Source organism: Mycobacterium sp. 852002-51057_SCH5723018 (assembly GCF_001667035.1).
Taxonomy (GTDB): Bacteria; Actinomycetota; Actinomycetes; order Mycobacteriales; family Mycobacteriaceae; genus Mycobacterium.
In genome coordinates, this window is record NZ_LZIR01000097.1 from 1 (window position 1) to 42306 (window position 42306).

The following is a 42306-nucleotide window of genomic DNA, read 5'->3' on the forward strand; positions in this document are numbered from 1 at the left end:
CGTTTCGGATCGGGCTTGCCGGCCAAGCTATCTGGACTCCGGCACGTATCGGGGGAAGGCCAGATCGCCGGCGAAGCGGGCGGCGTCGCCGAGGGCCTCCTCGATCCGCAACAGCTGGTTGTATTTGGCGACGCGCTCGCTGCGGGCCGGCGCACCGGTCTTGATCTGACCGCAGCCGACGGCCACCGCCAGGTCGGCGATCGTGGTGTCTTCCGTCTCGCCGCTGCGGTGGCTCATCATCGTGCGATACCCGCTGTGGTGAGCCAGGGCGACGGCGTCGAGCGTCTCGGTCAGCGTGCCGATCTGATTCACCTTGACCAGCAACGCATTTGCCACGCCCTTTTCTATGCCCTCTTCGAGCCGCTCGGGATTGGTGACGAAGATGTCGTCGCCGACGATTTGCACCCGCTCGCCGATCGACGCGGTCAGGGTTGCCCAACCCTCCCAATCGTCCTCTGCCAGCGGGTCTTCGAGGGACACCAAGGGATACGAGCCGAGCAGGCCGGCGTAGAACTCGGCCATCTGCTCGGCGGTGCGCGTGCTGCCTTCGAAGGCGTAGCCGGTGCCGTCGGTGTAGAACTCGGTGGCGGCCGCGTCGAGGGCCAGCGCTACGTCGGCGCCGAGCTTGAAACCCGCGGACTCGATGGCCCGGCCGATCAGGTCCAGCGCCGCGGTGGTGCCGGCAACATCGGGGGCAAAGCCGCCCTCGTCGCCCAGGCCGGTGGAGAGGCCCTCCTTCTTCAGCACCGACTTCAGCGAGTGGTACACCTCGGCGCCCCAACGCAACGCCTCGGCGAAGCTGGGCGCGCCGATCGGGGCCACCATGAACTCCTGGATGTCGACCGCGGTGTCGGCGTGCGCACCACCGTTGAGGATGTTCATCATCGGCACCGGCAGGATATGCGCGTTGGGCCCGCCGATGTAGCGGAACAGCGGCAGGTCGGCCGAATCGGCGGCCGCTTTGGCCACGGCCAGGGAGACGCCGAGGATCGCGTTGCCGCCCAGCCGCGACTTGTCCGGGGTGCCGTCGAGGTCCACCAGCGCCTGGTCCACCAACCGCTGATCGTCGGCGCTGAGCCCGATCACCGCCGGGCCGATCTCGTCGAGCACCGATTGCACCGCCTTTTGCACGCCCTTGCCGCCGTAACGCTCACCGCCGTCACGCAACTCGACGGCCTCGTGCTCGCCGGTCGACGCGCCGGACGGGACCGCCGCCCGGGCAAACGTCCCGTCCATCAGAGCTATCTCGACCTCGACCGTCGGGTTACCGCGGGAGTCGAGGATCTCGCGGGCCCCGACCTGCTCGATAATCGGCACTGGGTTCTCCTTGCGTAGACTTTGCCTGGTAGCTGGTGCAGGCCTCGGGGCCGCCTTTAGCGTAGAGCCTGCTACATCCTGCTACAGCGGGTGACCCGCCGCGTAGGCGGTCGCCCAGTCCCGCACCGCCCGCGCGTAGATGCCGGAGTTGTTGTAGGCCCGCAGCGCGGTGATCCACCCCCGCGGCGTCCCGAGATCTTTTCCGCGCCAACACAGATACCCCGCGGCAGCCAGCGCCGCATCGTCGATGTTGTCCGGGCTGACCACGCCGTCGTTGTGGGCGTCAACCCCATACAACCGCCACGTCTCCGGAATGAACTGCATCGGTCCCATCGCCCGCACCACGCCCGCGGCGTCGGTTCCCGCGCCCTCCTCGGCGTCGACGATGCGTAGGGTGCCGCCGCTGCCGTCCAGGCGAACTCCCCGAATGGGCGGGCTCACATCTCCGTTGGGTGACAGCGTCGCACCCCGGTAGGTGCCGTGGTGGCTCTCGACCTGCCCGATGCCGGCCAGCGTGGTCCACGCGATGCGGCACTTCGGGTTCTCCACCTCGGCGACCCGGGCGGCGTAGGCGTACGCCTCCAGCGCGATGACCGGGATCTCCAGCGCAGTCGACCGTTGCTCGGCCCACTGCCGCAACTGATCCGCGGGCCGACCGCTGACGTGGGTGTCCACCGGCGGCACCGGATCCCCCGCCGGTGGGGGGACGCCGTCGGGGATGAACAGGCTGAGCTGCCAGGTGCAACTGGAGGCCAGCAGCATGGCGGTCGCGCCGATCACCGCGGCCGCACGCAACCAACGTCTCGGCGTCACCATGCTTCCTTAAGCTCCCCTGAACTCCCCTGCACAAACCTCGGCACGACCATCGTCCCACGCGTTTCGGGGCTATCCGGTCGATTCGGGGCCCAAGCGCACCGATTCGTCGCCGGTTTCAGCTAATCATCGGTTAGCTACCAGCAACTTTGGCAATCGCGACGGCGACGACGCCCGCCCGGCCGAACCGCCCTATTTGCGGCCCTTGCGCCGCTTGGAGCCGCCTTCGTGCGCCTTGGCCGGTGCCTGGGGCTCGTCGTCGGCGCCGCCGGACTCGTCGTCGCCGCCGGACTCGTCGGCGTCCGCTGCGCTGTCGTCGGGCGAGCCCACCGGTTCTTCCGTGACCGGCGGCTGGGAGTCGATCGCCGGTTGGCCGGACGGCCAGTGCGCGCGCCACTCCTCGTCGCTGACTTCGCCGAGCGGCGCCACATCGAATTCTTCGGGAACGCTGCCCCCGCGGCGCGTCGCGGCAACCGCCCGCTCCACGCCGCGGACCGTATCGACAAACTCCAAAACCGCCGTGCGCAGCACGCTTTCCGCGTCAATGTCGGCCGAGATGGAGACGGACCTGATCTCGTCGGGGATCAGATCTGAAGGCAGGCCGGCCTTCTCGGCACGCTGAATCACCTTCTGCGCCAACGCCAATGCCGGCTGACCGATGTGGACGTCGTCCATCACGGAGTTCCGCGGCTTTTCGGCCGCCTTGCGCTCTTCCCACTGCGCCAGCTGTTCTTCGAGCGAAATCGATTGCCCGGCAAGCACTCCGGGCACCCGATTGCCCAGTTTGCGCATCAGCGTGACGGCGACGTCGTCGATGGTGAAGGGAAACTGGGGGGCGTCCTCGGCGATGCGGGCGTGGAAGAGCACCTGCAGCAACACGTCGCCGAGTTCTTCGCGCACCTGGTCGGCGTTGCCGCGGCGGACCGCGTCGAGCAGCTCGTAGGTCTCCTCCAGCAGGAACCTGCGCAACGAGTCGTGGGTTTGCTCGCTTTCCCACGGCCCGGCGGTGCGCAGCTTGTCCATCAGCGCGACGGCGTCGACGAGTCGTTCGCCGCGCGGCGTGTCCGGCGCCGAGATCAACCGGGCTCCGGCGGCCAACCGCGCGGTGACGGCGGGGTGGTCCCGATCCGACGACAGCAGCACCGGCGCTGGAGCATTGGGGTCGCCGGAATGCACCGGCCGCGCGGCGGGCAGCGACCACGGCACGGCGACGGGCATCTCCTCGGTGTACTGCACCTCGCCGGTGAGGTGCTCGATGGCCTCGACGGGCACCAGCGATGGGCGGCGGGGGTCGAACAAGACGACGATCATCAGCGCCGCTCCTCCTCGGCGCTTGGCGCTGCATCGTCGCCGGCGCGGATCATCGTGCTTGCCGTTCCTCACTGGACATCGGGGCTGGTGAACTGGTTATACCAACATCTTGCTGTGGCTTTCCCTGCAGCGCCGTCACCAGGTTGGCCACCATCTGCACCAACTCGACATCGCGCAGCCGTGGCGCGCCGATACCCCCGGCGGCCCGGGGAATGGGGACCTGCACCGTGGCCGTCGTGGCGCGGTAGTGCGCCGCCGGATACATCCGCTTGAGGCGCACCTGCGCCGAATCCAGCAGCGTCACCGGCGACAGCCGCACGGTCGCCGCCGATGGGGCCGACACCTCGGTGATGCCCGCGGCGCGGCACACCAGCCGCAGCCGCGCCACCGCCACCAGCCGCTCGGCGGGTTCGGGCAGCGCCCCGTAGCGGTCGATCAGCTCCTCCACGACGGCGTCGATCTCGCCGTCGGTGGACGCCGCGGCCAGCCGCCGGTAGCCCTCGAGGCGCAGCCGGTCGCTGGCGATGTAGTCGGGCGGCAGGTGGGCGTCCACCGGCAGGTCGATCCGCACATCCTTGGGCTCTTCGGGGCTGGTGACCGTCTCGCCGTCGGCGGCCGCCCGGTACGCCTCCACCGCCTCGCCGACCAGCCGCACGTACAGGTCGAACCCGACCCCGGCGACGTGCCCGGACTGCTCGACCCCCAGCACGTTGCCGGCGCCGCGGATCTCGAGGTCCTTCAGCGCGACGGCCATCCCGGCGCCCAGCTCGTTGTTCTGTGCGATGGTTGCCAACCGGTCGTAGGCGGTCTCGGTCAGCGGCACATGCGGCGGATACAGGAAATAGGCATACCCGCGCTCGCGGCTGCGGCCGACGCGCCCGCGCAACTGGTGCAGTTGGGAGAGCCCGAAGGTGTCGGCGCGCTCCACGATCAACGTGTTGGCGTTGGAGATGTCCAGGCCGGTCTCCACGATCGTGGTGCACACCAGGATGTCGTATTCGCGGTTCCAGAACCCCGCCACGGTGCGTTCCAGCCGATCCTCGGGCATCTGCCCGTGCGCGACCACGACGCGGGCCTCGGGCACCAGCTCGCGGACCCGCGCCGCCGCCGCGTCGATCGAGCTGACCCGGTTGTGCACGTAGAATGCCTGACCGTCGCGCAGCAGCTCGCGCCTCAGGGCGGCGGCGATCTGCTTGTCGTCGTGCGGGCCGACGTAGGTCAGCACCGGATAGCGCTCCTCGGGCGGCGTCAGGATCGTCGACATCTCGCGGATCCCGGCCAGGCTCATCTCCAGCGTGCGCGGGATCGGGGTGGCGCTCATGGTGAGCACGTCGACGTGGGTGCGCAGCGACTTGATGTGCTCCTTGTGTTCGACGCCGAACCGCTGCTCCTCGTCGACGACGACCAGGCCCAGGTCCTTCCAGCGCACGCCCGTCTGCAACAGCCGGTGCGTGCCGATCACGATGTCCACGGTCCCGTCGGCCAGGCCCTCGATCACTGCGCGGGACTCGGTGGAGTCGGTGAACCGGGACAGGCCCTTGACGGTCACCGGGAAGTCGGCCATGCGCTCGCTGAACGTCTGCAGGTGCTGGTCGGCCAACAGCGTGGTGGGCACCAGCACGGCGACCTGTTTGCCGTCCTGGACCGCCTTGAACGCCGCCCGGACCGCGATCTCGGTCTTCCCGTAGCCGACGTCGCCGCAGACCACCCGGTCCATCGGGATCGGCTTTTCCATATCGCCCTTGACCTCGGTGATCGCGGTGAGCTGGTCGACGGTTTCGGTGAAGCCGAACGCGTCTTCCATCTCGGCCTGCCAGGGGGTGTCCGGCCCGAACGCGTGGCCCGCGCTGGCCTGCCGTTTGGCGTACAGGGCGACCAGCTCGCCGGCGATCTCGCGCACCGCGCGGCGCGCCTTGGTCTTGGTGTTGGCCCAGTCGCTGCCGCCGAGCTTGCTCAGCGCCGGCGCCTGCCCGCCGACGTAGCGCGACAGCTGGTCCAGGGAGTCCATCGGGACGTACAGCTTGTCGGAACCCCCGCCCCGCTTGCTGGAGGCGTACTCCAGCACCAGGTACTCGCGGCGCGCACCCCCAACGGTGCGTTCGGTCATCTCCACGAAGCGCCCGATGCCGTGCTGGTCGTGCACCACCAGGTCGCCGGCTGTGAGCGCCAGCGGGTCGACGGTGTTGCGCCGCTTGGCCGCCAGCCGCTTACCCTCGACGGCCGTCGCCCGGTTGCCGGTCAGGTCGGTCTCGGTGATGACGACGAGGTTGGCGTCGGGTATGACGACCCCGTCGTGCAGCGGCCCCTTGAGCACGCCGACGACCCCCTGCTTGGGGGCAGCGCCGGGTTCCAGCATCGCGGCGGGCGTGTCGGACTCGGCGAGCCGCTCCACCACGCGATGGGCGGTGCCCGTCCCGGGCGCGACCACCGCGGCGTAGCCGCCCGTCGTCACGTGCGCGCGCAGCATGGCGAAGATGCCGTCGATGTCGTGCTGGTGCCCGCGCGCCGACGGCGCCGCCCGGACATCGAGCTCCACAGCCGATTCGTCGGAAAGCTGGCTGAGGGTCCACCACGGATGGCCCGACCGGGCCGCGGCGGCCCGCACGTCGTCCAATTCGGCGAACCCGGACCCACCGAATTGCGCCACGTCGACGGGCGCGTCCGTTCCCAGCGCAGCGACAGACCAGGACGCCTCGAGGAATTCGCTGCCCGTCTTGATCAGGTCGGCGGCCCTGCGGCGCACCTTTTCGGGGTCGCACAGCAACACCGGAGTGCCAGCGGCCAGCTGGTCGGTGAGCAGCACGTGCTCGCCGGGCCGAAGCACCGGGAGCAGCGCCTCCATGCCATCGACCGCGATGCCCTCGGCCAGCTTGGCCAGCATGTCGGTCACACTGCCGGTGATGGCGGGCTCGCCCGTGGAGTGCCGGGCGGCCAGCGCGGCGGCCCGCTCCCGCACGTCGGCGGTGAGCAGCAGTTCGCGGCAGGCCATCGCGATGACGGTGTCGACCTCGATCTCGGGAATCGAGCGCTGATCGGCGACTGCGAACATCCGCATCTCGCTGACCTCGTCACCCCAGAACTCGATGCGCACGGGGTGCTCGGCAGTCGGTGGGAAGACGTCGAGAATCCCGCCGCGCACGGCGAACTCGCCGCGCCGGCCGACCATGTCCACCCTGGTGTAAGCCAGCTCGACGAGCCGGGCGATGACGTCCTCGAAGGCGATCTCCTGGCCGACGGCCAAGGTGACCGGTTCGACCCGGCCCAGCTGCGGCGTCATCGGCTGCAGCAGCGAGCGCACCGCGGTCACCACCACCCGCAAAGGTGGCCCGAGCCGCGCGTCATCGGGATGGGCCAGCCGGCGCAGCACCATCAAACGGGTCCCGACGGTGTCGATCCCGGGCGAGAGCCGTTCGTGCGGAAGGGTTTCCCAGGACGGGAAGGCGGCCACGGCGTCGCCGAAGACGCCGCGCAGCTCGGCGGTGAGGTCGTCGGCTTCGCGCCCGGTCGCGGTGACCACGAGCAAGGGACCCAGCCGCGCCAGCGCGCCGGCGACGAACACCCGGGCGCTGGCCGGACCGACCAGGCTCAGCTCGCCCGGTCGGGCCGCCGCGCTGTCGATGAGCTGTTGGAAGGTCGGCGCGGTCAGCGCCAGATCCACGAGCCCCGCGATCGGGGTTTCTGGGCGAGCAGGCCCCGGTGCGGTCATGATGAATCCATTCTAGGTGCGCCCAATTCATCAAAATTGGGCCCGGCACCGTCAAGGGATCGTAAGAAAAGCGCCACCCGAGACTGGGTGGGCGCACGGTGGACTCATGACATTGCTGGACATCTTGCCGTCGATCGGGAAAGCGGCCTCGCGGCGATTCGACCCAACGATCTGGCCGGTCACCACGCGCTCCGACGAGGAGGGCCGGCTCTGCGTAGGCGACGTGTCGCTGGCCGATATCGCCGACGAGTTCGGCACCCCGACGTACGTCGTCGACGAGGCCGACTTCCGCCACCGCGCCCGCCGGTATCGCCGGGCCCTGCGGGGAACCGAGGTGGTCTACGCCGGAAAGTCGCTGCTGAGCACCGCGGTGGCGCGGTGGGCGCGCGAAGAGGACCTAGGGGTCGACGTCTGCTCGAGCGGTGAGCTGGCCGTCGCCCTGGCCGGCGGAGTGGATCCGGCACGCATCGTCCTGCACGGCAACGCGAAACCGCCCGATGAGCTGCGCGACGCCGTGCGGGTCGGGGTCGGGCGCATCGTGCTGGATTCGTGCATCGAGATCGCCTACCTCGCGGGCTTGGCGCGGCGGCGCCAGCCGGTGCTCGTCCGGGTGGCCCCCGACTTTTCCGCAAGGGCAGATCTTCACGGGCACCGCGCGGTGACGACCGGCATCAGCGACCAGAAGTTCGGGTTCAGCCTGGACGGTGATCACACCGCCGACGCGATCAAGCGGGTCCTGGCCCATCCGATCCTCGACCTGGTCGGGCTGCACTGCCATATCGGCTCGCAGGTCACCGACGCCGGCCTGTACGGCGAGGCGATCCGCCGGATGATCGCCGCCATGGCCGACGTCCGCGCCCACCACAGGGTCATCCTCACCGAGCTCAACATCGGCGGTGGCCACGCCATCCCCTACGCCGCCGGCGACCGCGAGCTGAACCTCGACGAGCTCGGCCGGGTCATCGAGGACGCGGTCGACGAGGCCTGCGCCGCCGAGCACTTCCCCCGGCCGAGGATCGTGGTCGAACCCGGGCGCGGCATCAGCGGCCGCGCCGGGGTGACGCTGTACCGGGTGTGCTCGGTGAAGACGCGACCGGGTGGCCGCACCTTCGTGGCCGTCGACGGCGGGATGAGCGACAACCCGCGGGTGTCGCTCTACGGTGCCCAGTACACCGTCGCGCTGGCCAACCGGCATCCGGTGGGACCCAGGCAGCGCGTCAGCATCGCCGGCCGGCACTGCGAAGCGGGCGACGAGATCGCCCGGGACATCGAGCTACCGGCGGACGTGCGCCCCGGCGACGTGCTGGCCGTGGCCTGCACCGGCGCCTACCACCACAGCATGGCGTCGAACTACAACATGGTCGGCCGGCCGCCCCTGGTGTCGGTCAAAGACGGCCGGGCCCGCACGTTGGTCCGGCGAGAAACGACGGCCGACGTGCTGCTGCGCGACTGCGGCTAGCCCGGGCTATTCGTCCTGCAACCGCGGGTCGGCCTCCAGGTGGGTCAGGCCGTTCCACATCAGGTTGACCAGGTGCGCGGCGACCACTTCCTTCTTGGGCTCGCGCGTATCGAGCCACCACTGCGCCGTCATCGACACCGAGCCCACCAGCGCCTGGGCATACAACGGCGCCAGGTCCGGATCCAGGCCGCGGCGGGCGAAGTCGCCGGCCAGGATGGAACTGACCTGGCTGACGGCGTCGTTGAGCAGGCTCGAGTAGGTGCCCGAGCTGATCGCGGCCGGGGAGTCGCGGATCATGATCCGGAAGCCGTCGGTGCGCTCCTCGACGTAGGTGAGCAACGCCAGCGCGACCCGCTCCACCCGCACCCGCGAGCGGTTGTTGGTCAGCGACGACGTGATGCCGTCCAGCAGCGCCGACATCTCGCGGTCGACGACGACGGCGTACAGGCCCTCCTTGCCGCCGAAATGCTCGTAGACCACCGGTTTGGACACGTTGGCCCGCAGCGCGATCTCTTCGATCGAGGTGCCCTCGTAGCCGCGCTCGGCGAACAGCGAGCGGGCAATGCCGATCAGTTGCTGGCGGCGCTCGCTGCCGGTCATCCGGGCGCGCGGCGGCCGCACCTCTTTATCCGGCTCTTTTTGCGTTTGGGGGTCCAGAACGGCCACGTCAATCAGCGTATCGGTTCGGCGCGCCGAGGCCGTCCCGTCTAGAGTCTTGATGGCGCAGGCCGACGGGCCTGGGTACGCAATCCGTCGTGGTGTAATCGGCAGCACATCAGATTTTGGTTCTGAGAGTTCAGGTTCGAGTCCTGGCGACGGAGCCCGAAAAAGGCCTCGCTCTTTGCTTCGAGCGTGCACAAAATGACACGCTTGACGGCGTGTACAGACACGCACGCTCGCGGTGAGGGTTAAGGAGAGTTGATGTCGTTTCGCGGTGACACCGCGGTCCTGGTCCTGGCGGCCGGGCCCGGCACCCGGATGCGGTCCGACACCCCGAAGGTGCTGCACACCCTCGCCGGCCGCAGCATGCTGTCGCATTCGCTGCACGCGATCGCCAAGGTGGCGCCGCAGCATCTGGTCGTGGTCCTGGGCCATGATCACCAGCGCATCGCGCCCCTGGTCACCGGACTGGCCGACACGCTCGGGCGCACCATCGACGTGGCGCTGCAGGACCGACCGATGGGCACCGGCCACGCGGTCGGCTGCGGCCTGTCGGCCCTGCCCGACGACTTCGCCGGCATCGTCGTCGTCACCTCGGGCGATACGCCGCTGCTGGACTCCGACACCGTGGCCGGTCTGATCGCGACCCACAGCGCGGCGTCGGCCGCGGTCACGGTGCTGACCACGACGCTTGTCGACCCCACCGGGTACGGCCGCATCCTGCGCACCCAGGACGGCGAGCTCACGGCGATCGTCGAACACACCGACGCGACGCCCTCCCAGCGCGAGATCCGCGAGGTCAACGCCGGCGTCTACGCCTTCGACATCGCCGCGCTGCGGTCGGCTCTGAGCCGGCTGAGCGCCAACAATGCCCAGCAGGAGCTGTACCTCACCGACGTCGTGGCCATCGTCCGCGGCGACGGCCAGACCGTGCACGCCCAGCACGTCGACGACAGCGCGCTGGTCGCCGGTGTCAACAACCGCGTGCAGCTGTCCGAACTGGGCGCCGAGCTCAACCGCCGCATCGTCGCGGCCCATCAAATGTCCGGCGTGACCATCGTCGACCCGGCCACCACCTGGATCGACGTCGACGTGAGCATCGGCCGTGACACCGTCATCCGCCCGGGGACCGAGCTGCTCGGCGCCACCCGGATCGGCGCGCGGTGCGTGGTGGGCCCCGGCACCACCCTGACCGACGTCACCGTCGGTGACGGCGCGTCGGTGGTCCGCACCCACGGCGCGTCGTCGTCGATCGGGGACGGCGCCACGGTCGGCCCCTTCACGTACCTGAGGCCCGGCACCGTGCTCGGCACCGAGGGGAAGCTGGGCGCGTTCGTCGAGACCAAGAACTCCACCATCGGGGCCGGCACCAAGGTCCCGCACCTGACCTACGTCGGCGACGCCGACATCGGCGACCACAGCAACATCGGGGCGTCCAGCGTCTTCGTCAACTACGACGGCGAATCCAAGGCCCGCACCACCGTCGGCTCGCACGTGCGCACCGGGTCGGACACCATGTTCGTGGCGCCGGTGAGCATCGGTGATGGGGCCTACACCGGCGCCGGCACGGTGGTACGCGACGACGTCCCGCCGGGTGCGCTGGCGGTGTCGGCGGGACCGCAACGCAACATCGAGGGCTGGGTGCAGCGCAAGCGGCCGGGCAGCGCGTCCGCGGAGGCGGCGGACAGGGCGGCCAAGGCCCCCGACGACGGCCCGTCGCCGGAATCCGAACAGACACCGTGAGTTCGTTACCTGGCAACCCGGCCACATTTCCGTACGATTCGCTACGTACGATGAGGCGTTCCATCACTTATCTCGATCCCGATACGGCGAGGGCAGCACGGTGAGCCACGACTGGACCGATAACCGCAAAAACTTAATGCTGTTCTCCGGCCGCGCGCACCCTGAGCTGGCCGAACAGGTGGCCAAAGAACTCGACGTCCACGTCACCGCGCAGACGGCGCGGGAATTCGCCAACGGCGAGATATTCGTGCGCTTCCACGAGTCGGTGCGCGGAAGTGACGCGTTCGTGCTGCAGTCGAACCCGGCGCCGGTGAACAACTGGCTGATGGAACAGCTGATCATGATCGACGCGCTCAAGCGGGGCAGCGCCAAGAGGATCACCGCCGTCATGCCGTTCTACCCCTACGCGCGGCAGGACAAGAAGCACCGCGGCCGCGAACCGATCTCGGCGCGACTGGTCGCCGACCTGCTCAAGACGGCGGGTGCCGACCGGATCGTGACCGTCGACCTGCACACCGACCAGATCCAGGGTTTCTTCGACGGACCTGTCGACCACATGCGCGCCCAGAACCTGCTGACCGGATACATCAAGGACAACTACCCTGACGGCAACATGGTGGTGGTCTCCCCCGACTCCGGCCGCGTGCGCATCGCCGAGAAGTGGGCCGACGCGCTGGGCGGGGTACCGCTGGCCTTCATTCACAAGACGCGCGACCCGCGCGTGCCCAACCAGGTGGTCTCCAACCGCGTCGTCGGCGAGGTCGGCGGGCGGACCTGTGTGCTGATCGACGACATGATCGACACCGGCGGCACCATTGCCGGCGCGGTGCAGCTGCTGCGCGAGGACGGCGCCAGCGACGTGGTGATCGCCGCGACGCACGGGGTGCTGTCCGACCCGGCGGCCCAGCGCCTGGCGGCCTGCGGCGCGCGGGAGGTGATCGTCACGAACACCCTGCCGATCGACGAGGAGAAACGCTTCCCCCAGCTCACGGTCCTGTCGATCGCTCCGCTGCTGGCCAGCACCATTCGCGCCGTCTTCGAAAACGGCTCAGTCACAGGGCTGTTCGACGGGGACGCCTAGATGGCCGACACCGTCATCTACCATAACCCCAAATGCAGCACCTCCCGCAAGACGCTGGATCTCTTGCGCGACAACGGCATTGAGCCCACTATCGTTCAGTACCTGAAAACCCCGCCGTCGCGCTCCGAGCTGGTCCAGATGATCCGCGACGCCGGCATCGACGTGCGCCCCGCGGTGCGCAAGCGCGAACCGATGTACGCCGAACTGGGCCTCGCCGATGCGACCGACGACGAGTTGCTCGACGCGATGGCCGAACACCCGATCCTGATCGAACGGCCGTTTGTTGTGACCCCGAACGGGACCCGCCTGGCCCGGCCGATCGACGCGGTCCGTGAGATTCTGTGAAACTGTTGCCCGCCGCAGCCGCGGTGGTCATATTGTCTGTGGCGGGGTGCGCGCCGAAAGCCCCTGACTACCAGTCGATCCTGACGCACAGTTCGACCACCACTACCACCACCCGAGTCGAGAAGCCCGTCCCGTTGTCCCAGTACCTGCAAAGCATCGGGGTGACCGGCCAGCAGGTGGCGCCGGGCAGCCTGCCCGATTTGACCGTGTCGATACCGACGCCGCCGGGCTGGTCGCCGTATACGAATCCGAACATCACGCCGGAGACGCTGATCATCTCCAATGGCAACAAGTACCCGACCGCGCGGCTGGTGGTGTTCAAGCTGCGCGGGGATTTCGACCCGAGCCAGGTCATCAAGCACGGCAACGACGACGCCCAGCTGTTCGAGAACTTCAAGCAGCTGGACGCCTCGACGGCGGACTACAACGGTTTTCCGTCATCGGAAATCCAGGGCAGCTACGACCTGGAAGGCACGCGGCTGCACAGCTGGAACCGGATCGTCATCCCCACCGGATCGCCGCCGGCCAACCAGCGATACCTGGTTCAGCTGACCATCACCAGCCTGGCCGACCAGGCCGTCGCGCAGTCCACCGACATCGAGGCGATCATTCACGGGTTTGTGGTGGCCGCAAAGTAATTGGCGGCTGTCGCGTCACACCTGTCGCAGCAGTCACGGCACGCGAAGGACTATGCACGATGTGTCCGCCTCCGAACGACAGTTCAGCCGCGGAGGCCGGCGGCTTCCTGGACAAGCTGAACTCGGACTTCACTAAGGTGGTCAGCCATGACCGACTGGACCGCCGCCGATCTGCCGTCGTTCGCCGGGCGCACCGTGATCATCACCGGCGCCAACAGCGGCCTCGGCGCCGTGACGGCCCGCGAGCTATCGCGCAAGGGCGCCCAAATCATCATGGCCGTCCGCAACACGAGCAAGGGCCAGGACGCCGCACAGCAGATGACCGGTCACGTCGAGGTGCGACAACTCGACCTGCAGGACCTGTCGTCGGTGCGCCGGTTCGCCGGCGGCGTGGACTCCGCCGACATGCTGATCAACAACGCCGGCATCATGGCCGCCCCCTACAAGCTGACCGTCGACGGCTTCGAGAGCCAGATCGGCACCAACCATCTCGGTCATTTCGCCCTCACCAATCTGCTGCTGCCCAAGCTCACCGACCGGGTCGTCACGGTGTCGTCGATGGCGCACTGGCCGGGCCGCATCGACTTCGACGACCTGAACTGGAAAAACCGCCGCTACTCCCCCTGGCTGGCCTACAGCCAGTCCAAGCTCGCCAACCTGCTGTTCACCAGCGAGCTGCAGCGACGCCTCGAGGCGGTCGGGTCGCCGCTGCGCGCGCTGGCCGCCCACCCCGGCTACTCGCACACCAACCTGCAAGGCGCCTCCGGGCGCAAGCTGGGTGACGCGCTGATGTCGGCGGCCACCCGGGTGATCGCCACCGACGCCGACTACGGCGCCCGGCAAACCCTGTACGCGGTGTCGCAGGACCTGCCCGGCGACACGTTCGTCGGCCCCCGGTTCGGCTATTTCGGCCGCACGCAGCCGATCGGGCGCAGTCGGCGGGCGAAAGACGCCGCCACCGCCAGGGCGCTGTGGGAGCTATCCGAGCAGCTCACCGGCGCCAAATTTCCGCTCTGAGCCGCATATGCGCTAACCTGGCCGGGCGTCACGGCGAGGGTGGCTGACACAGCACCGTTATCGACGGAGACCGACTCACAGTCGCGAACCTTGCCGTGCCCCCGAACGAAGGCACTGAGCACACAGGAGCGACACGATGGCTAAATCCGCAGTCAACCAACTCACCGCCACGGTGCGGACCGAGACCGGCAAGGGCGCGTCCCGGCGGGCCCGGCGCGAGGGCAAGATTCCCGCCGTCCTCTACGGCCACGGCGCCGAGCCCCAGCACCTGGAATTGCCCGGGCACGACTTCGCCGCCGTGCTGCGGCATGCGGGCACCAACGCGGTGCTGACGCTCGACGTCGCGGGTAAGGAACAGTTCGCGCTGACCAAGGCGCTCGACATTCACCCGATCCGCCGCACCATCCAGCACGCCGACCTGCTGGTCGTGCGCCGCGGTGAGAAGGTCACCGTCGAGGTCAGCGTCATCGTGGAGGGTGACGCCGGCCCCGACACCCTGGTCACCCAGGAGACCAACGCCATCGAGATCGAGGCCGAGGCCCTGTCGATTCCCGAGCAGCTGACGGTGTCCGTGGAGGGCGCCGAGGCGGGCACCCAGTTCACCGCCGGGCAGATCCCGCTGCCGCGCGGCGTAACCCTGGTTTCCGACCCGGACACGCTGGTGGTCAACGTGGTGAACGCGCCGACCGCCGCAGACCTCGCGGAAGAGGGCGCCGGCGAGGTTGCCGAGGGCGCAGAGCCGGCGGCCGCGGAAGAAGAGGGCGACGAGGCCGAGGCGTCGGCCGACGAGTCCGAGTAGGCGGCCAGCGACGTGGCCGAACCACTTTTGGTGGTCGGCCTGGGCAACCCCGGAGACAACTACGCCCGCACCCGGCACAACCTCGGCTTCATGGTTGCCGACCTGCTCGCCGGGCGGCTGGGCGCGAAGTTCAAGGCGCACAAGCGTTCCGGCGCCGAAGCGGTGACCGGCCGGCTGGCCGGGCACTCGATGGTGTTGGCCAAGTCGCGCTGCTACATGAACGAGTCCGGCCGCCAGGTGGGGCCGCTGGCGAAGTTCTACTCGGTCGCCCCGGCCGACATCATCGTCATCCACGACGACCTCGATCTCGAGTTCGGCCGCATCCGGCTCAAGATCGGTGGCGGCGAAGGGGGTCACAATGGGCTGCGCTCGGTGGCAGCGGCGTTGGGCACCAAGGACTTTCAGCGGGTGCGCATCGGGATCGGCCGTCCGCCCGGGCGCAAGGACCCGGCGGCGTTCGTGCTGGAAAACTTCACCGCCGCCGAGCGCGCCGAGGTCCCGACGATCTGCGAGCAGGCGGCCGACGCCACCGAGTTGCTCATCGAACTGGGAATGGAGCCGGCGCAGAACGTCGTCCACGCCTGGTGAGTGGGCACCGCTAGACGCAGGGCCCTGCGATCCCGTAGGTCATCGCGAGATGTCCTCGAGCGCCTGGTGCGCCGCGTTGTACCCGGGCGTGAACGTGATCCCCGGGCCCCCATGGCATCCCGCGCCACCCAGGTACAGCCCCTCGATCGGAATCGGTAGGTCGAGGAAGCCCTTGGGCCCGGGCCGGTTGGGCCCCATCAGGTCTGGATGCAGGAGGCCGTGGCAAAAGTCGCCGGAGGGAGCGGCGAACATCGTCTGCATGTGATACGGCGCGAACGTGATGTGCCGGATCTGGATGTCGCGGAAGTTGGGCGCGTAGCGGGTGATCTTGTCGATCACCTTCTCCGCCATCACGTTTTTGAGCTGGCCGTGGAGGTCGCGGCTGGCTTCGACCGGGAATGCGTAGGCGAATGCGCTCGCCGCGTGCTTGCCCGGGGGAGCCATGCTGGGGTCGTGGACAGACGGGATCTGCATGCCCATCGACGGGTTGTCGGGAATGATGCCGCGCTTGCACTCCTCCCATTGGCGTTGTTGTTCTTCGGGTGATCCGAAGATCCCGATCGACGATTGCATGCCGGGTTCGTTGAGGAAGTCATACGGCGGCGCGAATTCCGGCAAGCCGTCGAGCGCGAAATGGATCTGGACAAACGACGCCCTGTGGTCGCGCCCGCTCAGCCGGGTGACCAGATCTGCGGGCAGGTGCTCGGCACCGACCAGATCGATGAGGGTCAGATCGGGCGACAGGTTGGACACGACGACCGGCGCGCTGATCTGAGAGCCATCCTTCAGACGCACGCCGGCCACGCGATCGTTTTCGACGAGAATCTTCTCGACCTTGGCGCGATACCTGATCTCACCCCCGTGGGAGACGAACAATTCGTGCAGGTGTTGCCCGAGTGCGCCGATCCCGCCCTCGAGCTTCGTCATCATCGCCGCGCCGTCGTTCGGCACGGCGAGCGCGAACGCCAAACATGTTGCGCTGCCCGGAGTATAGGGCCCGCGGTAGGTGGAGTTGATGGCAAGGAAGGCGAGCATTCCGCGCAGCGCCGCATGCTTGTCCTTGTCGGGCAGGAAGCGGTCGATGGCATCCATCGCCGTCCCGAACAACACCTCGTGGATGGCCCTGCGCTCGAATTCGTTTGCGGCGCAGGCATACATCTCATCGATCGTCTTGGGCGGGGTGCGCACCTCGAAGCGGCCGAGGGCTTTCGCGGGTCCCTGGCTCCAGCCGATCATCTCGGCCATGCCCGTGACGGCGTCGGTCCCGAGCTTCTCGGCGAGGTGAGTCATCAGCTGGATCGGATCGCGGTAGAAAATCATCGGTTCTTCGCCGTTGTCGCCGAGATTGACCGACTGGACGTCGGCATCAACGGTGGGCAGCGTGTCAAGCCCAAGCTCTTTGGTGATCTGAGGGGCGGTCGGGAATTGCACCGAACCTGCAATCTCGTAACGGAATCCGTCGATCAACTCGACCGTGGCCGCCATTCCGCCGCTGTAGGTGTTGGCCTCCAGGCACAGCGTGCGCACGCCGGCGCGCTGCAGGACCGCCGCCGCGGTCAACCCGTTGTGGCCGGCCCCGACCACGATCGCGTCATAATCCGTCATCGCACGAATATATGTCAGTACTGACTCAATTTAAAGACGTCAGCACCGACAGGTCCCCGGATGTGATGGGATGCGAGTGATGAGCGAGCGGGAGAATCTGCACGAGTTGCGCCGCACCAGGACCCATGAGGCGCTGCGACAGGTGGCCCTCAAGAGGTTCGCCAGCGAGGGCTTCGGAAACGTCACGGTGCAGCAGCTGGCGCAGGAAGCCGGCGTCACCGAGCGCACGTTTTTCCGGCACTTTCCCACCAAGGAAGCGGTGCTGTTCCAGGACTACGACACGCACGTGGAGTGGCTGGCCGACGCGCTTGCGCAACGCCCGCGCACCGAGTCACTGTTCGAGGCGGTGCTGGCCAGCGTCGAAAGCTTCCCCCACGACGTCGAGGTGGTTCGGCAAGCCGCACTCGCCCGCGCCGAATTGATCACCGGCGAGCAGATCGCCGGCCACCTGCGAGTGGTCCAGTCGTCGTTCGCCGCGGTGCTGACCGACTTCGTCGAGCAGCGCTACCCCGACGTGGCGAACATCGATCTGGTCGCCAAAGTCGCGGGTTCCGCGCTGGCGGCGGCGCTGGTCGTTGCGGTGGAAACTTGGGGCCGAGACGGCTGTGTCGAGGATTTGGGGGCGATCACCGCCACCTGCCTGGACCTGGTGCGGTCGGGGCTTTCCCCGCTGTCGTGACGCTTACCTGATGGCGAGCGTGCGTGTCTGGACGCCGACACGCCGCAAAACCTGGCAATCTGCGCACGCTCGCGGCGGAGGCGCGCGCGCCGACGAGACCTAGCTGACCAGGGTGACCGAAGTCGACCGGCGCAGCTTGCCCGACGGCGTCTTCGGGATGGTGCCCGGGCCCAGCACCACGACGTTGCGCGGCCGCACGTCGACCTCGGCGACCACCTCGTGCGCGACCTGGTGCTCGATGCGACGCACCTCGGTCGGGTCCTGCCAGGCGTTGGACTCGACGGCGACGGCGAACGTCTCCCGCGAGTGACCGGCGTCGAGGCGCACCGCGACGGCGCACCCGGGTCGCACGCCAACGACGCGGCCCGCGGCCCGCTCGATGTCGGTGGGATAAATGTTGCGGCCCGCCATGATGATCACGTCCTTGACCCGGCCGCACACCACGATGTGGCCCTCCTCGGTCAGGTAGCCGAGGTCGCCGGTGTCATACCAGCCGCGCTCGTCCTGGGCCGGGATGAACCCACCCATGGTGAGGTAGCCCGGCGTCAGCGATTCCCCGCGCAGCTCGATCACACCGACGCCGCGCGCCGGCATCACGTTGCCGTTCTCGTCGACGATGCGGGCCTCGAGGTCCTTCAGCAGCGGACCCAGTGTGGCCAGCCGGCGGGTGTTGCCCTTGGTGGCGGGTACGGCGCGGCGCAGGGCGGCCAGCAGGTCGGCGTCCACCTCGTCGACGACCAGACCCGAGTTGCACTTCGAGAAGGACACGGCCAGCGTCGTCTCGGCCATGCCGTAGGCCGGCAGGATCGCCGAGGGCTTCAACCCGAACGGCTTGCCCGCGTCGAGCAGGTCCTCGACGTCGGCGGGCTCGACGGGCTCGGCGCCGGACAGCGCGAACCGCAGGGTCGACAGGTCGAAATCGCCGGGCTTGGCGTTGCGGCGCAACCGCTTGGCCAGCAGCGCGTAGGCGAAGTTCGGCGCCGCGGTCATGGTGCCCTTGTACTTGTCGATGAGCTTGGCCCACAGCAGCGTGTCGCGCAGGAAGTCCATCGGGGTGACCTTGACCAGCTCCGCGCCGAAATACATCGGGATGGTCAGGAACCCGACCATGCCCATGTCGTGGAAGCAGGGCAGCCAGCTGACCATGACGTCCCTGTCGACGTCGTACTCCGCGCCGATGAACATCGCCTCGGCGTTGGAGTAGATGTTGCGGTGGGTGATCTGCACCGCCTTCGGCGAACCGGTCGACCCGGACGTCAGCTGCATCAGCGCCAGGTCGTCCTCGCCGACCTCGACAGGGTCGATCGGCTCCGACGCCAACAGCTCGGCGACGGTGAGGACCTTGACGCCCTTCTGCTCGAGCACCGGGATGGCGACCAGGAAGGGCTCGGAGACGATGACGGCCTTGGCCTCGATCATGCCGATGACCATCATGGTGTCCTCGGCCCACACGACCAGGTCGGTGCGCGGTGTGGGCTGGTGCAGCATCGTCAGGCTGGCGCCGCGCATCCACAGGCCCTGGGCCGTCGGGGCGATCTCCACCGGGAAGCCGGCCAGCACCCCGACCGCGTCGCCGAGGCCGATGCCGGCGGCGGCCAGGCCGCCCGCGATGCGGCGGGCGCGCTCGTGGACCTCGCCCCAGGTGTGGCGGACGGGCTCGTGGGGTTCACCGGTGACCATGCCCGTCGTCGCGGTCCGGGCATTGCGGTACATCTTCTCGGTAAACCTGCTCACAGAAGCCTCCTCGGTTGCGGCATTTTCCCCAAGGCCCGGGATCTCATATTCCGCCAGCTGGGTGCCCGTTTGTAGCAGGCACGCGAGCACAGTTGGGCAGCGGTTCGGTCTCGAAACGGTGATGAGCCAACGAGTCCGCCGGGCTGCCCGGCGGACGAAGATTTATCGAGTGGTCCTGCTTACCGCTGCTCGTCACCGCCAGCTATCTTAAACTCCTCTTAAGTAACTGCCAAACTCTGCGGCGCTTTGAGTGGGATTTCACACCCCGTTCAGTTCTCGGTCATCGGCCCCGGCACCACCCGTGCCCCCGGTACCGGTCCGGTCGCGACCCGGACGGTCCGGCAGACACCCGCCCCTGACAGCTGGGTACCGACGTCGACGGCCGCGGTCGCCGAGGTGCACAGGAACGCGCACGTCGGACCCGAGCCGGACACGATGCCGGCCAGGGCACCGGCCTCCACACCGGCGCGCAGCGCGCGCCGCAGCTTGGGGGCCAGGCTCACCGCGGCCGCCTGCATTTCGTTGCCCAGCAGCGGCGCCAGCTGCTCGGGGTCGCCGGCCGCCAGAGCCCCCAGCACCGGCCCGGGCTCGGCGAGGCGCGGCGGATTCCCGGCCTCGCGGAGCCGGTCCAGTTCTGCGAACACCTTCGGCGTGAGCAGCTCGCCGTCGGCGAACGCCAGCACCCAGTGAAAGCTGTTGCGGGACAACACCGTTGCCAGTTCCTCGCCGCGACCGGTGCCCAGCGCGGTGCCGCCGTGCAGGGCGAACGGCACGTCGCTGCCGAGTTTGGTCGCCAGCATGCGCAGGTCGCGGCGTGGCACGTTGAGCTCCCACAGCGAGTTCATCGCGACCAGCACCGCCGCCGCGTCCGCGCTGCCGCCGGCCATGCCGCCGGCCACCGGTATCGACTTGTCGATCATGATCGAGACGTCGGGCGCCCGGCCCACGTGTTCGGCCATCAGCTCGGCGGCCCGCCAGGCGAGGTTGCGTTCGTCGGTGGGCAGCTTGTCGGCGCCCTCCCCGACCAGCTCGAGCGACAGCACGTCGGCGTTGCGAACCGTCACCTCGTCGAGCAGCGAAACGGCGTGAAACACGCTGGTGAGTTCGTGGTAGCCGTCGTCGCGACGGTCACCGACCGCGAGATACAGGTTGACCTTCCCGGGCACCCGCACGGTGACCGACCCGGTGGGCACCCACTGCGCGGCGGTATTGCCGTCAGATGCGGACACGGCAGCAGACTATCGCTGCGACAGGCGACGACCTACTCAGCTCGCGGAAGCGTGCCCCGACACGTGCGGCAGCTCGTCCGGAGCGCCGGAACGTTGCAGCAGCCGCACGAAGTCGTCGATGGACAGCGTCTCGCCGCGACGGGCCGGATCGATGCTGGCGGCCAGCAAGCGATTCGCCGACTCGTTGCCCGAGCCGGCCCACTCGGCGAACGCGTTGCGGGACGTCTTGCGCCGCTGGGCAAACGCGATGTCGATGAGCTCGAACACCCGCCGCCGGAAGGCCTCGTCGGTCGGCCACGGCGACGCCTCGTACCGGTCGATGCGCACCAGACCCGAATACACGCGCGGAATCGGCCAGAAGACCGTCGGCGACACCATGCCGCAGCGGCGAACCCGCCCAAAGAAACGCAGCTTGACGCTGGGCACGCCGTACTCCTTGCCGCCCGGCTCGGCGGCGAGCCGTTCGGCGACCTCGGCCTGCACCATCACCGTCACCGTCTGAATGGACGGAAATTCGGCGAGGAGATGCAACAGCGCCGGAACCGCGACGTTGTACGGCAAATTGGCGACCACCGCGGTCGGCTCTGACGACGTGGCCAGCTCATCGCGGCGCAGGGTCAACACGTCGCGGTTGCACACCGTCAGCCGGTTTATCTCGCTGTGGGAGTGCTCGGCGACCGTCTGCGGCAGTCGGCCGGCCAGCACGGGGTCGATTTCGACGGCGGTGACGGCGGCGCCACGGTCCAGCAGCGCCAGCGTGAGTGAGCCGAGGCCGGGCCCGACCTCCAGGACGTGGTCGGATCGGCTGACCCCGGAGGTAGAAACCACCCGTCGCACCGTGTTGGCGTCGTGTACGAAGTTTTGTCCGAGGGACTTTCGTGGCCGGAATTCAAGTTCTTTGGCCAGCCGCCTGATCTCGGTGCGCCCGAGGAGCCCGATGGTCAGTTTGCACCAGCTCTTCCGCTGCACACCGGCCACGCACCCCAACCCTGGCGCTCCCGGGTCACCTCGGCGACGGCGATCTGCTCTTCGCGGGTCGCCATGTCAGCGCGCGGGGCAAACCGCAGGCCGCCGTTGCGCTCCCAGGTGCCTTGGTCGAACTGCACACCCCCGTAATACCCGTTGCCGGTGTTGATCGCCCAGTTGCCGCCGGCCTCGCAGCCCGCGATGGCGTCCCAGATCGATCCGTTGGTCACCGCGGGCACATCGGTGCCGGGCTTGGTGCCCACCCGCACCACGGCCTCACGGGCCGGTGTGACCACGCTGTTGGCGATGGGCAGCCGGCCGGTCTCGACGCCGTTGACCGTGGCCACGGCGAACGTCACGTCCTGGGTACCTGGGCTGCCCGGGTCCTCGACCACCTGGCGGCTGATGTTCATCTCCGGGTCCTCGACGCGCCGCGCGGGCGGCTGCAGCGGGACCCGCTCGGTGACCCGCTGAATGCGGTTGCGGGTGACCTGGATTTCCATTCCGTCGACGATCGGCGAGGTCGCGCTGGGCACCACCTGGTCGCTTTCGAGCAGGGGCGCGCCGGCGGCGCTCAGCAGCGCGGCCACGCTCGGCGCCGGCTGGTGCACGGTGCGCACCTCGCCGCCGTCATTGATGTGGACGGTCTTGGCGCTGACGACCGGCAGCGCCATGCCCGCAAGCGGCACCCGGCTGCCGCGGGAGGCCGCGGCCGGGGCGGTGTCGGTCATCGCGAGCTGGGCCAGCGCCTCGTCGACGGTGGATGCCGTCGTCCAGACCTGCTTGGTGTCGCGGCCGTCCAGCGAGATCTGCAGCGGCCGGCTGCGCCGCAACACGATGTTGGCGGCGTCGTGAACCTGCACATCGCCGGCGGGGTACAGGTCGTCGCGCTCGTCGACGGCGTAACCGTTCTCCTGCACGATGTCGATCACCCGCGACTTCATGGTGGTCACCCGCATCGCGATTCCGTCAACCGTCAACGTCACCGTCTTGGACGCGGAAACCGCGAATCCACCGGCCAACCCCAGCGCTAACAGCAGGCCTCCAACTACGAGGCGCAACATTGGTGAAGGGGTTTGATGCAGTTTTCTCAATACAGTCAACGCGCGTTACCCCGGCCTCAGCAACCACTCAACGAACCACTCAGCGGAAAAATGACAAATGGGCCCTGGGGCCCAGCCGTTCGATCACAAGACGGTAACGAACCGGCCAATGTTGAGCAACTCCGGCGCAACGATGTTAGGCAAATCACCGTTTGACAGAGCCGGTCACGGGATCGGCCCATAGACCCTGCGGGCATTGCTGGTCGTTATCTCCGCCACGTCTTCGGGGCGACGATCCAGCAGTTCAGCCAGCGCCCGCACAGTATAGGGAAGGCAGTACGGTTCGTTCGCTGCCCCCCGGTAGGGGTGCGGCGTCAAAAAAGGCGCATCGGTTTCCACCAAAAGCTGCTGCGGCGGTATCAACGGCACCGCCTCGCGCAGCGCCCGGGCGTTGCGGAAACTCACCGTCCCGGCCAGGCTGAGCAACCACCCGGCATCCACACAGCGGCGGGCCATGGCGGCATCCGACGAAAAGCAGTGAAAGATCACCGCGTCCGGAGCGCCCTCGGCCGCCAGCACGTCGAGCACCTCGGCGTCGGCCTGCCGGTTGTGGATCATCAGCGGCTTCCCGCACCGCTTGGCCAGGTCGATGTGCCACGCGAAGGCCTCCCGCTGCACGTCGGGCCGCGCGCAGCCGTCCAGGCGGCCCGGCCAATACAGGTCCATCCCGGTCTCACCGACGGCCACCACCCGAGGGTGGCCGGCCAGCCGCTCGATCTCGGCGCGGGCGGCGTCGTCGAGCGCGTCGGCGCGGGTCGGGTGCAACGCCACCGCGGCGTAGACGCGCGGATCCCATTCGGCGGCGCGGGTCACCCAGCGCGCCGAGTCCAGGTCGTCGGCGATGGTGACCACCGCACCCACTCCCACCGCCGCGGCGCGGTCGAGGATGGCCCGCACCCCCTCGGCTCCCATATTCGGGCTCTCCCCGCACGCGTCGAGGTGGGTGTGGGCGTCGATCAACGGCGCCAGCGGCTCGGGCGCGGGCGGCGCCTCACGTTTACCAGAGCGGTTGGAGCTCACCGCCACACAATAGGGTGAGTCTCGATGAGGCCCTACTACGTCACCACCGCGATCACGTACCCCAACGCCGCGCCGCACCTGGGGCACGCGTACGAGTACATCGCCACCGACGCCATCGCGCGGTTCAAGCGGCTCGACGGTTTCGACGTGCGCTTCCTGACCGGAACCGACGAGCACGGCCTCAAGGTCGCACAGGCCGCCGCGGCCGAAGGGCTGCCCACCGCCGAGCTGGCCCGCCGCAACTCCGACGTGTTCCAGCGCCTGCAGGAGCGGCTGAACATCTCCTTCGACCGGTTCATCCGGACCACCGACGCCGACCACCACGAGGCGTCCAAGGAGATCTGGCGACGGATGTCGGCCGCCGGCGACATCTACCTGGACGCCTACGAGGGCTGGTACTCGGTGCGGGACGAGCGATTCTTCGTCGAGTCGGAGACCGCGGAGGTGGATGGGACCCGGGTCGCCGTCGAAACCGGCACCCCGGTGACCTGGACCGAGGAGCAGACCTATTTCTTCCGGCTCTCGGCGTATGCAGACAAGCTGCTGGCCCACTACGAGGCCAACCCGGACTTCATCGCGCCCGAGGTGCGCCGCAACGAGGTGGTCAGCTTCGTGTCCGGCGGGCTGCGCGACCTGTCGATCTCGCGCACGTCCTTCGACTGGGGGGTCAAGGTGCCCGACCACCCCGATCACGTCATGTACGTCTGGGTCGACGCGCTGACCAACTACCTGACCGGGGCGGGCTATCCCGACACCGATTCGGACCTGTTTCGCCGCTACTGGCCCGCCGATCTGCACATGATCGGCAAGGACATCATCAGGTTCCACGCCGTCTACTGGCCGGCCTTCTTGATGTCGGCGGGAATCGAACTGCCGCGGCGCGTTTTCGCGCACGGATTCCTGCTGAACCGGGGCGAGAAGATGAGCAAGTCGGTGGGCAACATCGTCCCCCCGGACGCCCTGGTCGACACGTTCGGCGTGGATCAGGTGCGCTACTTCCTGCTGCGCGAGGTCCCGTTCGGCCAGGACGGCAGCTACAGCGAAGAGGCCATCGTCACCCGGATCAACACCGACCTGGCCAACGAGCTCGGCAACCTGGCCCAGCGGTCGCTGTCGATGGTGGCCAAGAACCTGGACGGCGTGGTGCCCCAACCCGGCGAGCTGACCGCCGACGACAACGAGCTACTGGCGGTCGCCGACGGGTTGCTGGAGCGGGTGCGCGCCCACTTCGAAGCCCAGGCCATGCATTTGGCGCTCGAGGCCATCTGGCTGATGCTCGGCGAGGCGAACAAGTATTTTTCGGCGCAGCAACCGTGGGTGCTGCGCAAGAGCGAGGCCGAGGCGGACCAGGCACGCTTTCGGACGGTCCTCTACGTGACGTGCGAGGCGGTGCGCATCGCCGCGCTGCTGGTGCAGCCGGTCATGCCCGAGTCGGCGGGCAAGCTGCTGGACTTGCTGGGCCAGCCCAAAGACCAGCGGGCGTTCGCCGCGATCGGCGCGCGGCTGGCTCCGGGCACCGCGCTGCCGCCGCCCACCGGCGTGTTCCCGCGCTACCAGCCGTCTCCCAACACCGAGGCTTCGTGACGGAATCGCGTCAGATTGCGCCACAAGCATCTTCGATGCCACGGTCTGCCAACGGCCGGACGACTACTACTCAGCTTCCGATGTCAGGGGAGGGTCAATGTCGGAGCTCGCAGCGAGCCGGGCCTGGCGGAGCGCTTCGCGAGAGAGGAATTGGCGGAAGTAGGGCAACGAAGCTTCGGTAGCAATGCCGGCGAGCATGAGTTCCCACATTTGACCCGTTCGCCCGATGAGGTCCTCACTACCGCCTCGAGCAGGAATCGCTTGGGACAGCAGTCGAATTCCCAACATCGCACCCACGATCGACTCGCTGACCATCGTCGTATCCAGGTCGGGTCGTAGGTCTCCTTCGGCCCTTGCCCGCTGGGCCTCTGCCGCCATGATGTCCACCAGGCCTCCGCAGAAGCGCGCCGCCGCTTCATTGAATTCGGTCAAGCCATAGGTCAATTGCTCGGCCGCGCGGGCCATTTTGTCCGACCGGAGCACGTTCGCAATCGTGAACGTGCCATGGATCATGTTCTCGAGGGCCGGCGAGGACGATCCACACACGTTACGGAAGGCGACGACGAGCGTCTCCGAACCCTCTTCGATGATCGCGGACGCCAGCGATTCCTTCGAATCGAAGTGGTGGTACAGGGCACCCTTGGTCATCCCCGTCCGCTCGATGATGGTGCCCCAGGCCGCGGCGGCATATCCGACGTCACCGAACACCTCGATCGCCGCATCGAGGATCTTCCGACGGGTGGCCTGGGACCGCACCTGGCGCGCCATCGCTTCTACACCTCCGGAGTTCCGCGGACCAGCGCAGATTTTGGATCTCGGCTTGTCGTCTGTTGCCAGCAAAGCAACCAAGCGTAACAACTTCGCCCCGCGGCGGTTCGGGTCATCCGACCTGCCTGGCCTTTCAACCGCAATCCACGCCGGCCGAGCCGGTGCTGATTGCGAGTGCAGTGCGCCGCCGGACGAATTGGCTGAAGTAGTCGACGCGGTCCGGTCGCAGGATTCCGGTCAGCACGAGGGCCCAGCTCTTCTCTAGGTCATGCAGGAATCGGTCCGGTTCGTCGAGATTGCTGAGCTGTCGCAAGCCCATATGCAGCGACACGACAAAGCGTCCCACATCGTGTGGACTACAGCGCTGGTCAATGTCACCATCGGCGATGGCCTTCTCGACAACCACGGCAAGGGCTTGGACCCATCCGTCTAACAGCCTGCCCTGCAGCCCCTCCGAACGCCCGACCGACTCGAGCAGGTTCAGCCCTGCTCTGACGCCGTCCGCCTGAATGTCCTGCGCGGCGATCAGGTAAGAGAAGTCGATCAGCGTCTCGAGGCCCGAAAGATTTCGAGAGAGCAGACCTTCCAGGGCGACGGTACCCGCGGCGGTCTCTTTCTCGATGATCGCGACCGCCAGCGCATGCTTGGAACGAAAGTGGAAATACATGGCGCCTTTGGTCAAATCGGCCTCGGTCAGGATGTCGTCGAGGCCGACGTCGTGATAGGCCCGTCGAGCGAACTGATGTGAGGCGGCCCGCAGAATCTGGAGCCGCGTCATGTCAGCGCGTCCGTCAATCGGATTGGCTGTCATTGGAACCCAGGATTGACGCGCCGAGTAGCAGGGTGATTGCGATCGCCAGTGGAGATGCCGAAGGCCACCACGCGGGCCATGGTCGTCCAGGCTGGCGCCGCGGGCCGGGTCTTGGTCGCCTTCACGTTCATGATGCCCTCCTCGATCGAGCCGGCCACCACGGCTTGAGCAAGCACTCGCCGGTGTATCTCGGACGGAATTTGGGCCACTTCGAAGACTAGCAGTATGTTGTCGTGGTACAAATGCCCTGACGCGTGTTACCGCGTCCCAGGTTAAACACAGTACCTCCACTCACAACCGTTGTTTTGGTCATACTAACAGTACGTATACTCGTGTGTTATACCGGCCACGAGTCTGGGCGATAGGATGCGCGTCACTACGCCGTGGGTCGGTCTCGACGGCGGATGAAATTTGACCCCGGAGCACCTGAAAGCCGAATCCCAGGATGGGTAGTTGGAGGTGGGGTCGGGGCCAGACTGGGCGCCGATGGGCCGCGGGCTATCGACTTTTGGGCTCGGCAGCGGCGCGACACTTCATTGACCGTTGGTTGACGTCAGGCCGTCGCGCGGCAGGTCAAGCGTGGCAATCGGATACAGGCCCGCGCCGTCGCGGCCGTCGCGCGCCAGCGCCATGGGCTCATAGTTCACCACGTGGGATGCGCCCGGCTTGTGCTGTTGCCAGTCCACGGACGCGCGCAGCGTGTAGTGACCCGGCGCCAAGCCATTCAGGTCGACGTGAACGGACTCGGTTGACGACGCTGGGACCGCCTCCTCGCGCGACTGGCTGGAATCGTCATGGACCAGCGTCTTGAGGTTGGCGGTCGCCGGCAGGCTCCGCACCACGGCCCCGGAGAAGTCCACCAGCTTGTAGCCGGGCACCCACTGCTCAGTAACGGCCGCCGAGCCGTAGTTGGTCCAGACGACCGATATCGTCGCAACCTTGCCCTGTATCGATTGCGATCCGGGCCGCGCTTCAACCGAATACCGGTAGCCGGCCGAAGTATTGGCTTGGGCCCACAGCAGATACAGCTTGGGATCCATCGCGGAGGTCGCCTCGCTGTCCGGGAAGTTGGCACTCGACGTCATCGACACGTGGTACCTGACGACGTCGTGCAAGCCCTTTTCGTAGTAGGACGCGGGATCGGTTCCACTGGGCAAGTGGCACCATTCGGTGATCACCAGGGCGGAGGTGAGCCGCTGCTTGAGCGCGTTGACGACCGCATCATTGGTCCGCAGATAGTAGGAGTCACTGGACTCCGCCCACGCCTGCAACGGCGAATAAACGCCGAGGCAGTCCGCGCGGATACCCACCGGCGCGGAAAGCTTCTTGGTCACCTCGTCGGCCAGCATCTCGCGCACGATCTCCGGATTCTGCGGTGTGACCACCAATTGGGTGTGGGGGAAGGCGTTTACGTTCGCCGCGACCAGTTGCTGAATCGACGCTTTGGTGATGCTCTGATCCCGGAACTGGCTGTAATACCCCAGGGCGGCGACGCTGTCGTCGGGCGCCGGACCCGGCGCGCCCAACACGTCGCGCAAATATGCGATGCGGTTCTCGCTGAAATCCCCATACCCCGAGAACTCGAAGACGCTGAGCCGCTCGTCGCTGTCGTAGCGGCGGCCCAGCGCGGCGAGCAGCTGCCCAAAGGCGTTCAGGTAGTTGGCATCGTTCCAGTTGGGTACCACCTGCGTGACCCCGGGCGCGGGGCTGTTCGGCGGCGCGGGGTAGTTGGTGGCGGCCGAGCGCATCCACTCCGGAATGGCGATGTTCGTATTGTCGGGATAGGTTGCGCTGCAACAGGAGTTGTAGGCGTACACGCGGAGCGTCAGCCGCATGTTGCGGCTCTGAAGTTTGCTCAGTGCGTCATCGATCGCGCTGAAATCGAACTTGCGGTCGTCGGGGGCGTCGGGCGGCAACGTGCGCGGATCGACGGGCTGCAACTGCCGCCACGACACACGCAGGCTGGCGTCGTACGACGCCGGCCATGCCGGGTATCGCTGCTGCGTCGGGCTGCCCTGCGGGAAAAGGGGATTCAGCAGATCCTCGTACTGGCCGCGCAGCGGATTGGAGATCTCCTGAACCGTGGGCGGGATGGCCGGAAAGACCATCGCGGACAGCGGGCCCGGATTGGTGTGACCACCACATCCGCTCAGCACCAGCGCCGCGCACATGACGGTGGTCAGCGCACCCCTATTGAAGGACCGAAACATCGTCACCGGGGCTAGATCGCGCCTAACGACAACGCCTCGCGGTCGGCGAGGAACGGCATCGGCATCCAGCGCGCCGCCAGCAAGGCTTCCATCGCATTGCCGGGCACGGGTCGCGACAACAGGAATCCCTGCGCCCGGTGGCACCCGTGTTGCATCAAAGTCAGTGCGGCGGTGGGCGTTTCGACCCCCTCGGCGACCAGTTGCAGGCCGAAGGCCTCAGCCAGCCCGATGATCGCGCGGACGATGGCCAGGTCACCGGCGTTGGTGCCCAGGTCGCGGACGAACCCGGTGTCGATCTTGAGCATGTCGACCGGGAGCGACTTCAGGTGCGACAGCACCGCATAGCCGGTGCCGAAGTCGTCGATGGCGATCTGGACCCCGACCTCCTTGAGCTCGGCCAGGGTCTTGCGGGTGGTTTCGATGTCGTGCACCACGGCCCGCTCGGTGATCTCCAGGCAAACCGATCCGCCGTCGATGCCGAACTCCTCGATGGTGTCGGCGACGCTGCGAACGAAGCCACGGGTGATCAGCTGGATGGGCGACACGTTGATGCGCAGGATGGCGCTCTGCCCCACGCCGTTGGCGCGCCACCGGCTGAATTCGGCGCAAGCGCTTCGCATTACCCATCGGCCGAGTTCGCCGGCCAGGTTGGTCGATTCGGCCACCCCGATGAACGAATCCGGCAGCAGCAGTCCCCAGATCGGGTGGCGCCAGCGCACCAGTGCCTCGGCCGCCACGATCGCGCCGGTCCACAGGTCGACCTCGGGCAGGTAGTGCAGCAGCAGCGCCTCGCTGTCGATGTCACCTTGCAGGTGCAGCTCGATGTCGTTGCGGAAGGCGCTTTTCAGCGACATGTCATCTGTGGACAGCGCGACCTGGTTGCCGCCCCCGCGCTTGGCCGTCAGCACGGCCTCGTCGGCCCGGCGCAACAGGTCGGTGCTGTTGTCGCGCCCCGGCATGCCCACCGCCAGCCCGATGCTCACGGTGCGGGTGATCATATGCCCGCCGATGGCGAGGCGCTCGCACAGCATCGCCCCCAGCCGGCGCGCGAACGACTCCGCGGCCCCCGTCGACATCGGCTGGTCCGGAATGACGACGAACTCGTCCCCGCCCAGCCGGGCGATCATGTTCCGATTTCCGGCGCACACCCGGATGCGTTGGGCGAACACCCGGATGAACCAGTCGCCGGCGGTGTGACCGAGATAGTCGTTGATCGGCTTCAGCCGGTCCAGGTCGAGGTACAAGACAGCGACCGGTCCGGGCTTGCCCGCCGCGAGCCTCTCGGACAGGTGCGCGACCAGCGCCCGACGGTTGTACAGGCCGGTCAGGTCGTCGTGCTCGGCCAGGTAGCGAAGTTTTTCCTCGGCCGCGATGCGGGCCTGAAGCTGCGCGAAGAGCGCGGCGACAGCCTCCAGGGTGTTGATCTCTCCTTGCTTCCACTTCCGGGCGCCGTACTTTACGAACCCGAGCACGCCGGTGGTTGCCTCGCCCGAGACCAGCGGCGCGGCGGCCACCGAGGGCGAGGCGGGCTGCTTGGCCCCCCCGATCCACCGCTGGAACGCGCGCGTGTTCTGCTCCGGACGGATCACCACCGGTTTCCTGCCGTGTTCGCACTGGGCGAGCACCGGGTCGGCGCTGGTGAAGTGGATGACGGCCGTCGGGTCGGGGTCCGGAACGTCGGTGCGCGGTGGCCACTCCGCGACCAGCACCGAGGCCCGGATTTCGCGGTCGTGGTGGCGCAGGAAGCCGGCGTCCAGATCGAACTGCTCGACGAGCTGCGCGAGCACCTTCTGACTCACCTGGGGCGCGGTGGAGGCGGTGGCCTCCATCAACTGCGTGGCCACGGAGGTGACGACGAGATCCAGGCTGCGCGGCACGGGCTCCTCCCATGGGGCACATGTCCCAGCTGGGCTTGTCTTGTGGGGGCCCAATCAGGGGATCTTCGTCGTCAAGTTTGCCTCCCGGTGCACACCGATGCGCACTGAGGGGCCCCATTTGGTTTCGCGGTATTCGGCCCGGGGCAGGCCACGAATTTGATGCGGCAAAGCCTAACATGCGCGGCCCGGCGCCGGCCCCGCTCAAGCGACATGGCTGAGCCCCCAATACAGAGACGGGAGACTACCGCGAATGCCTGGCGCACGCTCGGCGAAACGTTGGCTCGCCCCGGCGGCAAACACCTTGGCGCCCGGCTGTTCTGGTGGCGCAAATACGGGATGCTGCAACGCCTGGGCGAATCGCGCCCGGACGTGCGGCTAGGTCGCGTCGCTACGCGATCCGCAGCGCGTCTCGCTCGACCTCGGTGCCCACGTCGGCGAATTAACGATCGCTATGCTGCCTAAGTCGGTCTCGGTGATCGCCGACAACGCGCTCGGCGACACGAATGCGGCGAGGTCGGAGAGCAGCGGCCCACGGCGTCGACTTCACAACTTCGTCTTCCTCCCCGCTGGGTCCTGACCGCAACCCGCGAGTGAGACAGCTCACAATCGCGCTCGAGGCTGTCACGCTCACCCAGCCTGCGGTGTCTCAAGGGCACGAGTCCCATGAGATTAGGAGACAGCAATGACCGAGCTGACCGCCCCCAGAACCCATGTCGTCGTCGTCGGCGGCGGATACGCCGGCACGCTGGCCGCCAACCACCTGCGGCAACGCCCCGACGTCGACATCACACTGATCAATGCGCGGCCGGTCTTCGTTGAGCGGATCCGCCTGCACCAGCTGGTCGCCGACACCGGCGCCGCGACCGCCGACTACGACACGCTGCTCGGTGAGGGAATCCGGCTGGTCGTCGACACGGTCGAGCGCATCGAGGCCGCCGACCGGCGCGTCCTGCTGGCCTCGGGTGCCCAGCTGGGCTACGACTACCTGATCTACGCCGTCGGCAGCACCGGCGCCATGCCTTCGGCATTGCCGGGCGCGGCCGAATTCGCCTACTCGGTGGCCGATCTGGACAGCGCGCGGCGGCTGCGCTATGCGCTGGCCGACCTGCCGCTTGCCTCGCCCATCGCGGTCGTCGGGGCCGGGCTGACCGGCATCGAAACGGCGTCCGAGCTGGCCGAGCAGGGCCGCCCGGTCACCCTGGTGTGCGGTGGCATCCTCGGTCCGTCGCTGAGCTACCGGGGCCGCCGCTCGGTTGCCAAGCGCCTGCGCGGCCTCGGCGTCAGCGTGCTGGAATACCTCGCCGCCAGCGAGGTGCGCTGGGACGCGGTGGTGCTCAGCGACGGCGCCGTCGTGCCGGCCGCGGCGACGGTGTGGACGGCGGGCTTCGCGGTGCCCGATTTGGCCGCGCGCAGCGAGCTTCGCACCGACGCCCTGGGCCGGGTGCTCACCGATGAGACGCTGACCAGCATCGACGACCCGCGCATCGTCGCTGCGGGTGACGCCGCCGCGCCGTCGGGCCAGCCGCTGCGGATGAGCTGCCAGGCCGCCGGGCCGTTGGGCGCCCAAGCCGCCAACACCGTGCTCAGCCGCATCGCCGGTACCACGCCCGCGGCGCTGAACCAGGCGTTCGTCGGGCAGTGCATCAGTCTGGGCCGCAGCCAGGGCACCATTCAGTTCGCGCGCACCGACGACACCCCGGTGAACGTGGCGCTCGGCGGCCGCGTCGCTGCGTCCATCAAGCAGGCGATCTGCAAGGGCACGCTGTGGGCCATCCGGCGCGAGGCGGCCAAACCCGGTTCGTACTACTGGCTCAAGGGCGGCAACCGGCCCGCGCAGTCGCCGGCCGATCAGCGGGTCACGCTGCGGTGACTTCGATGATCCGGTCGTCGGGCGATGGTGAGCACGCCCAACGGTTCACTGTGCTGCGGCCGTTGCTGTTCACCATCGCCTACGAGATCCTCGGCTCGGCGACCGAGGCCGACGACGTCTTGCAGGACAGCTACCTGCGCTGGGCGGACATCGACTTGGCAGGCGTGCGCGACACCAAGTCCTACCTGGCCCAGCTCGTCACCCGGCAGTCGCTCAACGCGCTGCGGGCCGACGCGCGTCGCCGCGAGGAGTACGTGGGGCCCTGGCTGCCCGAGCCGCTGCTGCTCGACGACCAGGACCCATCGGCCGATGTCGTTCTGGCGGAATCGGTTTCGATGGCGATGCTGGTCCTGCTGGAAACGCTGAGCCCCGACGAGCGGGCGGTGTTCGTGCTGCGCGAGGTGTTCGGTTTCGACTACGCCGAGATCGGCGAGGCGGTGGGCAAACCGGCCCCGACCGTGCGCCAGGTCGCGCACCGCGCACGCGAACACGTCCGGGCGCGACGGAAGCGATTCGACGCGAAGGACCCGGAGCGCAACGCGCAGATCACCGCTCAGTTCATGGCCACGGCGGCCAGCGGTGACGTGGAGGCGCTGATGACGATGCTCGCCCCCGACGCCGCCTGGATGGCCGACAGCGGCGGCAAGGTGTCGGCGGCCCGCAGGCCGGTGGTCGGCGCCGAGCGGGTAGCCAGGGCGATCGCCGGCCTCATGCGCAAGACCCAAGACATCTGGGCGACCGTGCGCGTGCAGATGGTGACCTGCAACAGCGCTCCCGCGGTGCTGCTCTACCAAGGCGAACGGCTCGAGATGGTGGTCACGCTGGAGATCGCCGACGAGAAGATCACCAACTTCTACGTGATGCGCAACCCGGACAAGCTGGCGGCGCTGGCGACCGCGCGCGACATCAGCCGCGGCTAACCGACCGCCACTCTGTCAAGCTGGGGCGGTGCGAATCGAGCGGCTTGGCGACCTCGGCGCCGCACCTCGCGTGCTGCGCGCCGTCGGGAACGCCGCCGGGCGGCTCGGGTTGCCGCCGCCTGCCGCGCTGACCGGTGACTGGTTCGGCGCGCTGGCGGTGATCGCACCCAGCGTGTCGGTGCGGCCGGTGGACGTCGGCGACGCCTTCGCGGTCCCGCCGGGTTCGCTGGCCAACGGCCAGGCGGTGGGCGGCGGCTGGGTCGGTTATCTGTCCTATCCCGACCCCGCCGCCGACGGGCGGCCCAACCGGCTCCCCGAGGCCGCCGGCGGCTGGACCGACTGCGTCCTGCGCCGCGACCGCGACGGGCAGTGGTGGTACGAAAGCCTGTCCGGTGCGCCGATGCCGGACTGGCTGGCCGCGGCGTTGACCGCAAGGCCGGCACCGGCGCGCGAGTGCCGGATCGACTGGGGCGCCGCTGACCGGGCAACGCACCGCGACGGGGTGCTGGCCTGCCTGGAGGCGATCCGCGCCGGCGAGGTCTACCAAGCGTGCGTGTGCACGCAATTCACCGGACCGGTCAGCGGGTCGCCGCTGGACTTCTTCGTCGACGGCGTCGCGCGCACCTGCCCCGCCCGCGCGGCCTACGTCGCCGGCCCGTGGGGTGCGGTGGCGTCGCTGTCTCCCGAACTCTTCCTGCAGCGCCGCGGAACAAGCGTGATGTCCAGCCCGATCAAGGGCACTTTGCCGCTGGACGCCTGGCCGTCGGCGCTGCGCGCCTCGGCGAAAGAGGTGGCCGAAAACATCATGATCGTGGACCTGGTCCGCAACGACCTCGGCCGGGTGGCGACCGTCGGCACGGTCAGCGTTCCCGAGCTCTTGGTCGTGCGGCGGGCGCCGGGCGTGTGGCATCTGGTGTCGACGGTGTCGGCGCGAGTTCCCGCCGAGCTCCCGACGTCAGCGCTCCTGGACGCCGCATTCCCGCCGGCCTCGGTCACCGGCACGCCCAAACACCGTGCCCGCCAACTCATTTCGCAATGGGAGCACAACCGTCGCGGAATATACTGCGGCACGATCGGATTGGCGTCCCCCATCGCGGGATGCGAGCTGAACGTCGCGATCCGCACCGTCGAATTCGATGCCGGCGGCGGCGCCGTGCTGGGCGTCGGCGGCGGAATTACCGCCGACTCCGACCCCGGCGCGGAATGGGAGGAATGCCTGCACAAAGCGGCCCCGATCGTCGGGCTGCCGAGCGTGGCGGCCGCGGCTTCCGTCGGTTAGTAAGTCGGTTAGTAGGTCGGTTACTCGGTGGCCAGGTAAAACATCAGCGCCCCGGCCATGAATTTCGGATAACGCCCAGCGTGAGCCGCCGGGTGCGCCTAAGCTTCTGGAATTGACCCGCGCCGATCGGGAGTCGACTGCCGGAGGGAACGTCATGAGAATCGCCGTGTTGGGCGCCGCCGCCTCTGCCCTCCTGGGCGGGACGCTGGCGGTCACGCCGCTGACCTCGGTGAGTACGCCGCTACCGAGCGCAACCACCTGCGGCAAGGGCGGCGTGGCGTGCGGGGAGAAAGTGGCCTCGGTCCTCATGCCCGAAACCCCGAAACCGTCGGGCCCGGCGGCGGGGGCCGCGCCGGCCGCCGCGCAGGTCAACGGGGGTGCGCCGGTCTCCGACGCGGGCAACGCCATCGCACCTGGGGCGCCTTCCGGACCTGGCGGCGGCGCCGCCGCCGCCCGGGCCGCCGTGCCCGGGACGAGCTCGCCGGCACTTGGCGGCGGCACGCCCGACATGGGCGGGCTGGGTTCAGGCCTGCCCGGCGGCGTGGGCGTGCCGGACCTCGGCAGCCTCGGCATCGCGGACCCCGCCGCCCTGCTGCCCGGCCTGGCCGGCGCGGCCGCCATACCCAACAGCGCCGCCGTGGCCTTGTCCGTTGTGCAGGGCGTGGTGGGCGTGGGCGGCAGCGTCGTAGGCGTCGGAAGCACCGCCGTGGCCACTCTGAGCACCGCCGCCATTGCGCTGGTCTATCTGAAAAGCGCGGGCCTGCTGCCGAACAACATCGGACTTCCCGGGGTGAGCTTCCCCGGCGTGGGCCTGCCCGGGCTGCCGAGCCTCGCCTCCGCTGCGGCCGTCCCCGGCGCCGCCGCGGCGATCCCGGCGGTGACCGCGGCCATCCCCGGGGTGGGCCTGCCCGCCGCACCCGCGCTCCCGGCATTGCCCGCGGCACCAGCCCTGCCGGCGGCGCCCGCTTTGCCGGCGGCCCCCCCGCTACCGGCGCTGCCCCCGCTTCCCGCGGGGCCACCCGCCCTGCCGGCGCTGCCGGCGCTCCCGGGTCCGCCGGCGCTGCCGCACCCGCGGTTCTGCACGCCCGGCTTCGGTCCCGTCGGGGTCTGCACGCCCTGAGCTACTCGCTTCGTAGCTGCAGCACCGCGTCATAAAGCTGGCGCGAGCGCACATCCGGATGCCCCGCGGCGACCTCGCTGCACGCGTCTTTGACGCGCACCCCTGCCGCGACCAGCTGCTGCACCTCGGCCACCAGCGACGGCAGGTCGGCGGCCGGGGTGGCCCCGGCGAGAACGACGGTGATCTCGCCGAGCACGCCGTCGTTCGCCCACACCGCCAGCTCGTCGAGCGATCCGCGCACCACTTCCTCGTGCACCTTGGTCAGCTCCCGGCACACCACCGCCCGCCGCGCACCGCCGAGCTGCTCGACGGCATCGCGCAGGCAGGCGGCCAAGCGGCGCGGCGATTCGAAGAACACGCAGGTGCGCCGCTCGTCGGCCAGCGATTCCAGCCATGCCCGGCGCGCCGCCTTCTTGCGCGGCGCGAAACCCTCGAAGCAAAACCGATCCGAGGGCAGACCGGACACGGCCAGCGCGGTCGTCACCGCGGACGGCCCGGGCAGGCACTGCACCGGCAGGCCGGCGTCCACGCACGCGGCGACCAGGCGGTAGCCGGGGTCGCTGATCAACGGCATTCCGGCGTCGCTGACCACCAACACGGTCGCGCCGGCCCTGATGGCGTCGACCACCGCGGGCACCCGCGTGGCCTCGACCCGGTCGAACAGGCTGATCACCCGGCCGGTGATCGCAGCGTCGAGCGCCTTGGCCAAGATTCGCACCCGCCGGGTGTCCTCGGCGGCCACCACATCGGCGCGCGACAGCGCATCGATCAGGCGTGGCGAGGCGTCCGATGGCTGCCCCAGGGGAGTCGCGCCCAGCAATAGGCGCCCGGAGGTCATGACGGACAGCCTACGATCGACACCGATGACCGCCCCGCCCCGCGAAAGCTCCGTCGCTTTGCAGGAGCGTGTCGTCCCCGTCGTGAGCCCGGGACCACTGGTTCCTGTGGCCGACTTCGGACCGGCCGACCACATCCGGGGCTGGGTCGCGACCGGCGTCATCACCGTGCTGGCGACGGTGACGAGGTTCCTCAACCTGGGCTCCCCCACCGATGCCGGCACGCCGGTCTTCGACGAGAAGCATTACGCGCCGCAGGCGTGGCAGGTGCTGCACAACCACGGCGTCGAGGACAACCCCGGCTTCGGCCTGGTGGTCCACCCCCCCGTCGGCAAGCAGCTGATCGCCCTCGGCGAGGCCATCTTCGGCTACAACGGCGTGGGCTGGCGGTTCACCGGCGCCCTGCTCGGCGTGGTCATGGTGGTACTGGTGATGCGGACCGTGCGGCGGATCAGCCGTTCGACGCTGGTCGGCGCGATCGCCGGCGTGCTGGTCATCTGCGACGGCGTCAGCTTCGTCACCGCCCGGACCGCGCTGCTGGACGGCTTCCTCACCTTCTTCGTGGTGGCGGCGTTCGGCGCGCTCATCGTCGACCGCGACCAGGTGCGCCAGCGAATGCACGTCGCGCTTTTGGAGGGCCGCTGCGCCGAAACCCCGTGGGGCCCGCGGCTCGGCGTGCGGTGGTGGCGCTTCGGCGCCGGGGTGTTGCTCGGATTGGCTTGCGGGACAAAGTGGTCCGGCCTTTACTTCGTGCTGTTCTTCGGCGCGATGTCGTTGGCTTTCGACGTGGCCGCGCGGCGCCAGTACCAGGTGATCCGACCCTGGCTCGGGACGCTGCGCCGTGACCTGATCCCGACCGCATATGCGTTGGCGCTCATCCCGTTTGCCGTCTACCTGGCCAGCTATGCGCCGTGGTTCGCGTCGGAGACGGCGATCGACCGCCATGAGGCGGGCCTGTCGATCGGCCCCCACTCCGTTGTTCCGATGCCCGACGCCATTCGGTCGCTGTGGCACTACACCGCCAAGGCTTTTGAGTTCCATGCGGGCCTGACCAACTCCGCCGGCAACTACCACCCGTGGGAATCCAAGCCGTGGAGCTGGCCGATGTCATTGCGGCCGGTGCTGTATGCCATCGACCAGCAGAACGTGCCGGGGTGTGGCGCGCAGTCGTGCGTCAAGGCCGAGATGCTGGTGGGCACTCCCGCCATGTGGTGGTTGGCGGTGCCGGTGCTGGTCTACGCATCCTGGCGGATGCTGGTTCGCCGCGACTGGCGCTATGCGGTGGTCTGGGTGGGTTATTGCGCGGGGTGGCTGCCCTGGTTCGCCGACATCGACCGGCAGATGTACTTCTTCTACGCGTCGACGATGGCACCGTTCCTGGGCATGGCCATCGCGCTGATTTGCGGCGACATCCTCTACGCGCGCGGCCAGAACCGGGAACGACGCACGCTCGGGCTGATCGCTGTGTGCTGCTATGTGGCCCTGGTGGTGACCAACTTCGCCTGGCTGTTCCCGGTGCTCACCGGGCTGCCCATCTCGCAGCAGACGTGGAACATGGAGATCTGGCTGCCCAGCTGGCGTTGAGGTTGGCTCCTTCTCGCCGAGATTGCCATGAGGGGCTGTGCTGGCCGCTTCATCCACAACCGCGGCGGCAATCTCGGCGCAAACGGCTACAGAAGGTCGCGGGCGACCGGACACGACATGCAGCGCGGGCCGCCGCGGCCGGTGCCCAATTCGGAGCCCGCGATGGTCAGCACTTCGATGCCCGCGTCGCGCAGCCGGGCGTTGGTCTGCACGTTGCGCTCGTAGGCGACGACGACACCGGGCGCCAACGCGAGCGTGTTGTTGCCGTCGTCCCATTGCTCGCGTTCGGCGATCAACGGGTCCAGCCCGGTGTCGATCACCCGCAGCTTGTCGATCCCCATCGCCTTGGCCGCGGCCTCGAGGAACGGCGCCTCATCACCGATGGCGACGCCGTCGGGCGTGCGCTGGATCGTGAACGCCGACAGCGTGTCGACGATGTTGGCGTACATCACCACGGTGTCGGTGTCGACCATCGTGCACACCGTGTCCAGGTGCATCTGGGCGCGCCGCTGGGCGATCGGCACCGCGAGCACCGTGGTCGCCAGGTCGTCGTCAAATAGGCTGCGCGCCAACGCTTCCGCGCCGGCCGGGCTGGTCCGCTCCCCCACCCCGACCCCGAGCAGCCCGGGGGCCAGCAGCAGCACGTCGCCGCCCTCGACCGGCGCGGTGCGCGACTCGTAGGCGCGTCGCACCCCGGTGAACCGTGGGTGGTGGGCGTAGATGAGATCGGTCAACGACGCCTCGCGGACCCGGGCCCGGAGCGCCAGCGTCGGGATCACCACCTTCGGCCCGATCCAGATGGACGAGTCGCGGGTGAACACCAGGTTCGGCAGGGGCTCGATGACGAAGTCGCCCTCATGGTGCATGCGCAGCACCAGCGACACGTCGGTCCGGGTGTCCGACGGCAGCTCGCTGAACGTCATGCCGGCCATCAGCACATTGGCCAGCTTGACCGGGTCCAGACGCCGCAGGTGGGTCGAAAGCTCTTGCGCCAGCGGCACTCCGAGCCGCCGCGCATCGACCGCGGCGGCCACACCCTGCATCCGGGCGGCCCCGCTGTGGCTGAGCGCCTCGGTCAAAAGGTCCGACAGCAGCAACACTTCCACCCCGCGGGACCGCAGCAGCTCGACGAACTGGTCATGCTCCTCCTGGGCACGCGCGACCCAGGGCAGCCCGTCGAAGAGCAGCTGGTCGTTGTTGCGCGGATTGAGTCGCAGCAGCTCGGCGCCGGGGCGGTGCACGATGACGACCCGCAGCGCGCCCACCTCGGAGTTGGTGGCCAGCTCGACAACACCCACAATAAGAAGGTAGCCGCTAGCCGGCCGGTCCCCTCGTCATCGAACGGGTGTGCGATAAACTGGGCGGGTGAGCATCGCAGTACAGGGCTCGCTGTTCGAACACATCGAGCGCAGGCAGCTCGGTGACGGCGCGTTCATCGAGATTCGCGCCGGCTGGCTGACCGACGCGGACGACCTGCTGCGCGACCTGCTCGCGACGGTGCCGTGGCGGGCTGAACGCCGCCAGATGTACGACCGGGTGGTCGACGTGCCGCGGTTGGTCAGTTTCCATGATCTGACGGTCGAGGATCCCCCACACCCGCTGCTGGGGCGGCTGCGCCGGCGGCTCAATGACATCTACGCCGGCGAGCTCGGCGAGCCCTTCACCACGATCGGACTGTGCTGGTACCGCGACGGCTCCGACAGCGTCGCCTGGCACGGCGACACCATCGGTCGCAGCAGCTCGCAGGACACCATGGTGGCGATCGTCAGCCTCGGCGCCACCCGCACGTTCGCGATGCGACGGCGCGGCGGCGGACCGTCGCTGCGGCTGCCGCAGGCACACGGCGACCTGCTGGTGATGGGCGGATCGTGCCAACGCACCTGGGAGCACGCGGTCCCCAAGACGTCGGCGCGCCTCGGCCCGCGCGTCAGCATCCAATTCCGCCCGCGCGACGTCCGCTAGCGCCGATCGCGCGAGCTAGCTGCGGACCGCCGCCACCGCCTTGACCAGCAGGTCGCGAGCGCGCTGGGTGTCGACCTTGGCCACCGGCTGGTCCGGAACCACCAGCGGATTGGCGATGACGATCACCTGATAATCGCCGAACTGTGCGGTGTAGTCGAAGAGCTCGCCAGCGCGGGCCGCCGGCCCGACCAGCGCCTGCAGCACGCGGTGGATGGCCTGGGTGTGGGCGCCGTCGATGTGCGGCGCATCGATCACCTCGATGCCGCCGCGCAACTGCGGCCCGGAGAACGCCACCTTGCTGCAGTCCTTGCCGGGGTCGCTGAGCGGTACCTCTTTGGAGGTCTCGACGGCGATGACGACGTAGCGGTTTCCGTTGCCCTCCGCCGACAAAGCGGCCATGTTGCCCTTCAGGTCCGGTGGCATGTCCGGCCCGGCCGCCGTTTTCGCGCAGTTGGCGGGATCAAACGTCAAACCCTCGGGCAATTTCCGGGTGGACAACAGCGCGGGATCGATGGCCCTCTCTCTGATGTCGGCGACCTTGAACTCGGGCCCAAAGCTCGACCTGACGTCGGCGACTTTGGCGATGTCGGCCTTGGTTGTGGCGGTGCCGGGATCCGGTGAGCAGCCAGCGAGCAAGCACACGGATGCGACCGCGAACGCCACCTTCAACATCGTGGCCAATTTACCCAACGCGGACGGTCAACCGCGCAACGTGGACACCGTTTTGACGAGCAGGTCGGCGGCGAATTGCGGCGGCAGTGCGGGCAGCGCCGAGCCGGGGTCGGTGGTCAGCGTGGTGAACGCGTAATAGTTCCCTAGGTACGCGGTGAAGGTGTATGTGCGCGAATCGATTTCGGTGCCGGACTCGACGGATGACTTGGTGTCGGTCACCATGCCGACGGTGTCGGCGTCGTCGATGTGCGGTGGGTCGGTGAGGCGGACACTGGCCATGGTGTGCTCGTCGCTCATGGTCCAGCGGTCGCACGCCGCCACGAGGTTGTGGTCGAGCTGCACCGGCCCGGGCAGGGCCACCACCACGGCGTCGACGATGCCGCCGGTGCCGGAGCCCGAAAGGCCCTGCGCGGATTGGTCACGTCCGTTGCCCGGGTCGGCGAGCGCGGCGCATTGCGCCGGCGCGCCCGTCACGTCGGCTTCGAGGTTCCAGATCGCCCTCGGTGATACGCCGCTGGGGATGCCGGTGGTCACCTCGTAGTGGGGCGGCAGGTCGCGTACGACCCGCTTGATGTTGGCGGGGTTGACGGCGCTGCCATGGGTCGACGGGGATTTTTGCGGCGCCGCCGACGGCGTGGGCGCCCGGGAATGCCCGCACGCGGCCAGTACCAGTGCCAGGACGGGGATAGCCACCGGGCCAATCCACAACGGCCGCATGTGCTTTCAGCCGACCGCTTCGATCACTTGACGGGCGACGCGCTTGATCTGATCGGCCATGTCACGTCCGAAAGCAGGCCGGCGAGGCACGTCGATGACGGTGGTGATTACGCCGACGTCCTCGCGTTGCCACACCGCACCGTAGCGATCCATGATGGCGCGCATCGGCGTGTTGTCCGAAAGCATTCTCGCCGAGAATCTTTCGACCCCGTCGACCCTGGCGGCGATGGACAGTGCGCTGATCAAAAAGCTCCCGATCCCCCGGCCCTGGTATGCGTCGGCG

Annotated in this window: 36 protein-coding genes, 1 tRNA gene and 2 pseudogenes; 19 read left to right on the plus strand and 20 right to left on the minus strand. The window is 68.5% G+C overall.

Annotated elements, in window-relative coordinates:
• Window positions 1-27: 27 nt before the first annotated feature.
• The 4 genes from eno to mfd form a co-directional block, all read right to left on the minus strand.
• A complete protein-coding gene (gene eno / locus A5764_RS20525; RefSeq protein ID WP_067116325.1) occupies window positions 28-1317 on the minus strand; it encodes a phosphopyruvate hydratase in 1290 nt (429 codons plus the stop codon).
• Between the two features lie 81 nt (window positions 1318-1398).
• Complete coding sequence (locus A5764_RS20530) at window positions 1399-2130, minus strand: lytic transglycosylase domain-containing protein (protein ID WP_067116414.1); 732 nt, start codon at window positions 2128-2130, stop codon at window positions 1399-1401.
• Window positions 2131-2322: 192 nt separating this feature from the next.
• On the minus strand, window positions 2323-3441 hold the full coding sequence (locus tag A5764_RS20535; RefSeq protein WP_067116328.1) for a nucleoside triphosphate pyrophosphohydrolase: 1119 nt from the start codon (window positions 3439-3441) through the stop codon (window positions 2323-2325).
• Window positions 3442-3490: 49 nt separating this feature from the next.
• A complete protein-coding gene (mfd, locus tag A5764_RS20540) occupies window positions 3491-7147 on the minus strand; it encodes a transcription-repair coupling factor (protein WP_067116331.1) in 3657 nt (1218 codons plus the stop codon).
• 106 nt (window positions 7148-7253) lie between these two features.
• On the opposite strand from mfd, the gene lysA reads away from it, so the two are divergent.
• Window positions 7254-8606, plus strand: a complete 1353-nt coding sequence (lysA, locus tag A5764_RS20545) for a diaminopimelate decarboxylase (protein WP_067116334.1) — start codon at window positions 7254-7256, stop codon at window positions 8604-8606.
• A 6-nt stretch (window positions 8607-8612) separates the two neighbouring features.
• Here lysA and A5764_RS20550 read toward each other — a convergent pair whose 3' ends face one another.
• Window positions 8613-9206, minus strand: a complete 594-nt coding sequence (locus A5764_RS20550) for a TetR/AcrR family transcriptional regulator (protein ID WP_003877537.1) — start codon at window positions 9204-9206, stop codon at window positions 8613-8615.
• A 149-nt stretch (window positions 9207-9355) separates the two neighbouring features.
• On the opposite strand from A5764_RS20550, the gene A5764_RS20555 reads away from it, so the two are divergent.
• From A5764_RS20555 to pth, 8 genes are all read left to right on the plus strand, one after another.
• Window positions 9356-9427, plus strand: a tRNA-Gln gene (locus A5764_RS20555).
• Window positions 9428-9527: 100 nt separating this feature from the next.
• The gene (glmU, locus tag A5764_RS20560) at window positions 9528-11009 is read left to right on the plus strand and encodes a bifunctional UDP-N-acetylglucosamine diphosphorylase/glucosamine-1-phosphate N-acetyltransferase GlmU (RefSeq protein ID WP_067116340.1); all 1482 of its coding nucleotides are present in this window, start codon (window positions 9528-9530) and stop codon (window positions 11007-11009) included.
• 100 nt (window positions 11010-11109) lie between these two features.
• Window positions 11110-12090, plus strand: a complete 981-nt coding sequence (locus tag A5764_RS20565) for a ribose-phosphate diphosphokinase (RefSeq protein ID WP_067116343.1) — start codon at window positions 11110-11112, stop codon at window positions 12088-12090.
• Window positions 12091-12435, plus strand: coding sequence for an arsenate reductase (glutaredoxin) (arsC, locus tag A5764_RS20570; protein WP_067116346.1), 345 nt, complete (start codon window positions 12091-12093; stop codon window positions 12433-12435).
• Between the two features lie 2 nt (window positions 12436-12437).
• Window positions 12438-13073, plus strand: coding sequence for an LpqN/LpqT family lipoprotein (locus A5764_RS20575; RefSeq protein WP_067116418.1), 636 nt, complete (start codon window positions 12438-12440; stop codon window positions 13071-13073).
• Between the two features lie 147 nt (window positions 13074-13220).
• Window positions 13221-14090 carry an oxidoreductase gene (locus A5764_RS20580; protein ID WP_067116349.1) on the plus strand — a complete coding sequence of 290 codons (870 nt, stop codon included), beginning with the start codon at window positions 13221-13223 and terminating at the stop codon, window positions 14088-14090.
• A 136-nt stretch (window positions 14091-14226) separates the two neighbouring features.
• The gene (locus A5764_RS20585) at window positions 14227-14889 is read left to right on the plus strand and encodes a 50S ribosomal protein L25/general stress protein Ctc (RefSeq protein ID WP_067116351.1); all 663 of its coding nucleotides are present in this window, start codon (window positions 14227-14229) and stop codon (window positions 14887-14889) included.
• 12 nt (window positions 14890-14901) lie between these two features.
• On the plus strand, window positions 14902-15477 hold the full coding sequence (gene pth, locus A5764_RS20590) for an aminoacyl-tRNA hydrolase (protein WP_067116354.1): 576 nt from the start codon (window positions 14902-14904) through the stop codon (window positions 15475-15477).
• Between the two features lie 39 nt (window positions 15478-15516).
• Here pth and A5764_RS20595 read toward each other — a convergent pair whose 3' ends face one another.
• Window positions 15517-17082: an NAD(P)/FAD-dependent oxidoreductase gene (locus A5764_RS20595; RefSeq protein WP_067116357.1), complete on the minus strand. Its 1566-nt coding sequence runs from the start codon at window positions 17080-17082 to the stop codon at window positions 15517-15519.
• Between the two features lie 79 nt (window positions 17083-17161).
• On the opposite strand from A5764_RS20595, the gene A5764_RS20600 reads away from it, so the two are divergent.
• The gene (locus A5764_RS20600) at window positions 17162-17761 is read left to right on the plus strand and encodes a TetR/AcrR family transcriptional regulator (protein ID WP_067116360.1); all 600 of its coding nucleotides are present in this window, start codon (window positions 17162-17164) and stop codon (window positions 17759-17761) included.
• Window positions 17762-17860: 99 nt separating this feature from the next.
• Here the strand turns inward: A5764_RS20600 and A5764_RS20605 are convergent, their stop codons facing one another.
• The 5 genes from A5764_RS20605 to A5764_RS20625 all read right to left on the minus strand — a co-directional run bounded on the left by A5764_RS20605 (window position 17861) and on the right by A5764_RS20625 (window position 23819).
• Entirely contained in the window at window positions 17861-19495 is a 1635-nt protein-coding gene (locus A5764_RS20605; RefSeq protein ID WP_067116421.1) for a fatty acyl-AMP ligase, read from the minus strand.
• Window positions 19496-19764: 269 nt separating this feature from the next.
• Complete coding sequence (locus tag A5764_RS20610) at window positions 19765-20724, minus strand: 4-(cytidine 5'-diphospho)-2-C-methyl-D-erythritol kinase (protein WP_067116362.1); 960 nt, start codon at window positions 20722-20724, stop codon at window positions 19765-19767.
• Between the two features lie 36 nt (window positions 20725-20760).
• A complete protein-coding gene (rsmA, locus tag A5764_RS20615) occupies window positions 20761-21702 on the minus strand; it encodes a 16S rRNA (adenine(1518)-N(6)/adenine(1519)-N(6))-dimethyltransferase RsmA (RefSeq protein WP_067116365.1) in 942 nt (313 codons plus the stop codon).
• Complete coding sequence (locus tag A5764_RS20620) at window positions 21666-22793, minus strand: resuscitation-promoting factor (protein ID WP_197501648.1); 1128 nt, start codon at window positions 22791-22793, stop codon at window positions 21666-21668. Before A5764_RS20620 ends, rsmA begins: the two co-directional genes overlap by 37 nt.
• 165 nt (window positions 22794-22958) lie before the next feature.
• Window positions 22959-23819, minus strand: a complete 861-nt coding sequence (locus A5764_RS20625; protein ID WP_067116371.1) for a TatD family hydrolase — start codon at window positions 23817-23819, stop codon at window positions 22959-22961.
• An 18-nt stretch (window positions 23820-23837) separates the two neighbouring features.
• Here A5764_RS20625 and metG point away from each other — a divergent pair, with 18 nt between their 5' ends.
• Window positions 23838-25397, plus strand: a complete 1560-nt coding sequence (gene metG / locus A5764_RS20630; protein ID WP_067116374.1) for a methionine--tRNA ligase — start codon at window positions 23838-23840, stop codon at window positions 25395-25397.
• 66 nt (window positions 25398-25463) lie between these two features.
• Here metG and A5764_RS20635 read toward each other — a convergent pair whose 3' ends face one another.
• Complete coding sequence (locus tag A5764_RS20635) at window positions 25464-26165, minus strand: TetR/AcrR family transcriptional regulator (RefSeq protein ID WP_067116378.1); 702 nt, start codon at window positions 26163-26165, stop codon at window positions 25464-25466.
• Window positions 26166-26298: 133 nt separating this feature from the next.
• On the minus strand, window positions 26299-26976 hold the full coding sequence (locus tag A5764_RS20640) for a TetR/AcrR family transcriptional regulator (protein WP_067116380.1): 678 nt from the start codon (window positions 26974-26976) through the stop codon (window positions 26299-26301).
• Window positions 26977-27012: 36 nt separating this feature from the next.
• On the opposite strand from A5764_RS20640, the gene A5764_RS29720 reads away from it, so the two are divergent.
• The gene (locus A5764_RS29720) at window positions 27013-27144 is read left to right on the plus strand and encodes a hypothetical protein (protein ID WP_255361116.1); all 132 of its coding nucleotides are present in this window, start codon (window positions 27013-27015) and stop codon (window positions 27142-27144) included.
• A 365-nt stretch (window positions 27145-27509) separates the two neighbouring features.
• Here the strand turns inward: A5764_RS29720 and A5764_RS20645 are convergent, their stop codons facing one another.
• Together A5764_RS20645 and A5764_RS20650 are read right to left on the minus strand one after the other, a co-directional pair.
• Window positions 27510-29186 carry a hypothetical protein gene (locus A5764_RS20645; RefSeq protein ID WP_369807348.1) on the minus strand — a complete coding sequence of 559 codons (1677 nt, stop codon included), beginning with the start codon at window positions 29184-29186 and terminating at the stop codon, window positions 27510-27512.
• A gap of 11 nt (window positions 29187-29197) precedes the next feature.
• The gene (locus A5764_RS20650) at window positions 29198-31063 is read right to left on the minus strand and encodes a bifunctional diguanylate cyclase/phosphodiesterase (protein WP_067116382.1); all 1866 of its coding nucleotides are present in this window, start codon (window positions 31061-31063) and stop codon (window positions 29198-29200) included.
• A gap of 250 nt (window positions 31064-31313) precedes the next feature.
• On the opposite strand from A5764_RS20650, the pseudogene A5764_RS30145 reads away from it, so the two are divergent.
• The 5 genes and pseudogenes from A5764_RS30145 to A5764_RS20670 form a co-directional block, all read left to right on the plus strand.
• Window positions 31314-31544 (plus strand): annotated as a pseudogene (locus tag A5764_RS30145) (FkbM family methyltransferase); the annotation flags it as partial.
• A gap of 201 nt (window positions 31545-31745) precedes the next feature.
• Entirely contained in the window at window positions 31746-32933 is a 1188-nt protein-coding gene (locus A5764_RS20655; protein WP_067116385.1) for an NAD(P)/FAD-dependent oxidoreductase, read from the plus strand.
• A gap of 5 nt (window positions 32934-32938) precedes the next feature.
• Window positions 32939-33853, plus strand: coding sequence for an RNA polymerase sigma-70 factor (locus A5764_RS20660; RefSeq protein ID WP_067116427.1), 915 nt, complete (start codon window positions 32939-32941; stop codon window positions 33851-33853).
• A 28-nt stretch (window positions 33854-33881) separates the two neighbouring features.
• Window positions 33882-35132 (plus strand): aminodeoxychorismate synthase component I, encoded by a 1251-nt coding sequence (locus A5764_RS20665; protein ID WP_067116389.1) that lies wholly within the window; start codon window positions 33882-33884, stop codon window positions 35130-35132.
• A 154-nt stretch (window positions 35133-35286) separates the two neighbouring features.
• Window positions 35287-36252 (plus strand): hypothetical protein, encoded by a 966-nt coding sequence (locus tag A5764_RS20670; protein WP_067116392.1) that lies wholly within the window; start codon window positions 35287-35289, stop codon window positions 36250-36252.
• A 1-nt stretch (window position 36253) separates the two neighbouring features.
• Here the strand turns inward: A5764_RS20670 and rsmI are convergent, their stop codons facing one another.
• Window positions 36254-37090 carry a 16S rRNA (cytidine(1402)-2'-O)-methyltransferase gene (gene rsmI / locus A5764_RS20675; protein WP_067116394.1) on the minus strand — a complete coding sequence of 279 codons (837 nt, stop codon included), beginning with the start codon at window positions 37088-37090 and terminating at the stop codon, window positions 36254-36256.
• A 25-nt stretch (window positions 37091-37115) separates the two neighbouring features.
• Between rsmI and A5764_RS20680 the strand changes: the two genes are divergently transcribed.
• Entirely contained in the window at window positions 37116-38672 is a 1557-nt protein-coding gene (locus A5764_RS20680) for a dolichyl-phosphate-mannose--protein mannosyltransferase (protein ID WP_067116397.1), read from the plus strand.
• An 86-nt stretch (window positions 38673-38758) separates the two neighbouring features.
• Here the strand turns inward: A5764_RS20680 and arcA are convergent, their stop codons facing one another.
• Window positions 38759-39970, minus strand: coding sequence for an arginine deiminase (gene arcA, locus A5764_RS20685; RefSeq protein WP_067116400.1), 1212 nt, complete (start codon window positions 39968-39970; stop codon window positions 38759-38761).
• Between the two features lie 67 nt (window positions 39971-40037).
• On the opposite strand from arcA, the gene A5764_RS20690 reads away from it, so the two are divergent.
• A complete protein-coding gene (locus tag A5764_RS20690) occupies window positions 40038-40634 on the plus strand; it encodes an alpha-ketoglutarate-dependent dioxygenase AlkB (protein ID WP_067116402.1) in 597 nt (198 codons plus the stop codon).
• Window positions 40635-40649: 15 nt separating this feature from the next.
• On the opposite strand, the gene A5764_RS20695 is transcribed toward A5764_RS20690, so the two are convergent.
• From A5764_RS20695 to A5764_RS20705, 3 genes and pseudogenes are all read right to left on the minus strand, one after another.
• Window positions 40650-41306 carry a DUF5642 family protein gene (locus A5764_RS20695; protein WP_067116405.1) on the minus strand — a complete coding sequence of 219 codons (657 nt, stop codon included), beginning with the start codon at window positions 41304-41306 and terminating at the stop codon, window positions 40650-40652.
• Between the two features lie 27 nt (window positions 41307-41333).
• Window positions 41334-42023: a DUF5642 family protein gene (locus tag A5764_RS20700; RefSeq protein WP_067116408.1), complete on the minus strand. Its 690-nt coding sequence runs from the start codon at window positions 42021-42023 to the stop codon at window positions 41334-41336.
• Window positions 42024-42029: 6 nt separating this feature from the next.
• A pseudogene (locus tag A5764_RS20705) lies at window positions 42030-42306 on the minus strand (GNAT family N-acetyltransferase); the annotation flags it as partial.

Excerpts from the sequence above, each read along its gene's own strand:
- A5764_RS20535 (WP_067116328.1), bottom strand. The coding sequence starts at position 3,441 with ATGATCGTCGTCTTGTTCGACCCCCGCCGCCCATCGCTGGTGCCCGTC.
- mfd (WP_067116331.1), bottom strand. The coding sequence starts at position 7,147 with ATGACCGCACCGGGGCCTGCTCGCCCAGAAACCCCGATCGCGGGGCTC.
- lysA (WP_067116334.1), top strand. The coding sequence starts at position 7,254 with ATGACATTGCTGGACATCTTGCCGTCGATCGGGAAAGCGGCCTCGCGG.
- A5764_RS20550 (WP_003877537.1), bottom strand. The coding sequence starts at position 9,206 with ATGACCGGCAGCGAGCGCCGCCAGCAACTGATCGGCATTGCCCGCTCG.
- glmU (WP_067116340.1), top strand. The coding sequence starts at position 9,528 with ATGTCGTTTCGCGGTGACACCGCGGTCCTGGTCCTGGCGGCCGGGCCC.
- arsC (WP_067116346.1), top strand. The coding sequence starts at position 12,091 with ATGGCCGACACCGTCATCTACCATAACCCCAAATGCAGCACCTCCCGC.
- A5764_RS20580 (WP_067116349.1), top strand. The coding sequence starts at position 13,221 with ATGACCGACTGGACCGCCGCCGATCTGCCGTCGTTCGCCGGGCGCACC.
- A5764_RS20585 (WP_067116351.1), top strand. The coding sequence starts at position 14,227 with ATGGCTAAATCCGCAGTCAACCAACTCACCGCCACGGTGCGGACCGAG.
- A5764_RS20595 (WP_067116357.1), bottom strand. The coding sequence starts at position 17,082 with ATGACGGATTATGACGCGATCGTGGTCGGGGCCGGCCACAACGGGTTG.
- A5764_RS20600 (WP_067116360.1), top strand. The coding sequence starts at position 17,162 with ATGAGCGAGCGGGAGAATCTGCACGAGTTGCGCCGCACCAGGACCCAT.
- metG (WP_067116374.1), top strand. The coding sequence starts at position 23,838 with ATGAGGCCCTACTACGTCACCACCGCGATCACGTACCCCAACGCCGCG.
- A5764_RS20635 (WP_067116378.1), bottom strand. The coding sequence starts at position 26,165 with ATGGCGCGCCAGGTGCGGTCCCAGGCCACCCGTCGGAAGATCCTCGAT.
- A5764_RS20640 (WP_067116380.1), bottom strand. The coding sequence starts at position 26,976 with ATGACAGCCAATCCGATTGACGGACGCGCTGACATGACGCGGCTCCAG.
- A5764_RS20645 (WP_369807348.1), bottom strand. The coding sequence starts at position 29,186 with ATGTTTCGGTCCTTCAATAGGGGTGCGCTGACCACCGTCATGTGCGCG.
- A5764_RS20655 (WP_067116385.1), top strand. The coding sequence starts at position 31,746 with ATGACCGAGCTGACCGCCCCCAGAACCCATGTCGTCGTCGTCGGCGGC.
- A5764_RS20660 (WP_067116427.1), top strand. The coding sequence starts at position 32,939 with ATGATCCGGTCGTCGGGCGATGGTGAGCACGCCCAACGGTTCACTGTG.
- A5764_RS20670 (WP_067116392.1), top strand. The coding sequence starts at position 35,287 with ATGAGAATCGCCGTGTTGGGCGCCGCCGCCTCTGCCCTCCTGGGCGGG.
- rsmI (WP_067116394.1), bottom strand. The coding sequence starts at position 37,090 with ATGACCTCCGGGCGCCTATTGCTGGGCGCGACTCCCCTGGGGCAGCCA.
- A5764_RS20680 (WP_067116397.1), top strand. The coding sequence starts at position 37,116 with ATGACCGCCCCGCCCCGCGAAAGCTCCGTCGCTTTGCAGGAGCGTGTC.
- A5764_RS20695 (WP_067116405.1), bottom strand. The coding sequence starts at position 41,306 with ATGTTGAAGGTGGCGTTCGCGGTCGCATCCGTGTGCTTGCTCGCTGGC.
- A5764_RS20700 (WP_067116408.1), bottom strand. The coding sequence starts at position 42,023 with ATGCGGCCGTTGTGGATTGGCCCGGTGGCTATCCCCGTCCTGGCACTG.